General features: G+C 50.0%; 46 protein-coding genes, 1 tRNA gene and 4 pseudogenes. 23 read left to right on the top strand and 28 right to left on the bottom strand.

Annotation, left to right across the window (positions count from 1 at the left end; translation table 11 throughout):
• The first annotated feature begins 286 nt into the window (after window positions 1-286).
• Window positions 287-715 carry a single-stranded DNA-binding protein gene (locus NDI45_RS21425; RefSeq protein WP_348248625.1) on the top strand — a complete coding sequence of 143 codons (429 nt, stop codon included), beginning with the start codon at window positions 287-289 and terminating at the stop codon, window positions 713-715.
• A 178-nt stretch (window positions 716-893) separates the two neighbouring features.
• Here NDI45_RS21425 and NDI45_RS21430 read toward each other — a convergent pair.
• The 3 pseudogenes from NDI45_RS21430 to NDI45_RS21440 form a co-directional block, all read right to left on the bottom strand.
• Window positions 894-2,207: pseudogene (locus tag NDI45_RS21430) on the bottom strand (IS701 family transposase); the annotation flags it as partial.
• A gap of 321 nt (window positions 2,208-2,528) precedes the next feature.
• Window positions 2,529-2,816: pseudogene (locus tag NDI45_RS21435) on the bottom strand (transposase); the annotation flags it as partial.
• Between the two features lie 51 nt (window positions 2,817-2,867).
• A pseudogene (locus tag NDI45_RS21440) lies at window positions 2,868-3,083 on the bottom strand (transposase); the annotation flags it as partial.
• Window positions 3,084-3,812: 729 nt separating this feature from the next.
• On the opposite strand from NDI45_RS21440, the gene NDI45_RS21445 reads away from it, so the two are divergent.
• From NDI45_RS21445 to NDI45_RS21460, 4 genes are all read left to right on the top strand, one after another.
• Window positions 3,813-5,189, top strand: coding sequence for a class I SAM-dependent methyltransferase (locus NDI45_RS21445; RefSeq protein WP_348248626.1), 1,377 nt, complete (start codon window positions 3,813-3,815; stop codon window positions 5,187-5,189).
• Window positions 5,190-5,321: 132 nt separating this feature from the next.
• Window positions 5,322-5,810 (top strand): type IV pilin-like G/H family protein, encoded by a 489-nt coding sequence (locus NDI45_RS21450; protein WP_348248627.1) that lies wholly within the window; start codon window positions 5,322-5,324, stop codon window positions 5,808-5,810.
• A gap of 256 nt (window positions 5,811-6,066) precedes the next feature.
• Window positions 6,067-8,370, top strand: a complete 2,304-nt coding sequence (locus NDI45_RS21455) for an O-linked N-acetylglucosamine transferase, SPINDLY family protein (protein ID WP_348248628.1) — start codon at window positions 6,067-6,069, stop codon at window positions 8,368-8,370.
• A gap of 138 nt (window positions 8,371-8,508) precedes the next feature.
• On the top strand, window positions 8,509-10,089 hold the full coding sequence (locus tag NDI45_RS21460) for an FkbM family methyltransferase (RefSeq protein WP_348248629.1): 1,581 nt from the start codon (window positions 8,509-8,511) through the stop codon (window positions 10,087-10,089).
• Between the two features lie 28 nt (window positions 10,090-10,117).
• On the opposite strand, the gene NDI45_RS21465 is transcribed toward NDI45_RS21460, so the two are convergent.
• Entirely contained in the window at window positions 10,118-11,017 is a 900-nt protein-coding gene (locus NDI45_RS21465; protein WP_348248630.1) for an FkbM family methyltransferase, read from the bottom strand.
• A 450-nt stretch (window positions 11,018-11,467) separates the two neighbouring features.
• Here NDI45_RS21465 and NDI45_RS21470 point away from each other — a divergent pair, with 450 nt between their 5' ends.
• From NDI45_RS21470 to NDI45_RS21485, 4 genes are all read left to right on the top strand, one after another.
• Complete coding sequence (locus NDI45_RS21470; protein WP_348248631.1) at window positions 11,468-11,722, top strand: hypothetical protein; 255 nt, start codon at window positions 11,468-11,470, stop codon at window positions 11,720-11,722.
• 412 nt (window positions 11,723-12,134) lie between these two features.
• Window positions 12,135-13,520 carry an NAD-dependent succinate-semialdehyde dehydrogenase gene (locus tag NDI45_RS21475; protein ID WP_348248632.1) on the top strand — a complete coding sequence of 462 codons (1,386 nt, stop codon included), beginning with the start codon at window positions 12,135-12,137 and terminating at the stop codon, window positions 13,518-13,520.
• 41 nt (window positions 13,521-13,561) lie between these two features.
• On the top strand, window positions 13,562-15,199 hold the full coding sequence (locus NDI45_RS21480; protein WP_348248657.1) for an acetolactate synthase large subunit: 1,638 nt from the start codon (window positions 13,562-13,564) through the stop codon (window positions 15,197-15,199).
• A gap of 201 nt (window positions 15,200-15,400) precedes the next feature.
• Window positions 15,401-17,548 carry a glycosyltransferase 61 family protein gene (locus tag NDI45_RS21485; RefSeq protein WP_348248633.1) on the top strand — a complete coding sequence of 716 codons (2,148 nt, stop codon included), beginning with the start codon at window positions 15,401-15,403 and terminating at the stop codon, window positions 17,546-17,548.
• A 31-nt stretch (window positions 17,549-17,579) separates the two neighbouring features.
• On the opposite strand, the gene ureC is transcribed toward NDI45_RS21485, so the two are convergent.
• Entirely contained in the window at window positions 17,580-19,289 is a 1,710-nt protein-coding gene (ureC, locus tag NDI45_RS21490; RefSeq protein ID WP_348248634.1) for an urease subunit alpha, read from the bottom strand.
• A 379-nt stretch (window positions 19,290-19,668) separates the two neighbouring features.
• Here ureC and NDI45_RS21495 point away from each other — a divergent pair, with 379 nt between their 5' ends.
• Window positions 19,669-20,427 (top strand): glutathione S-transferase family protein, encoded by a 759-nt coding sequence (locus tag NDI45_RS21495; RefSeq protein WP_348248635.1) that lies wholly within the window; start codon window positions 19,669-19,671, stop codon window positions 20,425-20,427.
• A 17-nt stretch (window positions 20,428-20,444) separates the two neighbouring features.
• Here the strand turns inward: NDI45_RS21495 and NDI45_RS21500 are convergent, their stop codons facing one another.
• The 5 genes and pseudogenes from NDI45_RS21500 to sixA form a co-directional block, all read right to left on the bottom strand.
• A complete protein-coding gene (locus tag NDI45_RS21500) occupies window positions 20,445-21,068 on the bottom strand; it encodes a glutathione S-transferase family protein (RefSeq protein WP_190791545.1) in 624 nt (207 codons plus the stop codon).
• 130 nt (window positions 21,069-21,198) lie between these two features.
• On the bottom strand, window positions 21,199-21,873 hold the full coding sequence (locus NDI45_RS21505) for a Coq4 family protein (RefSeq protein ID WP_190791544.1): 675 nt from the start codon (window positions 21,871-21,873) through the stop codon (window positions 21,199-21,201).
• 236 nt (window positions 21,874-22,109) lie between these two features.
• Window positions 22,110-22,412 (bottom strand): annotated as a pseudogene (locus tag NDI45_RS21510) (urease subunit beta); the annotation flags it as partial.
• A gap of 72 nt (window positions 22,413-22,484) precedes the next feature.
• On the bottom strand, window positions 22,485-23,840 hold the full coding sequence (locus NDI45_RS21515; RefSeq protein WP_348248637.1) for a Na+/H+ antiporter NhaC family protein: 1,356 nt from the start codon (window positions 23,838-23,840) through the stop codon (window positions 22,485-22,487).
• Window positions 23,841-23,857: 17 nt separating this feature from the next.
• Window positions 23,858-24,388, bottom strand: a complete 531-nt coding sequence (gene sixA / locus NDI45_RS21520) for a phosphohistidine phosphatase SixA (RefSeq protein WP_348248638.1) — start codon at window positions 24,386-24,388, stop codon at window positions 23,858-23,860.
• 183 nt (window positions 24,389-24,571) lie between these two features.
• Here sixA and NDI45_RS21525 point away from each other — a divergent pair, with 183 nt between their 5' ends.
• Window positions 24,572-25,411, top strand: a complete 840-nt coding sequence (locus NDI45_RS21525; protein WP_190791548.1) for a class I SAM-dependent methyltransferase — start codon at window positions 24,572-24,574, stop codon at window positions 25,409-25,411.
• Here NDI45_RS21525 and NDI45_RS21530 read toward each other — a convergent pair.
• Window positions 25,350-27,098 (bottom strand): NFACT RNA binding domain-containing protein, encoded by a 1,749-nt coding sequence (locus NDI45_RS21530; RefSeq protein WP_348248639.1) that lies wholly within the window; start codon window positions 27,096-27,098, stop codon window positions 25,350-25,352. The two genes, NDI45_RS21525 and NDI45_RS21530, sit on opposite strands and share 62 nt — an antisense overlap.
• A 253-nt stretch (window positions 27,099-27,351) precedes the next feature.
• On the opposite strand from NDI45_RS21530, the gene NDI45_RS21535 reads away from it, so the two are divergent.
• The 4 genes from NDI45_RS21535 (at window position 27,352) to NDI45_RS21550 (ending at window position 30,466) form a co-directional block, all read left to right on the top strand.
• Window positions 27,352-27,615 (top strand): DUF370 domain-containing protein, encoded by a 264-nt coding sequence (locus NDI45_RS21535; RefSeq protein ID WP_190791756.1) that lies wholly within the window; start codon window positions 27,352-27,354, stop codon window positions 27,613-27,615.
• A 93-nt stretch (window positions 27,616-27,708) separates the two neighbouring features.
• Window positions 27,709-28,272, top strand: coding sequence for a guanylate kinase (gmk, locus tag NDI45_RS21540; RefSeq protein ID WP_348248640.1), 564 nt, complete (start codon window positions 27,709-27,711; stop codon window positions 28,270-28,272).
• Between the two features lie 530 nt (window positions 28,273-28,802).
• On the top strand, window positions 28,803-29,453 hold the full coding sequence (locus NDI45_RS21545) for a LuxR C-terminal-related transcriptional regulator (protein ID WP_348248641.1): 651 nt from the start codon (window positions 28,803-28,805) through the stop codon (window positions 29,451-29,453).
• 248 nt (window positions 29,454-29,701) lie between these two features.
• Window positions 29,702-30,466, top strand: a complete 765-nt coding sequence (locus NDI45_RS21550; protein ID WP_348248642.1) for a TIGR04283 family arsenosugar biosynthesis glycosyltransferase — start codon at window positions 29,702-29,704, stop codon at window positions 30,464-30,466.
• Between the two features lie 128 nt (window positions 30,467-30,594).
• On the opposite strand, the gene bioA is transcribed toward NDI45_RS21550, so the two are convergent.
• Genes bioA through bioF form a run of 5 tightly spaced genes read right to left on the bottom strand, consistent with a single transcriptional unit; the run spans window position 30,595 to window position 35,336 of the window.
• Window positions 30,595-31,881 carry an adenosylmethionine--8-amino-7-oxononanoate transaminase gene (bioA, locus tag NDI45_RS21555; RefSeq protein WP_348248643.1) on the bottom strand — a complete coding sequence of 429 codons (1,287 nt, stop codon included), beginning with the start codon at window positions 31,879-31,881 and terminating at the stop codon, window positions 30,595-30,597.
• A gap of 27 nt (window positions 31,882-31,908) precedes the next feature.
• Window positions 31,909-32,544 carry a dethiobiotin synthase gene (gene bioD / locus NDI45_RS21560; RefSeq protein ID WP_348248644.1) on the bottom strand — a complete coding sequence of 212 codons (636 nt, stop codon included), beginning with the start codon at window positions 32,542-32,544 and terminating at the stop codon, window positions 31,909-31,911.
• A 24-nt stretch (window positions 32,545-32,568) separates the two neighbouring features.
• The gene (locus NDI45_RS21565; RefSeq protein ID WP_348248645.1) at window positions 32,569-33,375 is read right to left on the bottom strand and encodes a methyltransferase domain-containing protein; all 807 of its coding nucleotides are present in this window, start codon (window positions 33,373-33,375) and stop codon (window positions 32,569-32,571) included.
• A complete protein-coding gene (locus NDI45_RS21570; RefSeq protein WP_348248646.1) occupies window positions 33,375-34,094 on the bottom strand; it encodes an alpha/beta hydrolase in 720 nt (239 codons plus the stop codon). The genes NDI45_RS21565 and NDI45_RS21570 overlap by 1 nt, the downstream gene beginning before the upstream one ends.
• Before the next feature lie 42 nt (window positions 34,095-34,136).
• Window positions 34,137-35,336 (bottom strand): 8-amino-7-oxononanoate synthase, encoded by a 1,200-nt coding sequence (gene bioF, locus NDI45_RS21575; protein ID WP_348248647.1) that lies wholly within the window; start codon window positions 35,334-35,336, stop codon window positions 34,137-34,139.
• 239 nt (window positions 35,337-35,575) lie between these two features.
• Here bioF and NDI45_RS21580 point away from each other — a divergent pair, with 239 nt between their 5' ends.
• A complete protein-coding gene (locus tag NDI45_RS21580) occupies window positions 35,576-36,940 on the top strand; it encodes an FAD-binding oxidoreductase (RefSeq protein WP_348248648.1) in 1,365 nt (454 codons plus the stop codon).
• Between the two features lie 274 nt (window positions 36,941-37,214).
• Here the strand turns inward: NDI45_RS21580 and NDI45_RS21585 are convergent, their stop codons facing one another.
• The 6 genes from NDI45_RS21585 to NDI45_RS21610 all read right to left on the bottom strand — a co-directional run bounded on the left by NDI45_RS21585 (window position 37,215) and on the right by NDI45_RS21610 (window position 42,252).
• Window positions 37,215-37,586, bottom strand: coding sequence for a hypothetical protein (locus NDI45_RS21585; RefSeq protein WP_199296592.1), 372 nt, complete (start codon window positions 37,584-37,586; stop codon window positions 37,215-37,217).
• 186 nt (window positions 37,587-37,772) lie between these two features.
• Window positions 37,773-38,075, bottom strand: coding sequence for a 30S ribosomal protein S14 (gene rpsN, locus NDI45_RS21590; RefSeq protein WP_190792309.1), 303 nt, complete (start codon window positions 38,073-38,075; stop codon window positions 37,773-37,775).
• A 65-nt stretch (window positions 38,076-38,140) separates the two neighbouring features.
• Entirely contained in the window at window positions 38,141-38,857 is a 717-nt protein-coding gene (gene nth, locus NDI45_RS21595; RefSeq protein ID WP_348248649.1) for an endonuclease III, read from the bottom strand.
• 130 nt (window positions 38,858-38,987) lie between these two features.
• The gene (gene rseP / locus NDI45_RS21600; protein ID WP_348248650.1) at window positions 38,988-40,082 is read right to left on the bottom strand and encodes an RIP metalloprotease RseP; all 1,095 of its coding nucleotides are present in this window, start codon (window positions 40,080-40,082) and stop codon (window positions 38,988-38,990) included.
• A gap of 320 nt (window positions 40,083-40,402) precedes the next feature.
• On the bottom strand, window positions 40,403-41,074 hold the full coding sequence (ntcA, locus tag NDI45_RS21605) for a global nitrogen regulator NtcA (protein ID WP_190792307.1): 672 nt from the start codon (window positions 41,072-41,074) through the stop codon (window positions 40,403-40,405).
• 515 nt (window positions 41,075-41,589) lie between these two features.
• Window positions 41,590-42,252 carry a sugar transferase gene (locus NDI45_RS21610; protein ID WP_348248651.1) on the bottom strand — a complete coding sequence of 221 codons (663 nt, stop codon included), beginning with the start codon at window positions 42,250-42,252 and terminating at the stop codon, window positions 41,590-41,592.
• Window positions 42,253-42,530: 278 nt separating this feature from the next.
• Here NDI45_RS21610 and rsmI point away from each other — a divergent pair, with 278 nt between their 5' ends.
• The 3 genes from rsmI (at window position 42,531) to NDI45_RS21625 (ending at window position 44,519) form a co-directional block, all read left to right on the top strand.
• On the top strand, window positions 42,531-43,418 hold the full coding sequence (gene rsmI, locus NDI45_RS21615; RefSeq protein ID WP_190792305.1) for a 16S rRNA (cytidine(1402)-2'-O)-methyltransferase: 888 nt from the start codon (window positions 42,531-42,533) through the stop codon (window positions 43,416-43,418).
• 144 nt (window positions 43,419-43,562) lie between these two features.
• Window positions 43,563-44,288 carry a hypothetical protein gene (locus NDI45_RS21620; protein WP_348248652.1) on the top strand — a complete coding sequence of 242 codons (726 nt, stop codon included), beginning with the start codon at window positions 43,563-43,565 and terminating at the stop codon, window positions 44,286-44,288.
• Between the two features lie 27 nt (window positions 44,289-44,315).
• Window positions 44,316-44,519, top strand: a complete 204-nt coding sequence (locus tag NDI45_RS21625) for a DUF1049 domain-containing protein (RefSeq protein ID WP_190792303.1) — start codon at window positions 44,316-44,318, stop codon at window positions 44,517-44,519.
• 40 nt (window positions 44,520-44,559) lie between these two features.
• On the opposite strand, the gene NDI45_RS21630 is transcribed toward NDI45_RS21625, so the two are convergent.
• The 3 genes from NDI45_RS21630 to NDI45_RS21640 all read right to left on the bottom strand — a co-directional run bounded on the left by NDI45_RS21630 (window position 44,560) and on the right by NDI45_RS21640 (window position 47,500).
• Complete coding sequence (locus NDI45_RS21630; RefSeq protein WP_348248653.1) at window positions 44,560-45,540, bottom strand: hypothetical protein; 981 nt, start codon at window positions 45,538-45,540, stop codon at window positions 44,560-44,562.
• Window positions 45,541-45,579: 39 nt separating this feature from the next.
• A complete protein-coding gene (locus NDI45_RS21635; RefSeq protein ID WP_348248655.1) occupies window positions 45,580-46,563 on the bottom strand; it encodes a hypothetical protein in 984 nt (327 codons plus the stop codon).
• A gap of 256 nt (window positions 46,564-46,819) precedes the next feature.
• The gene (locus NDI45_RS21640; protein WP_190792300.1) at window positions 46,820-47,500 is read right to left on the bottom strand and encodes an Npun_F0813 family protein; all 681 of its coding nucleotides are present in this window, start codon (window positions 47,498-47,500) and stop codon (window positions 46,820-46,822) included.
• 439 nt (window positions 47,501-47,939) lie between these two features.
• On the opposite strand from NDI45_RS21640, the gene NDI45_RS21645 reads away from it, so the two are divergent.
• The 4 genes from NDI45_RS21645 (at window position 47,940) to NDI45_RS21660 (ending at window position 51,623) form a co-directional block, all read left to right on the top strand.
• A tRNA-Arg gene (locus NDI45_RS21645) sits at window positions 47,940-48,013 on the top strand.
• A gap of 338 nt (window positions 48,014-48,351) precedes the next feature.
• Window positions 48,352-48,792: a pentapeptide repeat-containing protein gene (locus NDI45_RS21650; protein WP_348248656.1), complete on the top strand. Its 441-nt coding sequence runs from the start codon at window positions 48,352-48,354 to the stop codon at window positions 48,790-48,792.
• 335 nt (window positions 48,793-49,127) lie between these two features.
• Window positions 49,128-49,829, top strand: coding sequence for a Crp/Fnr family transcriptional regulator (locus NDI45_RS21655; protein WP_190792298.1), 702 nt, complete (start codon window positions 49,128-49,130; stop codon window positions 49,827-49,829).
• A 159-nt stretch (window positions 49,830-49,988) separates the two neighbouring features.
• Entirely contained in the window at window positions 49,989-51,623 is a 1,635-nt protein-coding gene (locus tag NDI45_RS21660) for a glycosyltransferase family 39 protein (RefSeq protein ID WP_190792297.1), read from the top strand.
• Window positions 51,624-51,630: 7 nt separating this feature from the next.
• On the opposite strand, the gene NDI45_RS21665 is transcribed toward NDI45_RS21660, so the two are convergent.
• Genes NDI45_RS21665 through NDI45_RS21675 form a run of 3 tightly spaced genes read right to left on the bottom strand, consistent with a single transcriptional unit; the run spans window position 51,631 to window position 56,423 of the window.
• Window positions 51,631-52,956, bottom strand: coding sequence for a serine hydrolase (locus tag NDI45_RS21665; protein WP_190792296.1), 1,326 nt, complete (start codon window positions 52,954-52,956; stop codon window positions 51,631-51,633).
• Window positions 52,957-52,994: 38 nt separating this feature from the next.
• Window positions 52,995-53,453, bottom strand: coding sequence for a cyclic nucleotide-binding domain-containing protein (locus NDI45_RS21670; RefSeq protein WP_190792295.1), 459 nt, complete (start codon window positions 53,451-53,453; stop codon window positions 52,995-52,997).
• A gap of 33 nt (window positions 53,454-53,486) precedes the next feature.
• Complete coding sequence (locus NDI45_RS21675; RefSeq protein WP_190792294.1) at window positions 53,487-56,423, bottom strand: MFS transporter; 2,937 nt, start codon at window positions 56,421-56,423, stop codon at window positions 53,487-53,489.
• Window positions 56,424-57,107: the final 684 nt, after the last annotated feature.

Here is a 57,107-nt window from a genome sequence, read left to right on the forward strand (position 1 = left end):
TATGGTACGGTGGACCCACCCTGACCCATCCCGAACTCAGGTGTGAAACGCTGAAACGGCGACGATAGTTGGAGGGTTGCTTCCTGCAACAATAGCTCGATGCCAGGGTAATTTTCTGAAATCTCCCCCTTGTGATTATGCTTGGGGGAGATTTTGTTTCGCTCGATTTGAGGCTTGAAGTTACCGTTAGTTTAATGGCAAAACTGGGAAAGTTATGCTTTAAGGATATTCAAACTTGTGTTGAATATTGTGATAGCGGCGTTTACTTTCAGGCAATACGACGATTATGGCAAGTGTGGGATTAAATAAGTGGATTGTAAGCGGTAATCTGGCAGCTGATGCTCAAATCAAAGCAATCGAATTACGGAATGGAGAACAAGCGACGCTTGCAGAAGCAACTCTGTATGTACGAAGGTTGCGCGGTCGGGATGATGCTTTTACAGTTAAGTTAAGAATTTGGGATAAATCGTTGGCTTGGCGAAAATTGCCCTACTTGAAGAAGGGGTCTTTAATTATTTGTACCGGCAGCCTTGAACCGAATCCTTATATTACAAGCAGTAGCAATTTGCCCAAAGCGGGATTGGAAATGACGGTTCTAGATATTGATCTAGACATTGTGCGGGGATTTGAGGGGGAGTCTGTTAGTGCAGAAGCGGTGTTGCCAGACCAGCATGTTGAGGAGACTGGAGGTTCTGCGGTTGGGGTGCCTGTTTAGCCGGGTGTCAGCTGTAGGGGAGTATGAGCAACCCGCAAGGCTCAAACAAATGTTAGGGGTGGGTTAGTAGCATTGTTAGGGTTAGAGGCTTAGTATCAATCGACTCTAAAGCAAGAACTAATGCTCTTGTGTCACACTGGGCAGAAGAAAAGTGGGAATTTTGGGATAGATCAGGGTGTGGCAGGCTGCTAGAAAACCGATTCATCAGTGCAACCAAAAACTCTAACCCAGCCGCTAAGCGTGGAATTGAAATAGATTCAACCAGGGTTCGGGCAAATTCAAAATTACGCTCGGCTCAATTACCAGACGCAGATTGTGGAGTGTCTGCTTCCACCCGTTTGCCTGCTTCCAGCGTGGATGTTGGGTGAGCTGAAGGGTGATTACTTGCGCTTGAGCATCCTGTTGGATCAAAGGTCGTACTTGTGGTTGCTGTGAGGCGTTAGTATACAGACTCATCAGCAATTACGCACTCATCACCATCTCCCACCAGCACTTAATCTGATTGTAGGGGGTCGGCCAAAAATCTGCCCATCCCAACCGTTCTTACTCTGCTTCAAGTCATACTCAACCTAGTTTCTCAAGCCATACAGGTTACCAACTTGGTCATACTTGAGGTTCTCAATGTGCGTCATCCCATAGTGCGTCATCACATACTAGGTTGCATTCTTGGGTAACGTTTGAGGGTCAGTGGTGAGTTCCCAATATTGTTTGGCACGGCGCTTACCATCGATAATTTCTCGAATGTATCGAGTCTCAGTTTTACCATCACTAAAGACACGCTCAAACTTGCGCCAGCGATTGAGACGAACCGTTTGCTCACGCGGCAACCAGACAGCATAATTAGTGCGAATTGCCGCGACGAACTCCAGCTTCAACTGATACAACACATCGATGAAACCGCAGCCACTTTCGCCATACAAGCTATCAGCTAGCACGAGCCTGAACTGAAAGCCCATACCTCGAAGATCGAGGATCATCTGGGCAACCATCTCCAGCTTACTGCGGTAGACCTCATCGGGCTTGAGGCGTTCTTTCGGTTTATAAACTTGAAACAGCAAGGGCAAGGTGATATTGTCTACCACCCTTAGGCTGCCACAGCCACAATGCCATTCTCAATCTTGCCTAAGTTGCCGACGTATTGGCGTTTAACATAATCAGGATGTTGTCCCTTCTTTCGGTCGCCTGGGTCATCAATGACCAGCACAATTTCACGCTCACCACTGTTTTGGAGGATTAACCGCAAGCACTGTTGACGAAAAGCTGAAGTTTGCCAGGGCGATTCTATTAGAAGATGATGCAATGATTGAGCGTTGTCTAATTCCGCTACCTGGGCTATTGTAGGTAGCGTTTTGCGTTTGGCTTCACTTATGAGTTCCAAATGCAACTGCTTAAATGACTCGAAGTTCCTAACTTCAGGAAACAGCACTTGATACCATTGGCAATATTCGTCAATGAATTGGACGGTCGCTTTAGCAGGTCGCAGTTCAATCATTGGCTGCACCTTGCTTTCAGGGCTTTGCTCCTATTATTACGCATCCAGTCTGATAGAAGAGCGTTATTGCCGCAAGCGTATATTCTCAGATTCAACTTGCGTTAGAACTGATTCATAAAGTAAATTTTAAGCAGCTAATCGCCGCACCATCAGATAAATTAAGGAACCATAAATCATCGCTTCACTCACCTCTGAATACACCTCATAATCCTTGTTTTAGCGACGGAATTGATTGAGCCATCCAAAAGTACGCTCCACAATCCACCACTTCGGAAGTTGCGCGGATGTTGCTGAAGTGTGCTCAATCACCTCTACCCAAACCTATTCTCCACACACTTGCTTGACTGCATGGCCAAACTTCTTGCCTGAATATCCCTGGTCTACCCATACGACCTCTAATCTAGATAACTTCTCCTTTGCCTCGTCTAGAACAACGGTTGCTCCTAACCGCTCTGAAGCATTCGCTTCACTGACGAGGACTCCCATCAACAGCCTTCGCGAATCGACAACGATATGGCGATGTGCGTCCTTTAACCTTTTTGCCACCATCGAAACCGTAGACTGCCCCTTTTTTTCCGTTGTCTTCACGGATTGGGAATCCGCAATCGCAACACTTGATTGTTCATCTTTGCCTCATTGGGTTCAGAGTTTTTCTCGGATCTAGTCGTGCATTGGTTGCCAAATGCCTTTGCGTTGCCATTGCTGAAAGTAGCGATACACCGTGCTGTACGGGGGTAAGTTATGGGGCAGCATTTCCCATTGGCAACCTGTTCGCTGCACATAGAAGATGCCATTGAGAATCTCCCTGAAATCCACTTCCACGGGATGTCCAAATCCTCTAGCTTCAGGCAGTAGGGGTTTGAGAATCTCCCACTTCGCATTGCTTAAGTCATTGGGGTAGGGCTAGCGTGTTGGATGAGCAATTTCAGGCAGACGAGACCTTCGTAAGGCTACCCCTCGGCTTGTCCTGTCTAAAATTTGCTCAGGGCTGAGCCAGAACTACTTCGGTTTTTCTTTATAAATCAGCTCTTATGTGGGTTTTGCTCATAACTTGATTACCCTCTGGAATAAAACCAGGATAAATAGTGCAACCATCCACAATATAGAAGTAGCCCCCTGATAGTTTGACAATCGCTCACAACAAGGCAAACATTTCAGCACTATGGTTGCCTAAAGTTCAATTCAAGATGCCGCATGTGGAGTGGTCTACTGGTGTCCAGAGCTAGATTTTGTTTTTTAGACCCTATAAAGGTTCTTTCATCAAAGAGTGTTTTATTCTTACGGAATCTATGCAAAATCATTCATGTAAAATCTAACTAATTGGCGTTAGTCTGGAAAGAATTAGAAACGCGGCAACGCAGCTAATAGAGGAGTAAAGCATCCTCTATGACCAACCTATTCTGGAATGCCTCGATCGTAAGCTCAAAAAAGAGGTCACCGGGAATACAGGCAGGAGTGTGGGCAACGAAAGCTTCGTGCAGGCAGGAATGAAAGAATTGTAGGGCGGATCGATCGATTTTGGTTTCCGATGGGCACTCTCGATTTAAGCTAGACCGTTTGGCGCGATCGAGGAAACACCGGAGATAGAAGGGAGATTAGACCGTTATGAATACTGAACGAAAGCAGCCGTTAGATCAGGACGCACTAGAGAAAATTCGTCAGCAGTTTGATCATTCTCCCTATCCGCGTATCGCGCTCGAAACGTCTCCTAAAGATGACTATGACACGCTGTATATCCATAGCCTGGTCACGTCCTATTACCTGAAGCATCGGCGTGTTATAGAAACAACTGGCAAGGTCATTTTAGATGCAGGCTGCGGGTCAGGCTACAAATCTCTGATTCTGGCGGAAGCCAATCCGGGCGCGAAGATTGTGGGCATTGACCTGTCTGAAAAATCGGTAGAACTGGCAGAAAAGCGACTGAAGCATCACGGATTTGACAATGCCGTTTTTTATGCGATGTCTATTTACGATCTGCCGCAGCTGAATTTGCAGTTTGACTACATCAACTGTGATGAAGTGCTGTATTTGCTGCCTGACCCATTGGCTGGGCTGCAAGCCATGAAAGCGGTCCTGAAGCCCGAAGGACTGATTCGCACCAATCTGCACAATGCCTATCAGCGCAGTATGTTTTATCGAGCGCAAAACCTGTTCAAGCTGATGGGCTTGATGGACAACATACCGCAGGAAATGGAAGAAGAAGCGGTGTTTGAAACGATGAAATCACTGAAGCCTGGAGTTAAGCTTCGTCAGGAAGCTTGGGGAAGCGAATACAACAGCAGCGAAATGACCGAAGATAGGCGCAAAGAACTTCTTTACTCCAATCATCTGCTAGTTGGCGACAAAGGCTTTACGATTCCCGATATGTTTGCGCTGCTGCATCAGTCTAAGTTGGAACTGGTGAGCATGGTGAACTGGCGACAGTGGGACGTGACGGAACTGTTTCAAAAGCCGGATGATTTGCCTGCACTGTGGGCAATGGGCTTAGAGCGCGCGACGATCGAGGAAAAACTGCGCCTTTATGAACTGCTGAACCCGATGCACCGATTGATGGATTTCTGGTGTGGACATCCGAGTGAGGCTGCCGAAACAATTCCCTCAACAGGGAAACTGCTTCGCATCGAAGACTGGAGCGATACCGACTGGCAAGGGGCGATCGTTCATCTTCATCCTCAGCTCCGGATCGAGGCGGTTAAGGAGAAGCTGCTGGACTGCATTAACCGCATGGCTCCGTTTGAAATTAGCCGCTTTATTCCTCTGCCTGCCCTAAAGCCGATTTATCTCGAGAGTACTTCAGCCGCCTGCCTGCTGCCGCTTTGGGAATCTGCTCAACCCATTCAAGCCCTGGCAGAACGGTTTTTGCAGATGCGCCCTGTTAATCCTGCTACTCTGGAACCGCTCACGATTACGGATGCTTTTGACAGCGTGAAGCAGCTCCTTGATCGGCTGGAGCCGTTCCTGTATGTTCTGCTGGAGTATTAGCACGGAACTTCTAATGTATTAAAAAATACAAGCAAAATTTTTGCTCAAGGTGATATGAAATTCGATCGACGTGGGCAAGTTATAGCCAGGAGTTAGAAATTCGTATCCCGCAACTCTAGGAGTGATAACTCAATGAAAACCGAACTGAAAGCAAAATTCCTGCAACACCTGCTCAACAAGAAAAAGAATGACGAAGGTTTCACCCTGATCGAACTACTAGTGGTGATCATCATCATCGGTATTCTGGCTGCAATCGCTCTGCCCTCGTTCTTGAACCAGGCAAACCGCGCCCGTCAGTCAGAAGCTACCACCTACGTTGGCTCGATGAACCGCGGACAGCAAGCCTACTACCTGCAAAACAGCCAGTTTGCACCAAACCTGACCAGCCTCGAACTGGGAATTCCCGCAGACACCGGTTACTACAACTACACCACAGCGATTGCAGGTGCTGCGACTAGTACAGAGGCTGATGCAGTCTCCAAGGCTACAAAGACAAAGGGTAGTGTGAAGGAATACAGCGGTATTGTCTACTTGGAAGACGTGGCAGGAGAAGGCGTTACCTCGAAGGCACGGGTCTGTAAGGAGCTTCTAACCCCGACAACGGACTGCGCTACGCCTTAATTTGGTTAGCTGAAGCGTGCTGCAACGGTTTCTTAGTGGCAGCCTTCAGTAACTCAGACGATCTCAAAAGCTGGCTTTCCTACTGCAGCTCCGGCAATTTTGCGATTCAGTCAGCTTTTTTGTTCCCACGTTTTGAATTGACAATTGAATTTTGCGATTCTGATGGCTACCTGCTGTATTGCAACGGGTAGCTTTTTACTGTCTGATCGATCGCTCCACAGGGGCACTCTATTCTTAAGATTAGAATGAGCAACTCATGAGCCAACTAACACTTCCCCAAGCCCCAGAAGTCTTGAACTCCGAACTGCACCAATCTGCCCAGAGTGCTTTTAGCGCAGGTAACTATGCCAGCGCAGCTTTACTCTATGAGCAGCTTGCCGAACAAGAACCCGATCGGGTTTGCTATTTCTGGATGCTGGGACTGGCTCATTTGCTATCAGGTGCGGAAGCAGAAGCCCAGCTCACCTGGATGATGCCCCTAGCAGAAGTTGAAGCAGAACAAATTGATCAGCTCACTGCTGACCTAATAGGCATGTTGGAGGCACAGGCAGAGCAGTTTGAAGCCGTAAAATCCTGGCAGCAGTCCTGGCTGATTCGGCAGCATATTCGCGAAATTGCCCCTGAGAACGTACTCAACTTACTCTATCTACTGCGGTTAGGCATTAGTTTGGAACTGCTGAACGATGAATACATCCGCGGTCTCAACATTGTTGCTCTGCTGCGATTGTCTCCTACGCTAGACCTGGATGAAAAACAACTCCTGCAAGCGGTGTGTCAAGTCGTCGATTTTGGCTATCCCGATCAGCAGGCGATCGCCTTTGCCGAAGCTGCCATGCAGCACGTTCAAACGCCAGAAGCTGTATTCGACATTTTGCTAGACCACGCCTATCGTCTGTACCATTACGATACAAAGGGTGCAGTAGAACTAGTGGCTTTCTATGGTGAGCTATGTTTGCCCTATGGCGAATCTCATCCCGACACGCTGCGACTTTTATCAGCAGCTTACAGTCAGCTCAAGAGATTTAGGGAGTCGATCGACTATGCCAGACAATTCCGTGCTGCTGCTGCTGCGCTGGAGGACAAGATTGCCGCAAACGGATTGCTGGGGAGCAGAATGCAGCGTGCCGGGTATTGCTGGGAAGAAACAGCGGCTCTGTTTGAAGAATCAAAGGGCTATCTGAAGCAGCTTTTTGAGCAGCCGCAGGACGATCGAGAATTGCAGCCGTTGGTGATCAGCCAGGGATTTTTCTACGGCTATTTCTTAGAGGATAATCCGGCTGAACTTCGCCCGCTGCAAAATAAGGTGGGTTCCCTGGTGCAAAACAGTTTACGCAATTCTGTTAAAGATCTGCTCGAAGCAGAGCCATACCAGCAGCGATTCTCTGCCCCAGTTATCCAGGCTGCTCGTACCCAGCGCAAGCTAAGGATCGCCTATATCGCTCACTATATGCAGCGGCATCCCGTCGGCTTTCTGGCACGCTGGCTACTGAAATATCACGATCGCGATCGGTATGACATTTATACCTATCACGTTGACTGCAAGCACGTCACCGAGTTTACCAAGCAGTGGTTTGTCAAATCATCTTCTCGGCTTCCCGAACGCAGAAACGGCTATGCCTCAGCCCGGTTCGACGACGGAAACAGCATCGGGATTGCTAAGCATATCTGTGAGCATGACCAGATCGATATCCTGATAGACCTGGACAGTCTCACCTCTAATAACACCTGCGGCGTGATGGCACTCCGACCCGCTCCAATCCAAGTGACTTGGCTAGGACTGGATGCGTCAGGCATTCCGGCGATCGATTACTATCTGGCAGATCCCTATGTGCTGCCCGAATCGGCTCAAGATTACTACAGCGAAAAAATTTGGCGATTGCCCCAGACCTATCTGGCGATCGATGGCTTTGAAGTTGGCGTTCCGACGCTGCGGCGCGATCGGTTGGGCATTCCTCAAGATGCAGTGATTTATCTAACTGCTCAGAACGGACAGAAACGCCACCCTGATACAGTTCGGCTTCAGTTGCGCGTCCTGAAAAATGTGCCCAACAGCTATCTGCTGGTGCGCGGTCTGGCAGACGAGGGAATGTTGCAAAGCCTATTTAACCAGCTTGCAGAAGAAGAAGGAGTTTCGCTCGATCGCCTGCGGTTCCTGCCTCGCGACGCGGATGAAGAAACCCATCGGGCAAATCTGGCGATCGCAGACGTGGTGCTGGATACTTTCCCCTACAACGGCGCAACGACGACGATGGAAACGCTGTGGATGGGTGTGCCGATCGTCACCAAGGTCGGACAGCAGTGGGCAGCCCGCAACAGCTATGCCATGATGACCAATGCAGGGATCAGTGAAGGCATTGCCCAGACCGACGAAGAATACATTGCCTGGGGCATTCGCCTGGGAGAAGATGCCCAACTGCGAGAGCAAATTTCCCTGAAGCTTAAACAGTCTCGCCAGACCTCCCCGCTCTGGGATAGTGAGAAATTCGCCCGCGAAGTCGAACATGCGTATGAGCAAATGTGGGATCTTCACTTGCAGCAGGAACGCTTTGGCTGGACGTGATAATCTGAGCGTTCGATAAGTTGTAGGGTGGGCAGAAGTGGTGTGTAGAAGAGTTAATTAGAAGAGTTAATTAGGGCAGAGTATGAGCGGTTTTGTGGGCATACTGCTAAGGTTCCATACTTTCCACCATTAGCCCCTATGGATGATTCACCCTACATCACAACCTACTGCGACTATCTCCAAAGCTCTGGATTGACAGCAGAGATGAACGCGGGTTCGCAGATTGCCCATATATTGGAACAAACCCAGTGGGATGAGCCTCAAACTTCTCTCGATTGCAATAACTATGCAGTAGTCGCCCTAATTGAAGCTGAGAACAGCGAAGATCCCACGACACGAGAACTATATCTGGATATGGCAATCGCCGCGTTAGAGCAGGGAAACGATCACCCTCTATGCAAAGCTCATTGGATATTGATTAAGAGCTTGTTAGGAGAGCGAGAAGAAGCTTTAAACGCTGGCTTTTCTGCTTTTTTGTCCTTATTGCAACCTGTTTACAGTTCAGCTTTTAATTCACAAGACGCAATGCCTGCTGGGTTGATCTATCTGCCTCAAGTTTGGCAAGGGCAAGGAGAACCTAGCTCTAGTCGGTTAAATGAAATGTTGCACCTGCAGAGCAGCGATCAGCAAGCTTTACTGTTGCTAGGAGAGATTCTAAACCAATCCCAATTAGTGTTTTATAACTCGATCGGACTGCGATTTCTGCATCTAGCAGCAACTTTATTTCCCCAATCTGCCTCGATTATGCACGCCTTAGGCATTTCTAATCTGGTAAACGGACGGTGGGAAGGGCTGCTTTACCTGCAACGAGCCGATCAACAGCAGCCAAATTGCTCGTCGATTTTGCAATCGCTGTATTTGGCATACAAGGATTTGCAGCAGCCGCAGCTATCCCTTTCCTGGCTGAACACTGCTCAAACGGCTGCTGACCAAAACCCGGATTCATCTGCATGGCAGTGGGCGAAGCTGGAGGATGACAGTCCCTTTACTTATGTAACTGTGGAAAAGGATGGGCTGCTGGCGGTTGAACCCAGCTTTAAGAGTATTGTTACCAGTGTTTTGCTTGTTCAGGGGAGATGGTTTGAGCAGGAAATGGAGTTCTGGCGCGATCGAATTCAGCCAGGAATGACGGTGATTGATGTGGGAGCCAATGTGGGCGTTTATACTATCAGTGCAGCGCGACGGGTGGGCGCAACGGGGCGAGTCGTAGCTATTGAACCATTCTCAAACTGTGTGCAGTATTTACAGGAAACGTGCCGGGTGAATGGTCTCGATTGGGTCACGGTCTGTCGGGGTGCAGCCAGCGATCGCGACGGAATGATCCGGTTAGCCCTGCATGGAGCCAGTGAACTCAATGAGGTGATCACAACTGAAGAAGAGTTAGAGCCTGGAACGTATGAGGAAGCTCCCTGCTTTTCCCTGGATACTTTAGTTGAGCAGGAGAATCTACATCGGGTTGATGTCCTCAAGATTGATGCCGAAGGTCACGAGTTGCAGGTGTTGAAGGGCAGCGATCGACTGCTTAAAGAAATGGCCCCAGTGATAATGTACGAGAATGTAGCAGGAAGCCAGGGTAGCAATCTGCCAGTCGCAGAGTATGTGGTCAGCAGAGGCTATCAGCTTTTTCGCTACATGCCTTACCTAAAACAATTAATCCCGGTAGATTCTCACTCTGATCTGAAGAACAGTTTGAATATTATTGCTTTACCTCGATCCTAAAAAGTTTCAGCAGCAAGCAACTGTCGCATTAATCGCTATCTACACCCAAAAACATGGATAAGTAGTCCCTCGACCGCGTAGTGTTATGTCGGCGATCGAGTTCCGCTAAGAACAGATTGGCAAGATCATAGCCCTGATAAAACTCGTGGAGAATAAACGCAGCGCTCTTCAACACTCGCTCGTCTAGGAGGTGGCGAAGCCGAAAGTCTTTGACATAAACAGCGTCTCCCCAAAGAGTTTGGCAGATCGCCTGATTGGGATTACCGTTCATGGCTAAGGGTTTAAGGGGGCGCCCCATCGTATAGGTAAACTTCAGAAAGCAAAACCCTTGCGATCGAAGAAAAGTATCTACATCGGCAAACAGGGGCTGACCTTTATACAGTTCAACAAACTCCACCTCACACTGAATCACGCTCGTGTGCTTCAAGGTTTCAATGGCATTTTCGAGAGCCATTAACTCAGCTCCCTGAATATCCATTTTAATAAAGTCTATGCAACCTAACTCTTTGATATCATCCAGTCTTTTCGTGCTAGTGGCTTCTTCTTTAACCACCTGCATGAGTTCTCCTAATTGCTGGAAGATATCAACAGTTTTAGCAGCAGGTTTGTAGAGGGATGACGTCATCGGAACATTGGTGATGTTAAGGGTATGCTCCTTACCGTCTCCAATTGCATAAGGGAGGTACCTGATTGAACCTGATGACTGGACTGAAGCGTTTAGCCGTTCACATTCTTCGGCAATCGGTTCAAATCCGATCACTTCTGTACAGCCACTCTCTACGAATTCAATCCACAGGTCTTTGTCTCCGCCGATTGAGAGGGCACCTGCATCAATGCACCGGATTGAATTTTCTAGGTCAAGAAAGTCAAAAAGCAGTCTTGCCGCAAACATTTTTTCTTCGGCATCGGTTATCGTGTCTGATTGCATAAAATTACTCTTCTCTTTCCCAAACGAAATAGAGGGGCTTTACCCGTTGGATCAGCGTAAGTGTTCCCTTAATGGACTATAAACAATCTCAAACTCTTATCAATCTCAACCTGTTGATAATTTTCAGCTTGTTATGGATATTCAAATCCGCCACGATCGCCCCAAAATTTAATATTGCTTGCAGAGAAAAACTTTGGTAGTTTTGGGGTGGCTACCTTCATGACAACGGGCTAGTCAGTACGCGCTTAGAGATAGATTGAGGGAGTTTCGGTCAACCCCACAAGGAGATCGATCGCCAACTATGAGTGCGCCAACACCCATAGCCATCTAACTCCCGGACTAAGATAGGCAGTCTGAAAGGCTAAGACGATTATAGGTTCTGGCTTGTCAGTCTTGTTCAACAGTATTCAGCTCTTATCTCTAGGGTTCTTAACCCTCGGAGATTTTAATATGACTTACCCTACCGAACCGGAATCGGCCGTCAGTCAAATTTTGCGTGACAGATTTGAGCGAGAAGCGGTCAGAGTAATGCTGCTTGGCAATCCTTTAGCTGTAGATCAGTGTGTGATTGAGCTGGAGCGCAGGGGTTTTTGCGATAGCGATGCCTGGACGCCGCCTTTGCTGCTGCCTGAGAATACGGCGATCATTCAACCCCAGCCTAGGGAAGTATTGCTGTACAAACGCTGGTATCAGTTTACGGCATAACGAATTTCGCTATTGCATTGGCGATCGTCTGGCAGTTGCTGAGATTCGGGGGGCAAGGCGGGAATTTTACATTCCTGCAACCTCCTCCAGACCGATCGTAATTATTTCTAGATGTTGCTAAATCAGAAGGCCTTACGGATTGAGGATCTAGAATGGGGCAGGGCAGCTATTCAGATTGACTGGGAAGGCTGACGCTACGTAGAGATTGCCGCTTGCGGTGATTAGAGGAATTTGCCTTGTGTGTTCTCGTGAATTGATTGCGAAGCAGTTTCCCCTTTAGGGTGATCGAGAAACACAGCCCAGACCATGAATTTGTGACGCCATGAATTTGTGCAGAATAGCGACCCGGAAGTTGGGCTGAACCCTTCGGGGAATTTGGTGTCGCCCTTCTGACGTTCATTGGAGTAATCAAATGGGTATTGCAAGTATTAATCCGGCAACGGGGGAAACGCTCAAGACCTTTGAGCCGCTATCCGATGCGGCAATTTCTGGCGCGATCGATCGAGCGCAGCAGACTTTTGAACAATATCGCGACACCGAGATGGCTCAGCGATCGCAGTGGCTACACCGTGCTGCCCAAATTTTGACCGACAAACGAGAGCAGTACGGCAAGATGATGACGCTGGAAATGGGGAAGCCCCTTGCGGCCGCGATTGCGGAAGTTGAGAAATGTGCGCTGGTGTGCCGCTACTACGCCGACCATGCGGCTGAATTTTTGAACGATCGAGTCATTCCGACCGATGCAGGCAAAAGCTTTGTGCGCTATCAGCCGTTGGGGATTATTCTGGCGGTGATGCCGTGGAATTTTCCCTTCTGGCAGGTGTTTCGCTTTGCGGCTCCGGCTCTGATGGCGGGAAATGTGGGCATTTTGAAGCACGCCTCGAATGTGCCCCAATCGGCTTTGGCGATCGAAGAGATTTTGCTGGAAGCGGGATTTCCGCAAGGAGTGTTTCAAACGCTGCTGATTAGCGCAGATCAGGTGAGTCAAATTATTGCAGACGATCGGGTGAAAGCTGCCACGCTGACCGGAAGCGAAGGAGCGGGAGCTAGCCTTGCCAGCGGAGCCGGGAAGCAAATCAAAAAAACTGTGCTGGAACTGGGTGGCAGCGATCCCTTTGTCGTAATGGAAAGTGCGGATCTGGAAACGGCGGTTGCTACGGCAGTCACAGCACGGATGATCAACAACGGACAATCCTGCATTGCGGCGAAGCGATTTATCGTGCAGGAGTCGATCGCCGATGTGTTTCTGGAAAAGCTCGTTGCCCGATACGCGGCTCTCAGAGTGGGCGATCCAATGGATGCCAATACTGAGATTGGTCCGCTGGCAACGCCCGGTATTGTGCATGAATTAGCGCATCAGGTGCAAACTGCGATCGATCAAGGGGGAACGCTGCGGTATGGCGGCGAGCCGGATTCGCTGAAATTAAACGAATCCCTCAAGCGAGGCAATTTCTTTCCGCCCACGATTCTGAGCGATTTACCAATCGATGCTTCGATCGTTCAGGAAGAGTTCTTTGGTCCGGTGGCAATGGTGTTTCGGGTTCCTGATCTGGATGCTGCGATTCGTTTTGCCAACCATAGCCCGTTTGGACTGGGAGCAAGTGCCTGGTCGCAAAATCCACAGGAAATCGATCGCCTGATTAACGAGATCGAAGCGGGCTCGGTATTTATCAATAGCATGGTTAAGTCTGATCCTCGTTTGCCGTTTGGGGGAACGAAGCGATCGGGCTATGGGCGAGAGCTGAGCGAAGAAGGCATCCGTGAGTTTGTGAATATCAAAACGGTCTGGGTCAAATAAGGGTGAAGCAAGGGTCACATGAGGAGTAACTTATGACTGAAATGACGACCGCCCAACTGCTGGTTCAATGTCTGGAAAACGAAGGCGTTGAATATGTGTTTGGGCTACCGGGTGAGGAGAATTTGCACGTTTTGCAGGCACTCAAGCAATCTTCGATTCAGTTCATCACGACCCGTCACGAGCAGGGAGCTGCGTTTATGGCGGATGTCTATGGGCGGCTGACCGGAAAAGCGGGGGTATGCCTCTCGACGCTGGGACCGGGTGCGACGAATTTAATGACGGGCGTGGCGGATGCAAACCTCGATCGCGCTCCCCTGGTGGCGATTACCGGGCAGGTGGGAACCGATCGAATGCACATTGAATCTCACCAGTACCTCGATCTGGTGGCGATGTTTAGTCCGGTAACAAAATGGAATACCCAGATTGTACGCCCCAGCATTACGCCGGAAGTGGTGCGTCGCGCCTTTAAGATTGCCCAAACCGAAAAACCGGGAGCAGTTCACATCGATCTGCCGGAAAATATTGCCGCCATGCCCGTAGATGGGAAACCGCTGCGCCCCGATTCGCGGGAAAAGGTCTACGCTTCGTTTAGTAGCATCGAACGGGCAGCCGCCGCGATCGATCAGGCAAAAAATCCGCTGATTCTTGTGGGAAATGGTGCGATTCGTGCCCATGCCAGCGAAGCATTAACTCGATTTGCCTCCGAACTCAATATTCCGGTTGCCAATACCTTTATGGGCAAAGGAGTGATTCCTTATCAACATCCGCTGGCACTCTGGTCAGTCGGACTTCAACAGCGCGATTATATTAATTGCGGCTTCGACTATACCGACCTGGTGATTTGCGTCGGCTACGATTTGGTGGAATATTCGCCCAAACGCTGGAACCCAACAGGTGATACGCTGATCGTCCATATCGACATGAAGCCTGCTGAAGTAGACAGCAGCTATACTCCCCTGGCCGAGGTCGTGGGTGATATTTGCGATTCGCTCAATGAGATTGCGCGTCGGGTCGATCGCTCCCGCAAGCCTGCATCCTATGTAGCGGAACTCAGGGCAGACATCAAAGCGGACTACGAAGAACATGCCAAAGATGATGGATTTCCGATTAAACCGCAAAAGCTGATTTACGATCTGCGGCAGGTGATGGGACCCGAAGACATCGTCATTTCGGATGTGGGCGCCCATAAAATGTGGATGGCGCGACACTATCACTGCGATCGCCCCAATACCTGTATTATTTCCAACGGATTCGCCGCAATGGGCATCGCAATTCCGGGCGCAATTGCTGCTAAGCTCGTCGCACCCCAGCGCAAAATTGTTGCAGTTACCGGAGACGGCGGCTTTATGATGAACTGCCAGGAGCTAGAAACAGCACTGCGGGTTGGTACACCCTTTGTCACTATTATCTTTAATGACGGCGGCTACGGCTTGATTGAGTGGAAGCAGCTTAACCAATTTGGCGAACCAGCTTTTGTTCACTTTGGCAATCCCGATTTTGTAAAGCTCGCCGAAAGCATGGGACTCAAAGGCTACCGCGTCGAGTCGAGCCTTGATTTTGTGCCGATGCTGAAAGATGCCCTCGAACAAAATGTGCCCACCGTGATCGACGTGCCAATCGACTATCGGGAAAATCTGCGGTTCAGCAAGCGATCGGGCGATTTGACCTGCTCGATTTAGCCATCAGGACTGTTTGAGAAACAATCGCTCTGAGCCGAACTGCCCCCTTAGAGGATCTCAGGTCGGCTCTGCTGCGGTTTGAGATTTTGTAGCCCATCCTGGGGAGAACCTCGCTTTAAGGAATTCAAAGTCCCCAACTTTGGGAAATTTAGAGGGCAGTGTAGGCAATTCGCTACTTTTCCAAACATCCTCCTACTGCTGATGGCTGATTTTGAACCACAAACGATCGTTTCCCTTGCCGCAGATGCCCTTGCTGCAGAAGACTATGCAAAGGCGATCGATCTTTGCACTCAGGCAATTGAAATTGATTCCGGTTTGCTGATGGCTTACTGGTATCTGGGTCTGGCGCAACTGCTGCAAGGCCATGAGCTAGAGGCTCAGGCAACGTGGATCTCGGCAATCACTGCGATCGATCTGCAAGAGGCGGATCAGGCAATCAATCAACTGCTTGGCATCCTGTTTGTGGAAGCAGAGCGACAGAGCGGCAAGCCCGATTTACAGGAACGCATTTATACTCAGGCGCTGGAGATTTCGCCTGAACCGAGCGGCATTTATCTGGGTCTGGGCAGAGCGATCGCACTACAGGGCAGGCTCGACGAGGCGATCGAACTCTGGCAGCAGGCAGTCCAAGCGCGACCCGACTGGGCTGATCCCTATCTTGAATTGGCGCAGATCTGGCAGAAGTTGGGGCAGATTCCAGACGCGATCGAGGCATATCGTCATGTCCTGCAACTGCGATCGGAACGCGAAGACCTGTGGGAAATTCATTACAGGCTGGGACTTTGTTTGTCGCAGGCAGGGCAATGGCAGGAGGGGGTTCCTTCCACGTTGCGCTCTGCGCTAATTGAGCAATTTCACCAAACGGTTGAGCTGAATCCTAGATTTGCTCCTGCCTGGGGCGATCTGGGTGGAGCATTGCTGCAAGAGCGACAGTGGCAAGACGCGATCGATTGTTTTTTTGCTGCTGTTTGTCAGCACTCCGGGTTTGCTCAGCAATACTGCGGCTGGGCGGCAACGCTTCCAACAAAACAGCTCCGCTCCCAGCGCAGCGCCCAATTCCTTCACCTGGTAAAAATCCAGGCTCCACAAGCCGAAATTCTCCAGTCTCTTCGATCGCTCCTCCCAGCTCCGCCAGTGCCTGCGTCTTCTGCTGCCTCTGTTCCTCTGGTTTGCTGCCCCACCGGATACTATGAAACGGCTCAGGCTGCAGTCAGAACGGGCGAAGTCTCAGAGTATAGCTCACTCGATCCGGCTGGCTTGCTGCCGCTCACTCTACCTCGATCGCTGGATGGTTCGGTTCACTGGAGCTTTCGCTTTGGCACTGCCGTACCTATGCCTGAAACGTTTGTGGTGCAGATTCCGCAGGGACAATTCTGGTTAAATGCCGATGAAAGCAGCAGTGCGATTTTAACCGCAGACAATAGACTGCTTGGAGATTTATCGCCTGAATTTCCGCTGCTCAGTCCCGGACATCCTGATAAACATCCCAATCGGCATTCTCTTTTGCAGCAGCCTTTGAATCAGCAGCAGCCTTTGAATCAAGATATTTCGCAAACGGTGTGCCATATAGAGGGGACGATCGCAGTCCTGGCAGGACTCACGAATGGAATGTATTTTCACTGGATGTTTGATGTGCTGCCGCGATTGGATTTACTGCGTCGGAGCGGCATTGATTTCAGCGAGATTGATGGATTTGTGGTGAGTCATCACCTGCCTTTTCAGCGAGAAACGCTTCAGCTTTTGGGTGTGCCAGCCGCAAAAATTTTAGACCCTCAGCATTACGCTTATCTTCAAGCCGATCGCCTGATTGTGCCTTCGTTTCCGGCGGTTCCTGCCTGGATGCCGCAATGGGCTTGTGAGTTTTTGCGATCGTTGTTTTTGCCAGCGTTTTTGCGATCGAATGATCAAAAGAATTCTCCTCAGAGTCATCGGCTTTATATTAGTCGCCGTTTAACTGAGAGTCGGAGAGTAATCAACGAAGCAGAAATCATTGAGTTTTTAAGACAGTTCGGCTTTCAAATCGTCACGCTTGAATCTCTCTCGGTTCTGGAGCAAGCAGCTTTATTAGCCAATGCAGAAGTTGTCATCTCTCCGCATGGTGGTGGACTCACCAATCTTGTTTTCTGCCGTCCCGAAACAAAGGTGATCGAATTCTTTTCACCGAAGTATGTCTATCCCTGTTACTGGCTGATCAGCAATGCCGTTAACCTGGAATATTACTATCTGCTGGGTAAAATCTCTGAGGGTGAGTTTTTGCATCAGCTATTTTATCCAAATCCTCGGTTAGAAGATATTGTGGTGGATTTAGATGAGCTAAAACAACTGCTGTGTCAGGCTGAGATTTTTTAATCTACTAATCTATAATTCATTTTGATTGTGCTTAGAACAGAAAATATCGCTGCGCCATTGGTAGCACGGTCGCAGGCTCACAAGTCAGCAGTTCTCCGTCGGCGCGAACTTCGTAGGTTTCAGGATCAACTTCCATTTGGGGCATCGCGTCGTTGAGCTTCATATCGCGTTTAGTAAGCTGCCGAATCTCGGACACTGCCACGACCGGACGCTGAAGCTTGAGCCGATCGCCAATCTCCCGTTTCAGAGCTGCCTGAGACACAAACGTGAGCGAAGTCGCGTGTCTGGCTCCACCGAAGCTGGCGAACATGGGGCGCATGTGGACGGGCTGTGGGGTGGGAATGCTAGCGTTGGCATCGCCCATTTGTGCCCAGGCAATCATGCCGCCTTTCAGCACCAGTTCTGGCTTGACGCCGAAGAGTCCCGGTCGCCAGAGGCAGAGGTCGGCAATTTTGCCCACTTCGATCGAACCGACATAGTTGGCAATGCCGTGAGTGATCGCCGGGTTGATCGTGTACTTTGCCACGTATCGCTTGGCGCGGGTATTGTCGTTGCGATCGCTATCTCCGGTTAAACTGCCGCGCTGGTCTTTCATTTTGTGCGCTGTCTGCCAAGTGCGAATGATCACTTCCCCGATCCGTCCCATCGCCTGCGAGTCGGAAGAGAGCATACTAAACGCGCCCAAATCGTGCAAAATATCCTCGGCGGCGATCGTCTCCCGGCGAATTCGAGATTCGGCAAACGCCACATCTTCGGGAATGCTGCGATCGAGGTGGTGGCAGACCATCAGCATATCCAGGTGTTCTTCGAGCGTGTTGAGCGTGTAGGGACGGGTAGGATTCGTGGAAGAGGGCAACACGTTCGCTTCGCCGCAAACTTTGATGATGTCTGGTGCATGTCCGCCGCCTGCGCCCTCGGTGTGATAGGTGTGAATGCAGCGTCCTTTGAATGCCGCGATCGTATCTTCGACAAATCCGGCTTCATTGAGCGTGTCGGTGTGGATGGCAACCTGCACATCGTAGTCTTCTGCAACCGAGAGACAGGTATCGATCGTGGCGGGAGTTGTGCCCCAGTCTTCGTGCAGCTTTAAGCCGATCGCCCCGGCTTCCACCTGTTCTTCGAGTGCGTCGGGTTGGGAAGCGTTCCCTTTGCCCAGAAACCCCAGATTCATGGGAAACGCATCAGCAGCCTGAAGCATCCGGTAAATATTCCAGGGTCCGGGAGTGCAGGTCGTAGCATTTGTGCCTGCGGCGGGCCCGGTTCCGCCTCCGATCATCGTGGTAATCCCAGATGCAATGGCAACTTCAATCTGCTGCGGACAGATAAAGTGAATGTGCGTATCTATGCCGCCTGCGGTCAGGATCATGCCTTCTCCGGCAATCGCTTCTGTTCCGGGACCAATAATGATATCTACATTGTCCTGAATGTAGGGGTTGCCCGCTTTGCCGATCGCCGCAATTTTGCCGTCTTTGATGCCAATATCCGCTTTGACAATGCCCCACCAGTCGAGAATCAGCGCATTGGTAATCACCGCATCGACCGCCCCATTCTCATTACTGATCGGCGACTGTCCCATGCCATCCCGAATCACTTTGCCGCCGCCAAATTTCACTTCATCGCCATAGGTTGTAAAATCCTGCTCGACTTCAATAATCAGATTCGTATCCGCCAGCCGCACCCGATCGCCCACGGTGGGACCAAAGGTTTCAGCATAGGCACGACGATTCATTCTGTAGCTCATAAGCCTCTCTCGCAGGAATTAGACAAAGAAGTGGTGGTTCAATCGGATTTCCAGAGCCTTTACTTGATTGTGAAGCGTACCACGCTGGTTCGTTGAATGGCAGCGAAGCCGCTAAAAAATTAAGGTTTGAAGCGATCGAATTATAGTTTGTTAGATTCCTGAATAAAACTTAAGAGAAGCTTAATGATATGAGTTTGGCGATCGAAATAATCAGTTTTGCAAAGCTTCATAAGACAGGTTGGCGCAGTCAGTCGGTTAGGACTGTGCGGAGAAGTTGTTTGTTAGACAGAAGTCTGTCAGACACAAAATAGCCACAAAAGCTGAATTAGCTATCATCGTGGTGTAGCGTTATGATGTGATGCAGATTTTCGGGGGATTGATGGAATTTACGTCTCGGTTAATCACATTTCGCATCAGTCATTACTGCGAGAAGGTTCGATGGGCATTGGATCGCATCAGTTTTCCCTACGTCGAAGAGTGCCATTTGCCACTGCTGCATCGGCTGAAAACAACTCCGCTTGGTGGGAGCAGTGTTCCTGTTCTCGTGACGAAAGCTGAGATATTGAAAGATTCAGCAGACATCTTAAAACACCTAGAAACAGTAGCACCCCCTCATCTAAAACTGTATCCAGATTTACCCGTGCTGCGACAGGAAGTTCAAGCGTTAGAAGCGGAATTTAATCTCAAACTGGGTGTTTTAACAAGACAGTGGGGGTACTTCTATGCGCTGCAAAATCAAAGTGTGATGAAAGAACTTTGGTGCGAAGGAGTACCGACCTGGGAGAAATTACTGTTTCCTATCATGTTTCCCTTGACGTGCCGTTTAATTCATTCCAGCTATAACGTTCATCGTGACAGTGCATCTGCTGCCTATCGTCAAATTCAACGGATATTTGAAAGGGTGAGCGATCGTCTTTCAGATGGGCGGAGATATCTAGTGGGAGATTGCTTTTCGGCAGCAGATTTGGCATTTGCTAGTTTATCGGCTCCAAGCGTGGTTCCCCCTCAGTATGGTGGATGCTTTCCTGAACTAAACCAACTTCCCGATGAAATGGTGGAACAAATTCAAATCCTGCGGGAAACAATTGCAGGCAAATATGCTTTGCGCCTTTATGAAGAGGAGCGGTGTCCGGTTTAGGAGAAACTGATTACCCCTTAGGCGGAACTGCTTTGCATTGCCTCATCCGTGATCTCAATATAATTCGGCTGGCTTTTAACCCGATCGATCCACTGCAAAATTCCCGGAAAGCTGCTCAGGTCAAAATTACCTTCGTGAGCAACGTGAGTGTAGGCAAAGAGGGCAATGTCAGCGATCGTATAGCGATCGTTCACCAGAAATGGATGGTCCTTAAGTCGCTGTTCCATGACGCCTAGAGCCGCGTAGCCGGGAGCCTGTTTTTCGGCGAGGGCTTGCTTTTTCGTTTCTGCCATGTCGTGCTGCAGCCAGAAGCGAGACGTAGCGATAAACGGTTCATGGCTATACTGCTCAAAAAAGAGCCACTGCATAACTCTGGCATGTTCGAGGGGGGAAAGCGGCAAGAAATCAGTGCCCTGACTGAGATAAATCAAAATCGCGTTCGACTCCGACAGAAACTCTCCAGGCGTAATTTCTAGCACCGGAATGCGTCCGTTGGGATTTTTTGCCAGAAATTCGGGCGTGCGGGTTTCACTTTTGAGGACATCCAGCAGAATCAGCTCAAACGAAATGCCAAGCTGAGTGAGCAGCAATCGCACTTTGTAGCCGTTGCCAGAAGGTAGAAAATCATAAAGCTTGTACATTCACGTTTTTCCCTGGCGATATTTTGTATCAGCGTTTCAAAGTCCCTCCCGCTGCTTTAGAGCGGTAAGCGACCTATGGGGGATCCAGGGGGCAGTTCAGAGGTCGCAACCCTGGCTTCCCCGACACTCACTAAGGCACATAAACCGCCATCGGCTCCACATTCAATTCCGATCGCCACTGCGCCAACGGCTTTTCCCACTGTTCTTCCCATCTTTGAGCCAGCATTGGCTTTGCTTTTGCGCCCATTCGATAACCGATCGCCATTTGCTCTAAAAACCTGCCCATCTGCTCAGGAGTATTAAAAAGGGTTTGCAGCAGTCCTCCGGCAACAAAAATTGCGGCGATCGGGCGACGGATTTGAGCCAGTTCAAAGGCTTTAAGTGAAAGTTCGCCGATCGGATCAGTTGAAAATCCACCGAGAATGTGCCAGATGTCGTGAGTTTGGCGAACACGCATGAAAAAGTAGTTAATGTCACTATTCACGGTTTCTTTGCGATAAAACTCTGCGTCAAAGCCTGAATCGGTCAGGTATTTGGCGTAAGCGTAGCCCAAGGAATCAGGCGGCAGTTGCAGCAGGGCTTGCAGATCGGGCGAAGGAGCAAGATAACGCTCTGCAAATAACTCCGCGACACCCGGCTGAGACTTGACGAAATCCACGGCAAGCTGAGTCGCTTTGATATTTTTTAAGCCATCCTCAACGTCATAGACCGAATCCGTGTTGCCCGGATCGCGCAGCAAACTGGCTACCCCTTTAAGTGTTGAGAGCCAGTCCACTTGCAGCTTATTCAAGTCCTTCAGCTTCATATCGCCTAATCCTTCTACTTTTTCTTTTTCGGCGTTGCTGAATCGGGATATGAAGGGTGCAAATTCAGCTTCTGTATCGCCCCCTAAATCCCCCAATGCTGAGGGACTTTGAATCCTGGTTCCCCCCAACTTTAGGTGGCTAGGGGGGCGTATCATACTCAAATTCAGCAACGCCTCTTTTTCTTATCTTTTTTATGCTTTGCTTCTTTGTGCTTAGATTCCGGCTTTTCCCCATCTAATGCACCGTTCACTAATCCATTAAACCCATAAACCTGACGACTGCCCACAAACGGAACCAGCGTAACTTCTCGCTCGTCTCCCGGTTCAAACCGCACTGCCGTTCCCGCTGGAATATCGAGCCGCATTCCCTTTGCTTGCTCTCGATCGAAGGATAAAGCCTGATTGACCTCATAAAAATGAAAGTGAGAGCCAACTTGAATCGGCCGATCGCCCGTATTCGCAACCGTGAGCCTAACCGTGGGACGATCGGCATTCAGTTCAATTTCGCCTGCTTCGGTGAGAATTTCGCCGGGAATCATGATAAATCATCTGTAACAATGACTGAATCCTAGCCCAACTCACTCGTGCTGCTGGGTTCCATTTATAGTTTGTTAGGATTTTTTAGGAAATTCAGTCGTCTCGCTGGGTCGATCGCGAAACCGCAGCAGCAGCCAGCAGCAAAGCGGAATTAGATAAAGATAAATCGCAAACGGAATAAAGCCGCTATCGCTCATCAAAACCGTGGCAGGAACCAGTCCGGCGATATTCCAGGGAATCAGGGGCGCAATGACAACCGCTGTATTTTCCAGATCGATCGCCAGCCGATCGGCAGAAATCTGCTTATCTTCATAGTGGGTTTCATACTGCGGCTTGACCAGTTCTGCGGTTAATAAAATCGCGATCGCCTGAGTGCAGCCAAACGCAGAAGCCGCAATGCTAACTAGCGTTGTCCCTGCAAACAAGCCACTTTGTGACCGCAACGATTGCAAAAATCTTTGTACAAGCTGTAATGCGTTTGTTCCAGTCAGCACACCCGCGATCGCCGTCGAAATCACTACGATCGCAGAAACTCGCATCATCGAAACAATGCCACCCCCCGCCAGAATCGAGCGAATAGGACTCTCTTGCTCCAGATAAAACCCGGTAAACGCAAATTGCAAAATTTGTAGAATCGTATCGTGTTGCAACGTAATGGATAAAACAACACCTGCGGCAATACTCCACAACATGGCTTGTTTAACTTCAACCTTCAGCAATGCCAGTACGAGAATGACGATCGCAGGCAAAAGTGTCAGCAGGTTCAGATCAAATAAATTGGCTAATTCGATCGAGAGCGAACTGCTCGTATTTTGAACAGGATAAAAGAACGAAATGACACCATAAATCAAACAGCTTAGCCCCAGCGGCAGCCATGCCGTCGTCAACATATTTCTAATGTTCTGGTACAAATCCGTTTGAGTGACGATCGCAACCAGATTTGCGCTGGAAGACATCGGAGAACATCGATCGCCCCAATATGCCCCGGCAATGATCGCGCCTGCCACCAGATGCGGATCAACGCTGCTCCCTCGCGCCATGATCATCAGGGCTGTGCCGATCGTGCTGGCAGCTCCAAAAGACGTGCCAATTAGAAACGAAACAAAGCTGGTCAGCAAAAAAGCACAGAGCACAAACAGATTGGGATTAATGAGCTGAATGCCGTAATAAACGATCGCTGGAACGGTTCCGGCAGCCATCCAAACGGCAGTGACGGCTCCAATAATCAGCAAAATGCCAATTACAGAAAAAGATTTTTGGCTTCCGGCGATCGACATTTTCATCAGACTGCGAAGCGAAAACCCGCGTCGATGCAGAACGGCGATCAGCAAACCCAGCGTCGCCAGCAGCGGATAGGCAACAAAAACACCGTGCGTCACGCTGATCACCAGCAACGTAAAAGATCCAGCCAGCGCAAGCAAGATATCCATTAAACCAAATCAGGATTTCAATCCGAAATTAAAAATTTGGGCGGGGTCAGCCAGAACAGCTCACTGCGACCGATCGGAGAACCCTCTACAGGCAAATTAATCCCAATTACGCCTGCTTTTTTCAGGACAATTTGCTGCCGTGCCTCACCCCAAATTAGCTGCTGCGCCCACTCGCTCAATCCCGGTTCATGCCCGACGATCGCCAAACATTTTCCCTGCTTTTCTTGCTGCCCCTTTTCCTGCTGCCACTGTTGTAGCCAGTTCACCCACTGCTGAAAATCACCCTGGGGCGCAAGTTCTGTCGATTCTTCGAGCGATTTTCCTAAACCGATCGATTGCAGAATTTCTGCGGTTTGCTTTGCCCGCACCAAAGGACTCGTCAGAATCAAATCAAACTGCAAGCCCAGTTCTTTCAGTCGTTTCGCCACTTTGCGTGTTTTGCGAATCCCTTCTTCGGTTAACGGACGCTCATTGTCGTTGGCATAGCTGCCGTGTTCTCCTGCCAGCCCATGCCGAACGATATAGAGTTCAATTGCCTGCTGAGTCATGGTGCAGACCTACCTGATTTCAAGATGCCATCTGCTCACGGTAACACCATCGGTCGATTGCTGGTTAAAACCATAGACTGAAAGCACAATATTCTAAGAGGATGTTTGAGGAATCACGATGCTACAAAGCATTTGCAACTTCTTCAACAGCCTTTAGAAACAGCAGTTCACGGAATACGATCGATGCGATACCTGCGGCGTGGCGTTGGGCTTCTTCTCGTGAGTTTGGCATTTTGCCTGACTTTTTCTCTATTTTGGGTTTGGGGCGGTGTTCTCCTAGGGATCAATCCAGCCTGGGCGGATAATCCCTTTGAGCAGTCTCCGATCGCTCAGGAAGAAATTTATCAGGAAAAACTGATTCACGACCCAGACGGTATCGGAAAGTTTTACTTCAAGCGGGAAATTGCTCAAGTAATGGGGCATCAGGGAGCTGGATGGTTGGAGCGTCCCGGACGCTTGATCGAAGAACAGCCCAACGCAGTAGTGGCAGCGTTAAACCTGAAACCCGATGATGTGGTGGCAGACGTGGGGGCAGGAACGGGCTATTTTAGCTTTCGCCTGAGTGAAAAAGTACCGCAGGGCAAGGTGTATGCGGTTGATATTCAGCCGGAAATGCTGGACATGCTGGAATTCCTCAGGCAGGAAAACGACGCAGAAAACGTGGAGCCGGTGCTGGGCGAGGAAACTGACCCCCATTTGCCCCCAGAATCGATCGATCTGGCACTGATGGTCGATGCCTATCACGAATTTGCCTACCCCTATGAAATGATGCAGGGCATTGTCCGATCGCTCAAACCCGGGGGACGAGTCGCACTAGTGGAATATCGCGGCGAAAGTCCGTTTATTTCAATCAAGCGACTGCACAAAATGAGTCAGCGACAGGCGCGGAAAGAAATGCAGGCGGTGGGCCTGACCTGGCAGGAAACGCAGGACTTTTTGCCGCAGCAGCACCTGATGATTTTTAAGAAGCCGTCTCCGCCTGCTCTACGATCGATCGCCCCTTCTGCGGCTGACCCCAGATAATTCGCTCCTGTTTATAAATTGCAATTCCCGGCTTTGCTCCTTTGGGTTTGAAGACCTGCCTCGGCTCGGTGTAAACCACGGGAGCCTGATCGCTCTGGCGGGCACGGCTGTAGTAGGCAGCTAAATCGGCGGTAAACTGCAAATCGACTTCATCGGGAACGGCTCCGGGATCAAGGCGCAGCAGCACATGGCTACCAGGAATTTCCTGGGTGTGAAACCAGAGATCGTAGTCGTTAGCAGTGCGGAAAGTGAGCAGGTCGTTCTGACGATTGTTGCGTCCGATCAGCACTTCAAACTGATTCGGGGTGCGGTAGCGCAGAAAGTTGGTGGTTTGAGCCGAGCTGCTGCGATACTTTTGCTCCGGATCTTCCAGATAGCCCTGCTGAATGAGCTCTTCGCGGATTTCCTCCAGCGAGTCAAGGTCATCAGCAGTGCGGTAGGAGTCACTCTGGGCGATCGCCACTTCCACCTGTTCCAGATAGTCGATTTCGGTTTGCACTTCTGCCAGCAAAGGTTCGATCGCATCTCTCGATCGTTTCAGTTTTTGGTGACGTTTATAGAGTGCCTGAGCGTTTTGAACCGCATTCTTTTCGGGGTCGAGGGCGATCGTCACAGGTTTTCCGGTGAGGAAGTCGGCAAGCTGAATTTGCTTCATGCCGGGCTGCCACTCGTGTAGATGCGCCATTAATAAATCGGCTTTTTCCCGATAGTCGTCTGCCTGGTCGGACTGCTGCAATCGATCGCGAAATCCCTGCGCTTTTTGAGACAGTTTCTTGAGCAAATTGCTGATGCGCTGGCTGACCTGATGCCGAAGCTGAACGAACTCCTGCTGGTTAAGCTGATCGGTGTAGTAGCGATCGATCATCTGCTGCATACTTTCGGCAGGACGTACCGCTCCCCATCCCAGCACCGTATAGCCCTGCGTCAACCACCCCGGCTGAAACTGCTCGGTTTGCAATATTTTTAACCATGCCTGCCAGCGATCGAATAGCCGCGCCCACTGCTCGGAACTGAGGGTATCGGTGGTTTGATCCGGCGACAGGTCGGCTGTCTGAAGCATCGATAAAACCAGGGCAGAACTGAGTCCACGATAGGTTTTAATCAATGCACGCCGTAAAGGATCGGGAATCAGGCTGAGCCGTTCCTGCCAGCGATTGAATTCTTCCTCTTGCGTGGGAACTGCTCCGTTGGGTGGTGGCGGTGCTTCGTAGGGCTGTCCCGTTTGAATCGGACGGACGCTGGACTGTTGGGAACTTACCTGATGCGCTGCCGTCACGATTATCTTGTCCTGGTTGGTCAAAATCACATTGCTGTAGTTTCCCTGAATCTCGACGAACAAATGCCACAAAGCAGGCTCCCCCGGACGACGGGCAAACTGCAAATCGGCTACTCGTTCCCACGGGGAAAGCGGCTCGATCGCCACCAGTGCCAGATTGCCCAACTGATGCCGCAACTGCTGGCTAAAGGTAAACGTATCAGGAATGCGGGGCGGCGGTTCACCCATGCCCATTCGGGCTGCCTGAGGATGCCAGGACAGGGTAAGCCAGCCGCGCTGATTCAGGGTTCGCAGGGCAAGGGCAATGGTATGACGATCGCGCTGATAGACCTGCTCCAGTCTCGCCGGAAGCCAGGTTTTGCTCAACTCAGCACAGATCGCCTTAAAGGTGGTGTAGTCAACAGGTTGCACAGCAGTTTAGGATATAAGCTTGGCTAAAGTGGTTAGGTCTTTCATTAAAGTGCAGGTTAACGCTATTATGTTGCGATCGATTCTGAGGTACTTTTTAACTCGAACTGAATCATCTGACTTAAGATAGAAGTACCCTGCGCGAGAGCAAGATTCAAGCAGAAATTTAGTGTTTTTCCCGTAGTAGGTGAATTTTTAGCATCCAGCTCCGTGAATTTGCATCATATTGGTCAAGTTCAAGCTTTCTACTTTCATTATGGATATTCGGCTCATTAATATTGGCTTCGGCAACATTGTCTCTGCAAACCGGGTCATTGCGATCGTCAGTCCTGAATCTGCGCCCATTAAGCGAATCATTGGCGATGCGAAAGACGGTGGCAAACTGGTGGATGCGACCTATGGACGGCGAACTCGCGCTGTGATCATTATGGATGATGGTCATGTCGTGCTTTCGGCAATCCAGCCAGAAACCGTTGCCAATCGATTTGTGATTCATAAAGAGGGAGTCCTCGAAGCGTAAATCAGGCTAAGGTAGGGGCAACCCTCCCTGATGAAACCCTCGCGATTTAGTAAGATAGTTTACTAATCATCATCCTCTAGCTGCGTGAGTGACATGGGAACTGGCAGACTGATTGTACTAACTGGACCAAGCGGTGTCGGCAAAGGGACACTTCTGAGAGCCTTGCTCAAACGGCATTCTGACCTTTATCTGTCTGTTTCTGCTACAACTCGCCAACCTCGCCCTGGCGAAATCGACGGACAACACTATCAGTTCGTCAGCCGCATCGAATTTGAGCGAATGGTGGCTCAGGGTGAACTGCTGGAGTGGGCAGAATTTGCAGGGAACTATTACGGCACGCCTCGCCGCCCCGTTGAAGAAAAAATTCGGCAGGGCAAATGGGTTGTCCTGGAAATTGAGCTAGAGGGCGCACGGCAAATTCGCAAAACCTTTCCCGAAGCCCTGCGAATCTTTATTCTGCCGCCTTCCCTAATTGAGCTGGAGTATCGGCTGCGGCATCGCGCTCAGGATTCTGAAGAGGCGATCGTCCGGCGATTGGACCGGGCACGATCGGAAATCAACGCAGCAGATGAATTTGATATTCAGGTGATTAACGACGACCTGGAAAAAGCCCTGGAACGGATTGAATCAGCTCTCTTTGCTCCGGCAGGCGTTTAATTGATTCAATGCTTGATTTTAGCTCTGAGTTCTAATGCGAGATTCTGATGCGATCGTTTAGATTGGAATGACTAAGTTTTGTCTGATTTGAGAAAGATCCGGATCAAACACTTCATTGGGCGAAGAGATAATTACGGAAGATAATGATGGAAAAGCGCAGCAGTTGCAGTCTCACCTGTTCAGCCCCCCAATCCTAATCGCTCGCCTGATGAGAATCATTCACAAAAATTAAGCTGTATTTGCAGGAAGCGGATTTCTCCAGAAATTGCCCGTCTAAATACTTGTTTAGATTCGACCAGTTTATCAATTGGTCGCTTTTTTATGCTTGACGATGGACGACCGGCTTAGCATGGCTGGCCGAAATGGGGGTCGCAGTTGTTGTAGTGGCATACCATAGCTTATGAATTGAGAAGCAGACGTTTTTGATTAAATCAAGCCTCAATCAGTTGGATTCATAAAAACTTACTCAAAAACGAATCTTCATTCGAGGCTTATGTTGTTCATTCATAGCCCCCAAAATGAACCCCAATATGCATACTAAAAGTCGTCACTCGTTTGGATTGTTTCTCAGCTCATCAGAAAACCCAGTAAATCACGTTGATACTTTGCCCCAGACGGCTAAACCGCTATCGCTTTTGCAGAGCATCTTAGAGTGTTTAGGAGATGGCATTCTCATTGCGACTGACCAGGGTGAAGTCCTTCACGCGAATCGATATGCTCAGCAGCTTTGCTGCCAAATCGGTTCCTATGTTGGATCAACGCCCACTTTACATCCCGCGATATGGCGCATTTGCCAAGCACTTATCAAAGAACGAAACTTTATTTCCGATTGCTCTGAAGAAGAAACTGCTTCGCAGCGTACTGTAATTCTAGACGAAGAACTGCATGTGAATGAATCGCTTATTCGTGTGCGAGTTCGCTGGCTGGATTTACAAGAAGTGACTCGCCCCTGTTTACTGATTACGCTGGAGGATCAGTATGAGTCGGCACGCTATCGGGCGATCGCAGAAGCATTAAAATACGGACTCACAAACCGCGAAACGGAAGTCTGGCTGCTAAAGCGAATTGGCTGCACTTATAAGCAAATTGCTGCCCAACTGCACATTGCAGAAGACACAGTGAAGAAACATATCAAAAACATTTATGCTCGACGGGAAGCGATCGAGTGTCTGAGTAGCTAAAAGAATGATTGCAACAATTCATCTTTAGCTTTCTAATTCATTACTAACCGACCTGAAATAAAAACCAGCCTCGCATAATTACATGCGCAGTTAGAGACACAATCACGGGCACAAGTTAGACGCACAGTTACGCGCACAGTTACACATACAAAGTTACACGCACAATTACAGCATTCCACTCCTGGGAGGTTTTTCCTCCCTTTTTTGCGGGCGACAGGAAGCAGTAGAGAACTTTTGTCGCAAAGCCTATGATAAAAGCCGAACCGATCGATTTTGCCTTGCCCATGCGTGTTTCGGTAATTATTCCAACCCTGAATGAGTCTGCCTGTCTAGAACAAACGCTGCGCCACCTTGAGTTACTTGATCCGCCTGCCTGGGAAATTTTTGTCGTTGATGGTGGCAGCCAGGATGGAACGATTGCCATTGCAGAAGCGGCTGGGATTGCAGTCATTCGATGCCTAACTTCGGGGCGATCGATCCAGATGAATCACGGGGCAGAGGCAGCGACCGGAGACGCGCTTTGTTTTGTTCATGCTGATACGCTGGTTCCTGCTGATTTGGTCACGCTGATCGACGAGACATTTGCTCAACCAGAAATCGTGGGCGGCGGATTTGTTTCGCTGATGACAGGCAAAACCCAAACGCGCTGGCTCACTTCGCTGCACAACTATCTGAAAACCTACTACGCCCCGCTCTTGTTTCGTCCCCATTTATTTTTCAAAGGACTGCGGTTGCTGTTTGGGGATCAGGCGATGTTTTGCAGGCGATCGGTTTTTGAACGCTGCGGTGGATTTGATACTGCGCTGCCCATTATGGAAGAAGCTGATTTATGTTTGAAACTGGTGCGCTACGGGCAAATTTGTTTAGTCGATCGAGTTGTGTTTTCCTCCGATCGACGGGTGGCAAAATGGGGTTTTTTGAAAGCGAACTGGGTTTATTTCTACATCGGTTTTCTCTGGGGCATTGGCGTTTCTGCGGATTACTTGAAGCAGTTTTATGAGGATGTGCGATAAAAAATAACCGCCTTTCTAGATGCCAAATTTGTGAAAACCTGGTTTTTTCTCCAGGCTTCAAAGTTCCCCGCTTTAAAGTTCCCCGGTGTTGGAGGATTTAAGGGACAATGCAGGATCTTGGCCACTTTTCAAATTCCCTGAAGCTCAGCTAAAATTGCTGTCAGATTTTGATAAACCCACTCCAGTTCTGCCTCGGTAATACAATAGGGCGGCATCAGGTATAAAACGTTCCCCAAAGGACGCAGCAGCAATCCTCGATCGATCGCCTGAGTGCGAATTTTACCCGCAATTTGATTTAAGTATCCAGGCTGATCGTTTGTCTTGATGTCAAAGGCAGCGATCGTGCCTGTAACCCGTAGCTTTTCCACGTTCGGCAATGCTTTCAACGATTCCAGGTTCTGCCAGTGCAAGGCTTCCATCCCGCGAAACTTTGACTCATTTTCCTGCATCAACTCCAGCGAAGCCAAAGCAGCTGCACAGCCTAAAGGATTCGCAGTATAGCTATGACCGTGGAAGAAGGTTTTTGTCAGATCATCACTATAAAATGCCTGATAAATTGCTTCTGAACTCACCGTCACCGAGAGCGGCAAAAAACCGCCGGTAATGCCTTTTGAAAGACAAAGAATATCCGGTTCCACTCCTGCTTTAACGCAGCTAAACCATTCGCCCGTGCGCCCAAAACCAGTCATAATCTCATCAAAAATGAGCAAGGTTTCGGCATCTTTTGCCAGTTGAGCTAGTTTTTGTAGAAAGACCGATCGACACATCCGCATTCCGCCCGCGCCTTGAATCAGCGGTTCGATTAAAATTCCGGCATATTGATCGGACTGCTGAAGTTTTTGCTGAATTGAAAACAGAATCTCATCTTCTTTTTCCTCGATTGAATTGTCTCCCCAATAAGTTTCAGGATAGGAAACAAACTCCACTCGAAACAGCAAATCATCAAACGGCTGTGTAAAAATCGATCGCGTCCCGACTGCCATTGCCCCAAAAGTATCGCCATGATAGGCTCCCTCAAAGGCAATAAATGTCGATCGCTTTTGCTGTTGGTTTGTCCAGTATTGATACGCCATTTTCAGCGCAACTTCAATCGCCGTTGAGCCATTATCTGAAAAGAAGATGCGATTCGATTTCGCAGGCAGTTTTTTAATCAATTTCGTCGCAATCTGCTCTGCCGGATCATGGGTGAATCCTGCGAAAATCACCTGCTCTAATTGCTGTGCCTGCTGATAGATAGCTTCAGCAATTTTGGGATGAGCATGACCGTGTAAATTTACCCACCAGCTTGAGATGCAGTCGAGCAATCGCTGACCGTTTTCTAGCTCTAACCAGACCCCCTGGGCAGATTTTACCTTCAGCGGTTCGGGTGCGGTTTTTGCCTGCGTGAAAGGATACCAGAGATGAGGATGCGCCATTGATAAAACTGTTAAGCGTTGAGCAATTTAATCATGAATTTCAAGCTGATTGTATGCAGTTTTGAGCATCGCTGGATCGATCGCCTCCAGAAAATCAACTTCACCCAAAATCGGAACCTGGCCATAATGCTCGATTGCCGCCCGATTACCAGGATTCTTTTTACCGTTAATAATTACCCCCAGAATTGGAATATTCTCCCGCTTAAGTTGTGCCAGCGATAGCAGCGTATGGTTAATCGTTCCCAATGTGCTTCTCGACACTAAACAAACAGGCAATTCTAAATATTTAATCAGGTCAATTATGTAGTGGCGATCGTTAATCGGAACCATTAATCCGCCTGCTCCTTCAATAATCAAATGAGACTGCTCGATTGTTTTAGGCAATTCAAAATCATGAAGGTGAATTTCAAGGCCGTCGATCGCAGCAGAAGCATGGGGCGAAAGTGGCTCTGTTAATCGAAACCGTTCTGGCAGAAAATGAGCATCGTTCAATCCAGTCACTTGTTTAACATAATCTGTGTCTGTGATAGTGTCTAAACCAGACTGAATCGGCTTCCAGTAAGCGGCATTCAAGCCAAGCGTGAGCATTGCAGAAGTAACAGTTTTACCAACATTGGTGTCGGTTCCGGTCACAAAAAAATGTTCTGGAAATTGAAATGGCATTTGCTTGATTGACTGCAATAATAATTAATTAATTCGCTGAATCGCCCAATAAGCGATCGAATGACTGGCAATTATTTTGTCACAATTCTGCAACTTCCAGGCGGCTGATAGCCGTTTTAATTGTTGGATCGAAAGCTGCTTTCGGGTTAAACTCAAACCCGCTCCGATTGCCTTCAAACTTCTGAGAAAATCGATCGCATCAAAATGAATTGTCTGGCTCACCACCTCATGGGTAAAACAGCAAACAGGAAGCGTTTGAACCTTTTCAAGTAAAGCATCAGTATTGGGTAATGGATTCAGCGTCAAAGGAAGATTAAACTGCTGACAGATTTGCCGCCATTCAGGAAAGCTGCGATCGGTGGGAAAGGAAATTAAGAGCCAGCCACCGGGTTTGACTGCTTTGAGCCAGCGAGCGAGTGCCTGCATTGGACAATCGAACCACTGCAACGCAAATCCGCTGGCGATCATGGCGTATGGTTCTTCTGGAATCGGCAACCGTTCGCCGTCAAGCTGCTGAAATAATACTCGATTTTGTTCTGAAGGAAGGCACAAATGAGACTGACAAAACGCTAGCACTTCCAACGATAAATCTGTGGCTAGAATCGATCGCTCTCCCAACTGATTCACCAATTCTTGAGTCAAGAATCCCGTCCCGCAACCAATTTCTAAAACATCACCTTCAGGAAGCTGAAACCAATCTGCGTCTGTTAGGCCAATAAGATGTCTTGCGCCTGCCTTCTGTACCGTTGCAAACTGATGATAAGTCGCAGCGGCTCGACCAAATCGATCGGCAATTTGAGATTTATCAAAGGAGCTAGGAGGTGACAACATTAGAAATTTATAGAAAAGCAAAGAACAGACTGCAGTATCGACCAGCACTCAGCAAAGTGAGTAAAAGGAAGGGCGTGTCCGGCGCGCAGAATACGAATCAACTCACAGGAATGGGGCAGGGCGATCAAAAATTCTTGTGTTTGGGAGGCAGCAACGATGCGATCGTCTGAGCTACTGAAGACAAGGAGTTTAGCGATCGACTGCATACAAGATGCGTCAAGCTTTGAATCATTTAACTGATGTAGATCTTGCAGCAGAAGCGAGTGATTGAGGTGGTCAAAATCATGCTGAATCTGGGAATATCCAGAGTGATGATAAAAGTTTTGCAGTACAATTTCTGGCATTGTCTGAAATTGGCGAATCATTTCACCCAATACAAGCTGCGATCGTCTTTTCTCCGCTCTCGCTTCGGGATGAAACGTGAGGAAACTATTAAACACAATTAAAAGATCAGCTTGCTGAAGTAACTCGATCGGGCAAAGATGCAGCCCGTAGGAATGGACGAGGATAATTTTTTTTGAATCAAAATTGGTAAAACTTGGCTGAAGCGAATTACCAAAATAGCCGCGATCGAATGCCTGAAACTTGCAGCCTAACTGGGTGAATTGTTCCTGCCAAAACTTCCAGCATTGGCGATCGAATCCCCACCCGTGAAAGGCAATTACTTCAGTCTTAAAGTTCCCCAGGATTAGGGGATTTGGGGGGCTGAGGTAGGACATATCTCACGACTTGATTATTATAAACATTTCTTTTCTTCAAATTCACGCTGGTATCGCTGATAAAGCTTGAATGAGCATTTCTAGATGCTCCGGCTGATGCTGACTCGAAAGAGCGATCCGAATCCGTGCAGACCCTTCTGGAACCGTTGGTGGACGAATCGCAACGGCTAAAATTCCTTCTGTTTCTAAAGCCCGTGAAAGCTCTAATGTTTTTTCAGACTCTCCCACCATCATCGGAACAATCTGAGAGTCAGAATTGAGTGTGCTATAGCCTATTTTGTGCAGCCGATCGCGTAATTCCTTCGACTGATTGATTAAATGCTGTCGCTCATCATCAAGATCAGGAATTAATGTCAGAGCAGCATCAATCGCCCCAATTATACCGGGCGGCAGAGCCGTCGTATAAATAAATCCAGGGCAGTAATTAATTAAATAGTCGCGCAGTTTTTGTGAGCAGGCAACGAATGCCCCGAACGCCCCGAAGGCTTTACCCAATGTCCCTACGACCAGATCAATTTCTGGCTGGAATGCAGCTAATCCCATTCCCTGTTCTCCCAGTACACCAAGCGCATGAGCATCATCTAGATATAAAATCGCATTGTACTGATCTGCAAGCTGAATTAAGGCAGACACATCGCTTCGATCGCCATCCATGCTAAAAACAGTTTCAGTTACAATCATGAGCCGATCGTAGGACTGTGAACTGACTTTTTTGCACAGCGTTTCAAGCTGATTCAAATCATTATGAGCATAGCGATAAAACCTCGCCCCGCTTGCCAAAATGCCCTGAATCAAACTGCTGTGAATGAGCCGATCGCACAGTACACAAGATTGAGCAGTCAGCAGTGTCCCTAGCAGAGTCATATTTGCTTGAAAGCCTGAGTTAAACAGCAAAGCAGCTTCTCGTCCACAGGCAGCTGCCAGTTTTTCCTCAAGCTGATGATGAATGTCGTAGTTGCCCGCCACAAGCCGCGATGCCGTTGCGCCTGTCCCGTATCGTCCTGTATAGTCTTGCGCTGCCTGGATCAGTGCCGGATGCTTTGACAGCCCCAGATAATCGTTTGCGCTGAAGTTGAGCAGTGGCCGTCCCTGCTTCCAGACCCATACGCTATTCATCCCCCCCTCGCCACAGGGCGAAGCAGCCGGAACAAGCGGCTGAAGCGATCGCAACCGCTGCTGCTCAACCCGTTCTGCCAGGGCGCGGTCGATAAAATCAAATTTGTTGGCTTTGTTGACTGTCATAGCGTTTTCCATCATACGAGCCAGGGGGGACAGCGTTAAACAAGATAGGTCATCCCCAAGGGCAGGCAAGAGAACTATTACCCATGACTGCTGCCTTATAACTAACGACCAAGCTATCCAACACCCTTTGCGGCAGATAATTTAGCCTGGACTGCATCCAGATTGACGGATTATTGAAAATTCGGTTTTTAATATGGGAAAGGCAGTTACACTTTTCGTTACTCCCGGAGAATCCCAGCATGACGGTTGCGGAAGCACGTTCGATCGATTGGAATGCGATCGTAGCTGAATTAGAGGGCATTGAGGTCATTCGCGACGCGGTGCAGGTTGCCAAGCTTTCCAAGGACTATTACACCTACAGTCCCCTGCTCCAGGCGCAGCTTAACAATAAGGTTGGAGAAATTGTAGTTCGTCCAGCAAATGAAGCAGAAGTCATGCGGGTGGCTGCCCTGTGTGTCAAGCATCAGATTCCGCTCACGGTGCGGGGCGCAGGCACGGGGAACTATGGTCAGTGCGTGCCGATGCGGGGGGGGGTGATTCTCGACATGACCAAAATGCAGGCGGTGAAATGGGTCAAACCGGGAATCGCCTGCGTTGAAGCGGGGGCAAAACTGGCGGCGATTGACAAACAAACCCGCGAAACAGGCTGGGAAATTCGCATGGCTCCGTCTACTTATCGAACAGCTTCGATCGGCGGATTCATTGGTGGCGGCAGTGGCGGCATTGGCTCGATTACCTACGGGCTGATTGCCGATCGCGGGAACCTGCTGGCTCTGCGGGTGGTAACAATGGAAGAAAATCCGCGTGTGATCGAGCTACGGGGCGACGATGTGTACAAGGTGGCACATGCCTGGGGCACAAACGGCATTATCACAGAGCTGGAGATTCCCCTGACGGCAGCTTATCCCTGGTCAGAGCTGATTGTCACCTTCCCCGACTTCATGACGGCAGCCCGGTTCGGTCAGACCTTGGGCGACTCCGACGGCATGATTAAAAAGCTAATCACCATCTTCGCGGCTCCAATTCCTCAGTATTTTGCCGCCCTGCGAAACGTCCTCACGCCAGAACAGCACTCTGCGTTTGTGATGATTGCGGAACCCTGTCTCGAATCCTTTGGTGAACTGGTGAAAGAGTTTGGCGGAACGATCGTCTATCAAAAATCCGCGCAGGAAGCCACTAAAGGCGTTGTTCTAGGAGAATTCACGTGGAACCACACCACGCTACACGCCCGCAGCATCGATCCGTCGATTACCTATCTGCAAACCATCTTCCCCGCGGACAAAGATCTGAAGCTGGTGGAGCACATGTATCACCACTTCGGCGATGAGGTGATGATGCACTTAGAATTTATTCGCGCCAAAGGCACGGTTGTTCCGGCAGCTCTACAGCTTGTGCGCTACACTACACCCGATCGCCTCAACGAAATCATGCGCTACCACGAGGAGCACGGCGCATTTATTGCCAATCCCCATACCTTCATCATCGAAGACGGTGGCAGAAAAACGATCGACCCCATGCAGCTTCAGTTCAAAGAGCAGGTTGATCCCGCCGGACTATTAAATCCCGGCAAAATGCGAACCTGGGATGAACGGATAGAGGGCTAAACGTAATTTTTCTGTTTTGAAGAATGAAGTTGGGTGACAAAGCGGGATTCAATTTTTTTTAATAGGAGCAACCTGATTCATGCCAACGATCGTCCTGCACGGCGATCGTTTTTTGTTGCCTGTTCGGACGGATATGGTTGTCCTATCGGGTATGGCTGTCCTAATTGAGCAAACTGTAGGATGACTTGGCGCAGTGGGATGCCAGACCCAGAGCTTTAAGAATTAATACTTTGCCTCACTGATCCTGCAGTTCTCCTATGGTTCTGCAGTTCTCCTATGGTTCTACAGTCAGCACTTTCGGGCTATCGATGGGGGTATTTTCTTCTTGAATTCGTTTGGAGTACCACCATTCCTTTAGTTCAGGAGACAGCTTTACTGGATAGAGCGTGATGATCGATCGCCCCGAATACTCCTGCCCCAGCACCTCAACCGAGTAGGATGGACTACTTTTTGTTGCCAGATCAGGAACAAACCGTTTGCCAATTCGCCGCCAGCTCGGTTCCTTGCTGCGCCACTGAAGCCGACAGCAGGGCCAGGGTAACTCTTCACGATCGAACAGGCGACAGCAGGGACCAATCACTCGGTAGGTGAAATGTCCACCGGAGCTGTAAAAAATTTGTCCATGTTCAAACGGATGCTGCATCATTTTACAGGCTAAGGCTTCTGGCTTGTAATCTACACTGCGCTGGCATTTTCTGGATTAATAGCGTAGCAAACGATCGGGAAAATTGCGAAATTTGAGAAATGGCAAAAGAGCGATCGGTGTTTCACGATCGCCCTTCTCTCAAAATAAAATCGGTTAAATTGGGCTGGCTGAACACTCCAGGAGTGATTACCAGCTTGACTTGACCACACCCGGCAGCAAGCCCTGATGCGCCATTTCCCGAAAAACGTGGCGAGACAAACCAAAATCTCGATAGTAGCCTCTCGGACGACCTGTGAGCCAGCAGCGATTGTGGAGGCGCACAGGCGCACTGTTGCGGGGAAGCTGTTGAATCTGACGATGGATTTCCAGCTTTTCCTGCTGAGAGGTTGTGTTTGAAAATTGTTCGAGCAGTTCTTCGCGCTTTTGAGCGTATTTCGCCACGAGCTTTTGGCGTTTTTTCTCACGCTCGATCATGCCTTTCTTAGCCATGAAAGAATTACGTTGTTCCTATTTAGACAGCATTTACTATACTACCGCAGGTTGTAAGAGCTTGACTACCTCATCTCAATCCGTCCTTCTGGTACAAACCCCACAACAGGTAAAGGAGGCGGCGTGATTTTGGAGCGATCGGCTGAGGGACACAAATCGGCTAACGCACAAACATCACAGGCAGGATTACGGGCATTGCAAACTGCACGACCGTGATAAATCAGCCGAATCGACCAGTTTTCCCAGTCGGGCTGGGGCAACAGCTTCATCAAATCCCGCTCGATCTTGAGGGGGTCTGTTTCTTTGGTGAGCCCCAGTCGTCCGCTCAGGCGTTTAACGTGGGTATCGACCGTGACTCCTGCATGGATGTCAAAGGCATGAGCTAAAACTACATTCGCCGTTTTACGGGCAACGCCGGGCAGGGTCAGCAGGTCTTCCATCCGTTGCGGAACCTCACCCCCAAACTGGGTCATGATCAGGCGGCAGGCAGCTTGGATATTTTTGGCTTTGTTTCGATAAAAACCAGTCGATCGCACCAAAGATTCAATTTCAGCGACATCCGCATTGGCAAACGCCTCAGCATCAGGAAAGCGGCGAAACAGGGCAGGCGTCACCTGATTCACCCGCTCATCGGTACATTGGGCAGACAGAATCGTAGCAACCATAAGCTGCACCGGAGTTTCATAGTCCAGCGTGCAGGGAGCTTCTGGGTAAAGCCGCTTCAGACGTACCAGAATTTCTAACGCCTGCTGTTTTCGGGCAGAAAGGCTGCGAAGTCTCACGATACAAAGGAAGTAGAGAAAAGGAAACGAGGTGATGGCTACACCGTCATACCAAAAGTGATGGCAGTTCGCGTAGCCCTTGGACAAGCTTGTACGCCCAACTCATCCTAACGTTCATGCTGCCCTGCGACTACTGGAAGAGTCTCTGGAAAATCGCAAGCTGAGTAGTATCGCGAACGATCAGGAAGATTCCTAATCCGAGCAGCAGTACCAGCCCGGTTTGCATCACGTTCTCTTGAATCCGATTGGGCAAAGGCTTACCGCGCAGTCCTTCCAGCAACAGAAACACAAGCTGGCCGCCATCCAGAGCCGGAAGCGGCAGAATGTTGATAATCGCTAGGTTAATGCTGATGATTGCCGTGAAGGGAAACAGGCTTCCCGCGTTCGCTGCAACCAAGCCCGCGCCCTGCTCCACAATTTTGACGGGGCCGGCGACCTGCCCTGCCATCGAGGAGAAGTTGGTGATTAGACCAATAAATCCATTCACCGTGGCAAGAAACATTCCCTGAAACTGCTTTGCTGCCAGTCCCAGCACCTCAAAAACGCCATTGGGGCGGCGATACTGAGTTGCATTGATATTGGGGGCAAGCTGTACGCCGATTTTTGCGACGCCATCTTCTCCCGCTTTAGGGGTAACGCTGAGATCAAGCTGTTGATTGCCTCGCTGCACGGTAAATTCAACAGGCTGATCCGGACTGGTGCGAATCGTTTCCATTAGCGATTTAACGGCGTCCTGAGAGGCTCCCAGCGGCTGATCGTTAACTTCTAGGATAATGTCTCCTGCCTGAAGCCCTGCCCGTGCTGCCGGAGATTGTTGAGAAATGATTTCTGGAATTACGACGCCCGGCTGATAATCAAACTGTTCAGGAATGCCGATCGTCGTGAACTGCGCCACAAACACCAGATAGGCAAAAATCAGATTGGCAATCACGCCTGCACTAATTACAATGGCGCGATCAAGCACCGGACGGTTTTTCAGCAGATTTGGATCGTTGGGCGGAATTGTACTATCTGGGTCATCGTCGGGAAAGCCAACAAAGCCACCCAGCGGAATCGCTCGCAGCGCGTATTCGGTGCGCTCACCCTGGTACTTCAGCAAAATCGGACCAAAGCCGATCGAAAATCGATTGACGTGAATTCCTTGCAGACGAGCTGCCAAAAAGTGCCCCAGCTCGTGAACCACAATTAACAGGGCGAGAACTGAGATTGTCGCTAATACTGACATAGACCCAGATTAATAAATAGAACCATCTGTAGTCCATTCTAAAGGGCGGTGAGGATTACTACTTCTACCCTGAGGGTTGGGTGGGGGAGGGGGAGATGAGGGGTGAATGGTTATCAGTGTAATTGTCTAACTCAGGTTCTGTTGGAATCGCAAGCTTTCTCCGTTCGGCAACGTCTGTTTGCGTCCGATCGCAAGCCTCCTGTTCCTTTTCTCCAGAAGCATTCGCTTAGGATGAGGTTACTTGGGAAATGAAAGTTCTATCCCTTGTCCTTCCTGTCCTTCTGGGGGCATGGGTGTTTTGAACAGCGACACAGCCAACTTTAAGTGAACTGCTGGCTGAGCGTGACTGGATTGTGAACGGTAATTCTTTTCTTGTGGATCGAAATCATTTGATCCTGACGCAGATCGCCGAGCAGCCGAGTCACAGTGACCCGCGTTGAGCCGATCGCTTCCGCAATTGCCTGATGAGATAGTTTGAGGTCGATCGTAATGCCCTCGGTGGTGGGCATGCCGAAGTCGCGGCAAAGAATCAGCAGGAAGCTGACCAGACGTGATCCCATGTCGCGATGCGCCAGCGTTTCGATCATCATCTCGGTTTGCAGAATTCGGGAGGATAACCCTTGCAGCATCAGCATACAGAGATCGGGGTTTTCCTTCAGGGCTTTCTCGACTTGCTCGATCGGCACAGACAGCAGCTCAACGGGCGTAAAGGCAACGGCATGATAGAAGCGATCAGCACGTTGCCCGGTGATGAGCGACAGAACGCCAAACACGCTGTTTTCACGGAGAAGCGCGACCGTAATTTCCTCACCTGCTTCATACACGCGAGATAGTTTGACTGCCCCTTTTTGCAGGAAGTAAACTCGCTCGGCAGGGTCGCCGGGAAAGAAGATTGTTTTGCCACGATCGTAGGCTTCAACAACAGGTGGAAAAGCACTCCCGCTTAATTGACGAAAGACGTTTGCCAATGGCTTATTTGGTGCAGCTACCATATCCCTTCCCCCAGCCCGCCTTTGAAGATTTCATCTTACCGCCACCTGCTACCAATAAGATCATTCGTTCTAGCCCAATTGGTTCTAAGCGATTTTTACCCCCTGTCCTTCACTCTGGTGTGGAGCAAGTAGGGTTAAGCCAAATGGGATATTGGAACTTCTGTGATAGCTTTCTGACTTTAAATTACTAAACTTAACTCTGAGCGGATTTTTTGTATTAAGTAATACATATCTAGCCCAATCTTGGTCTGAGTGCTGAAAAAGTCAGATTTTAAGGCGAAATAGGGGCAAAAAGTTCCTGTTAAAACCGACTGACTGAGACTGATCGATTGAGACTGATATTGCTCCAGCAGCTCAAGACAATGCTTCCAAAATTGGATTTGCGAGGGTCAGCAGTGCCAGTTTTGTGAAGGATGTTTTCTAATGCTCTATTTCCCAATTAAATATCACCATTGATTCTGCTGAAGGGGAAACGGCTTCGCATTGTTGTTTGGCGAAACGTTGTCTTCTCCTGGCTAACAGGCTCCCCGACGATTAAGCACAACCTGGATAGTTTTGAAAATCAGCCCTAAATCATAAGCGATCGACCAGCGTTCCTGATAGCGCAAATCTAATTTCACGATTTCCTCAAAATCGGTTACGGTTGATCGACCATTTGCCTGCCATTCTCCCGTGATGCCTGGCTTTACCTCTAGCCGCTGCCAGTGATGAGCTTTGTAGCGGCTCACTTCATTTAGCGTAGGCGGGCGGGTTCCAACCAGGCTCATCTCGCCGCGTAGCACGTTCCAGAATTGTGGCAGCTCGTCTAGACTAGTACGCCGCAGAAACCGTCCTACTCGCGTAATACGAGGATCGCAATTGTTCTTAAAGATGTAGCCTTGCGCCTGATTTTGAACCTGATGCTGAAGTTTCTCGGCATTCACCACCATCGAGCGAAACTTCCAGATGCGGAACGTTTGTCCGCGAAACCCGCATCGCTCCTGGCTGTAAAAAATGGGGCCGGGATCGCTGATATAGATTGCTACTGCGATCGGGATCAAAACCAGAGCGGTCAGCGTTAAGCCAACCCCTGCGCCCAGAATATCGATCGATCGCTTAGTTCTGCTCTGAACCGAAGGATGAATCTCAGATGCAAATGACGGCAGTAGGGTAACAAATTCAGAATGTGTGAATGACATAGCGCAGCAGCCTCTAGACAACGCCCCAAAAGAGGCAAACCAAAGAACAATTGATTGAACCAGAGCAGTGAGCGCGCCCTTAAACCGCAATTTCGGCAGCTTTGCGCTCTGATAAAAGCAACTGATGAAACCAGAATGCGCTTTGATTCAGGGGCAAGCAACAGCGAAGGTTTCGCTTTATCAACACTTCAAGGACAGCTTTAGAAATAGGGAGCTTCTCCGGGAAAATTACCAGGCAATTTCCACAAGGTTTTGCCTTCCGTGGTTAAGATCCTGGTATGGAGATTCAGTCTGCAACGTTATACATCGTAGGAACCCCGATCGGCAATCTGGAAGACATGACCTTCCGGGCGATCGAAGTTTTACGTCAGGTTGATTTTATTGCGGCAGAAGACACTCGTCACACTGGAAAGCTGCTTCAGCACTTCCAGATCAAAACGCCGCAGATTAGCTATCACGACCACAATCGCCGTAGCCGCCAGGATGAGCTACTGCGTCGCCTTCAACAGGGCAATTCGATCGCGCTTGTGACCGATGCCGGAATGCCAGGCATTTCCGATCCCGGCTATGAGCTGGTAAAAGCCTGTATCGAGCAAGGAATCCCTGCCGTACCGATTCCGGGAGCTTCTGCTGTGGTCACTGCCCTGAGCGCAGCTGGGCTTCCCACCGATCGCTTTGTCTTCGAAGGATTTTTGCCCACAAAAGGCACAGAGCGTCAAGCGCGGCTCATCGCATTGCAGAGCGAAACTCGCACGATCGTGTGCTACGAGGCTCCTCACCGACTGCGGCAGACTTTGAAAGATTTGCGGGAAGAGTTTGGAGGCGATCGGCAAATTGTGCTGGCAAGAGAACTTACCAAACTGCATGAGCAATTCTGGCGGGGAACCCTGGCAGAGGCAGAGCAGCACTACCAGACTCAGGAAGCCTACGGTGAATTTACGCTGGTGATTGCCGGAGGCCAGCCCGCCACAAGGGTTTTATCTGAAAGTGCCCTTAAAACTGAATTGCAAGAGCTGCTGCGGCAGGGAATGTCTCGCTCTCAAGCGAGCCGTCAGCTTGCCAGTCAAACCCATTTGCCTCGCCGTGATCTCTATCAGCTTGCTCTGTCGCTGGAAGACGTGTCGCTGGAAGATATGTCGCTAAAAGATTTGAAGAAGACACGATAATGGAAAGCAGCTCTTTTCGGGAGGTCGCCGATCGGGAAGGGGATGAAGACGATCGTAACTCTGTCTCAGCAAACCGCTTCCCCCAAATGCCTCGTTCCTGATGCTATTCCGTCGTTTCACCCAGTGATAATGTCTCGAATTCCTATGCCTTTCCGCTCTGCTCCGCTCAACTTTGGCTTTGTGCTGCTGAGCACCGTTCTGCTCGTGTCAAGCTGTAATGGCTCTGGCAATCAATCGATTACTGCCTCTCCCGATTCCAGTCCTTCGATCGCTGCTTCTCCCCAAACTGAAACTCCTTCAGCCAGTGCCAGCCCGGATGTAGCTCCTACCGGAGAGGTTCAAAATACAACGATTTCTGACAAAGGGGTTGGGGCAGCTCAATTAGGAATCAGGCTGGGCGAACTGAAGCAAACCTTGGGAGCAACCGCAACGTTTACAGAAAAGTCGCCGTTTATGGTGGATTTTGATGCGATCGAGGTGAGCCAGGGCGGCGAGGTGCAGTTCTACCTGCTGCATCTGGCAAAGCAACCGTTAAAGGACAGCGATTTGATTCAGGGCATTCTCACCCGCAATCCCAAATACCGCACCGCAGAAGGGGTAGGAGCCGGAACGTCGATTGCCCAGGCAGAGCAGGCATATGGGAAAGTAACTCTGTCTTACAATACGCAGAATGAAGCAAGAGAGTATGCCCGCTTTGAGCGACAGCCTGTCCCCAACATTTCCTTCGCGACCGGGAACGGCAACCAGCAGACTGCGGGAGTTTATCCTGCTGCAAGCAGCGAATACAATGAAACCGGAAATTTTCGCCCGGATGCGAAGATTCAGTCTGTTCTGGTGGTCTGTCTAACCGATGTCTGCTCTGCGCCCTGACCCCCTTGATAACTCTCTGGAGCCCCGATGGCAAAAGTTCTGATTCCCCTGCTGACCGCCGTTTGGATTGGCGTGATCGCGATTGTTGCAATTCAAAACGCAGCCCCGATCGCCTTTCAGTTTTTGGGCTTTCAGTCGATCCAAATTCCGATCGGACTAGTGCTGGCGTTTAGCGTTGTTCTGGGCATGGCAGGGACCGCCCTCTTTCTACCGTTGGGAGGCAGGGATTAGAGAAGCGGTAGGTGGGTGAGTAGTGAGCGGGTAGGACAGACTAGATTGAGTAAATTTGCCCGTCGATGAGCAGGCGCGTAATGCCTTTTGCCTGAAGGTAGGGGGTCACTTTTTGAAACATTCGACCGTCTGGAACTTTGACAATACGCTGCATTCGACGGAGAAACCGCTTCGCCACGCGATGATTATCGAAAATAGGTAGAGTTTTCTCCTGAACTTCTCCGGGTGGAATTTGTCCCAGCTCAGCAAAGTCTTTGAGCGGACGAGTAATCAGCTCTGCGGAGCGATCGACCACTACATAGCAAGTGCGGGGAATCTGGGCCTCGGAGAGCGGCAACACATTTACCATGCCCTTGCCCTGGACGTGAACCATCTCGATCGGCACATCACCGCTCAGATCATCGTCTTCATCGTCGTCTTCGTCATCAAGGTCATCATCGAGATCGTCGAGGTCATCGTCCTCATCATCGAGGTCGTCTTCTAGCTCTTCGTCGAGCGTATCAGGACTGAGCGGTCGGCTCGTCAGGCTACCGTCAGACGGGATAACTGCCGCTTCTTCAGCTTCGTCGTCGAACTCTGGTTCCTGCTGAATTGTGAGCGGAACCTCGAGCTGGGCTTCGACAATTGGCATAGACACCGAAGCGGACTCTGTCAGAGTCGATTGCGATCGCTTGCGCTGGCGAGGCATTTCAATCGCGGGTTTTGGGGTTTCTGCTGCGTCTGCGGAATCTTCTGCAGGTTTGTCTTGTGCAGCACGATCGGCTTTCAGCACAACGGCTAATGCGGCACTGATTGCCTCCAGGTCTGGCAAATCATTAGTGTCCACTGTTCTGGCTCCCGATCGCTTTTGCTGCACCAGAACTTCATATTCCTGTTCTGGAATGCTTTGCTTGAGCAGACGGCTCACCGTACTGGTACTCACCCCATACTGAGTTGCCAAACTCGCAGCCGTCTCCTCGGATTGACGATAGCGATTTAGAATATCCTGCTTGTCAGATTCAGACAGTTTCTTCGGAGCCATGCCAGGTTTTCTCACCCAAAATGAGATGCGTCTTTCATTTTAGCTGCGTCGTCGTCGGGTTTGTCGTCGAGTCGATAGGTCATATTCTAAAGCAGCCCCGATCGCAAACAAGCAGCCGCTAAAAACCCAGAACACTTCGGGTAATGCCCCTGTTTCATACCCAGGAATATAGGTCACCGCATAGTTAAACCAGATGTCTGCAATATAGAAACAGAGAGCCGCCGCCGCAATACACCGCCAGGATAACGAGAACCGCCCACCCCAGAAAGCAAGCAACAGCATTGTTGCCATCACCACCAAAATCACATCGCCGATAATGTAGAGCCAGCTAATGATTCCAGCAAGAGGTTCAAGCTGCGACTCCATTGCGATTGCCCAGGCTGGGACATCTGCAACTTCTGGAGAAGCCGGATTCGGTATAGCAGGAAACGTATCAACGGCAGGTGTAGGGCTGGCATTGGTTGGGCTGGGTGCAGCCGCAACGAGCTGTTCAGCAGAGCTAGGCGCAGACCATTCAGCAGCAGTGGTGCTGGAAGGAGCAAAGGAAGCCGCGATCGTAATTCCCACGATCGTAATTGCTGCCAGGATGCCCCACTGAATGGGAGTGAGATTGAGGCGGCGAGTGAGCACTGCCCGCAGCATTCCCCAGCCCAGGAAGAGGTAGGTCAGAATATAAAACAAATCTCCAGGAGACACTTCAGGCGATTTGCCCAAGCCGATTTCCCAGTAGCCCAGAATCAAATTGCCGATGAAGTAAGTGAGCATGCCCAGCCCAATCGCCAGCCAGACGGTTCGACCACTCACAATTTGAGGGCTGCGCCAGTTGCGAAAGCAAAATAAGCCCGCTGCGAGAAAAGCAAGCGATTCAAAAACATAGGTGATCACGCCGTACCATTCGGGGCGTCCCTCTCCTGAGGGCGAAACGCTAAACAGCAGAAAGAAAAGAAGTGCCAGGACTGCCCAGGCGATCGCCGCGAGAACGATAGTTTGCGCCGAGAGCGCAAGTTTAGTTTTGGTATTCAAGGAAGGAACGGCTCCTCAATAGCGAACGGCAATTGAAGGCAGAAAGTGAAAGAGGACTTGATCATACTAAGCTTCTGGCATGAAGATGCAGATGAATTACAGATCGATATCAGCGTAGTTATCATGAACCGAGGGCAGCAATATAAGGGAAGAAGGTCAAAGGTCATTGGTTATTAAGTCACTGGTAGGCAGGCAATGGTCTCAGTTCAACTCCGCGGCGTGTAGACCGTAGACTTGAGGGGATATCTGAGATGGCTTACTGCCACAGCCTGCCGCCCGGCGATCGTTTTAGCCAGTTGAAAACTTGACTGCGCTCCTTGTCGGGGATGTCTTGCAGAGCATCCAGAACGCGATCGGTAAAGCTGGTATTGCCAAAATACTGCATTCCCAAGCGATAAAGTTCCCGCAGTAGCAAATTGAGATGATTTTCCTGCCAGGGAGGAAGGGCTAACCGTAGCGGATCAACGGTGAGCAACTGCTGAACTTCTGAGGGGGAACCCGTTTTGGGAAACTTGCCTCGCTGAAAAACGGCAGCAATCTCCTTTTGAAAATTGTTGACCTGACGTGCTCCCAGCAAATCCTCAATATCAATATAGAGAGCTTGCAGCAGCAGCAAGCTGGCTTGCACTAAGGCTGGCGCTGTTTCTGATCCTGCCCCGTCTGCCCCGTCTGCCCCGTCTGCTCCGTCTGAAAGTTGTTCGAGCCGCACTTTTCCCCAAACGCTGTATCGCTCTGGCTCTTCTAGCAACACACAGGCTTTGCCCCGGTTATCAGTCAAATCGCGCCAAAAGGCTTTTGCGTCCTCTTCCTGAGCCGCATTAAAGACACTGATTAAGCGAAACGTTTGTCCTTGATAGTGAAGAATCGGGATCTGCTGATCTTTCTTGGGGTGCTGAATATTAGAAATTTCAACATCCTGCCGCTTAAGGATAAACATGACGCAGTTCGAGCACTCCTACAGGTCGGGGTCAGAAATCCAGGTAATGAACCTGCGGCAGGCGGCACGATTACCTTATTAAGGAAACTGCTCCGCATTGCAATCGAAAGCGAACTGGAGTTCGTCGAATGCCGCCGTGGATTATGCGAAAGGGCTGATTCGTGAAAAGATTGGTCTAAGTGTACCTCTGGATAGTGACGTTCAGAAATGCTAGCAAGCGTTTAGAAATCTTAGAAAAGAAAAATGCAGGTCGATTAAACTGCTGAATTCACCAGCCGGCTGATCTCTGCATCGATCGCTTCCTGCATTGAATGTTATATTGATGCTCAACACACATGAAGCAAGCCCATGAAGCAAGCTGTTTTTAGTTTGCCCAGGCTTGACGAATTACGTAACTTCTTAGGAAGATTTAGAAAAGAAGCTTTCCGCTTCTCAGTAGGCTCCAGTAGCTCAGCTGGATAGAGCAATTGCCTTCTAAGCAATCGGTCGCAGGTTCGAGTCCTGCCTGGGGCGTTTAATGAATGAAGTTAGATGAAAGAACTGAATCACCTCTTGGGCTGGCAATGAGCTGATCCAAAAGGGTGAGGTCAAGCCTGCTCGTGTGACTTATCGTGTAATTAACTTTGTGGAGAGCTTCACCGCTAGATGCGGCTTTAACTCAGCAGCAGGACTGCTGAAGAAAGATTCAAAAATAATTGCCGCTCTTTCCGAAATCGCAAGAACCGCGAATGTAGTGATTAGCAACTGGCGATGTGAAGCGGTTCTCCCCTTAGGAGAATCGGCGGAAGCAAATCGTTGATTTCTGACTTCGATTCGCTGTAATGATACTAGCCTTAAACCGGGAGGAAGATATGCAAACCCGATATTTTGTGGTCGCTGCAATCTTGACCGCACTACCTGTTCTAGGAGGAGGTCTATCTGCTCAGGCAGCAGATCCGGCACAGGTCAGGCAGCTTTTAGAAACAGGGGCGTGTCAGGGCTGTGATTTGTCTGGGGCAGATCTGAGACAGGCGCATTTGATTGGTGCAGATCTCCGGGATGCTAATTTACGGGGAGCAGATTTGACCGAGGCAAATTTGGAAGGGGCTGACCTGACCAGCGCAAACATGAAAGACGCAGACCTGACCGAGGCGTATCTCACAAATGCCAGCCTCAACGACACCAACCTTACCAATGTCAATTTAACCCGTGCAACAGTGTTCTACGCTGATGTATCAGGCGCACTAATGCAAGATATTAATCTTACAGATGCTGCAATATTGGGAACCGGGCTCAGTATTGGTGGAGAATGAGTCTGTGGAGGCCTGCTGAGCGTTTTGTATAAAATACAGAAGCTGCGCTCTTAGGTCGGTAGATTTGCTGAAACCGAAATTCTGACAGAACGTGCCCGTGCTAGGATTTTTCTAGTTTCCGCAGATTGTCCGAGTTGGATGGAATCAGGGATGCTTTCGAGGCTAATTTAGATAACTTTGACGAATCGATATTGGCAAAAGCCAGAATTGGCAAAAGTCAAAGAGTTTGTTGTGTGTGTTACCTGATAAATAATCGGCTTTTCGGCTACGATCGAGTCCTCTGATACCTTTCCTTTCCTCGACCTCTAACAGACTGGTTAGAGTAGTGTAGCTCCATGCACGATCGGTTTTCTCCACGCGACTCCCGCGAAGCGTTACTTATTCGCTCTACCCCCTTTTTTGAAGGACTCCCCGAAGACATCGTTGAAAAGGCCGTTGCCCATGTGGTGGTTCGTAGTCATCCTGCAAATCAAGTAATTTTGTTGGAAAACGACTGGGGCACCTCGGTTTATTTCATCCTGGAAGGCTGGGTAAAAATTCGCACTTATAACCTTGACGGCAAAGAGGTGACGTTAAACGTTCTGGGCAAAGGAGAACTGTTTGGCGAAATGGCTCCGCTCGATGAAGTGCCGCGATCGACTGACGTGATTACCCTGGTTCCCACGCTGATCGGTAATATGCCTTCTCAAGATTTTGTGGATTTGATTCGCAGTGAGCCTGCTTCTGGAATGCGATTGGCTCAGCTCATGGCACGACGGCTGCGACAGGTCAACCGACGGCTGCGGTTGCGAGAGTCAGACAGCGTATCTCGTGTTGCGGATATTTTGCTGTTTTTGGCAGATGGGCAAGGCAAGCAGGGCGATCAAGGGATCGAGATTCCCAATTTGCCTCATCGTGAACTGAGCAGCCTCAGTGGATTGGCACGAGAAACGGTGACTCGCGTTCTTAGCAAGCTGGAGAAGAAGGGATTAATTTATCGCGATCGCGATACGCTGTCGATCCCTGATATCACTGCCCTGGAGCGAATCTTGATCTAGACATCACTGCCTGGGGCACATCCTGCTCTGAGCGAATGTTTGGAGAAGCAGTGGACTCAGCAACGCTGCACCCAACGCGAAACATCTGCTTTTGGCGTAAAGTCATAAGGGAACGATTACCCCTTTGGGGAACAGTGAAGCGATCGCCTCTGCGACAGCATGACCCGCAAACTCGACGACTTTATCTTCTGGCTTCAGCGCGATAAACGCCCGATCGACCGTTTTTGGACTATCGGATTTTTGATTGCTGCCCTGCTTTTATTTACCTGGGATTTGGGCGGATTGCCGCTGCGGGACTGGGACGAAGGGCTAGTCGCTCAGGTAGCAAGAGAAATTGCACAGGCTCCTTCTAGTGACCTGACCTGGCTGCATCCAACGATGTGGGGCGAACCCTATCTCAATAAACCGCCCCTGGTTCACTGGCTGATTGCCCTTAGCTATTCGCTCGCCGGGGTGAATGAGTGGACAGCTCGGCTACCAGGCGCACTCCTAACTGCAATGTCGGTGCCGCTGTTTTACAGGCTGTGCCGTGAAGTGTTTCACCGCCGATCGCCTGCGGTATGCGCCACGCTGGTTTACCTGACTTCCCTCCCGGTCGTGCGGCTAGGTCGCTTAGCGATGCTGGACGGTGCAATTCTCTGCTTCCTGATCGTGATGATGCTCTGTCTGCTGCGATCGCGACGTAACTACAGCTATACGCTGGGCGTAGGGATTGGGCTGGGACTAATTTGCCTCACTAAAGGCATTATGATCGGGTTGCTGCTGGGGGCGATCGGTGTGGGATTTTTGGCTTGGGATACCCCACGGCTGCTGCGATCGGGCTATTTGTGGTATGGCGTTTTGCTGGGAATGATTCCCGCCTTGCTGTGGTATGGGCTGCAATGGGTGCATTACGGGCAGTTGTTTCTCAGCAATAATCTGGGCGATCAGTCGCTTCAGCGCATCTGGACAGACGTAGAGCAAAATCGCGGTGCGCCCTGGTATTACCTACTGGAAATGCTCAAATACGGCGTTCCCTGGATTCTATTTCTGCCGCTGGGCTATCGAACTGCCTGGGATCAGCGAAATCTGGGTTGGGCAAAGCTGGCGATCGTTTGGGGCGGGGTTTACTTTGCAGCGATTTCCCTGATGGTGACCAAGCTACCCTGGTACATTTTGCCGCTTTATCCGGCGTTAGCTCTGGCGATCGGCGCAACTCTCTCAGAACGGTGGGAACAGGGCAGACATCCGGGCGTGTTGCAGTCCGAGCCGATTGCCTATTCGCGTCAATGGATGATTCTATTTGTTTTGCTGGGGTTGGTTGCTGGGGCAGGTGCGGTTTGGTTTGGGATGCTGCAATCTCCCTCAGACCTGGATTTGCTGCTGGTGTTTGCGGCAGTCGGGATGACGATGCTGTCGGTGGCGGTGCTAATGGCACGGGGAGAGGCACAATTTTTAGCTGTTTTAGGCTGGGGAACCTACGTTGCGCTGCTGCTGTTTATGGGTTCCCATCACTGGAACTGGGAGCTGGCAAATTCCTTTCCGGTGAAGCCCGTTGCCGCCATGATTCAGCAGTTTACCCCCGCGAACCAAAAACTCTATACGTCCTACGATTACAATCGACCCTCGCTCAATTTCTATAGCGATCGACAAATCATCCCAGTAGACACTCCCCGACTGAAGCGCATCTGGCGCAGAGAAAGGCAGCCCTATTTATTGTTAGATGAAGCGACCCGACAGGAATTGAAACTGCGATCGGAAAAAGTGCTGGGCACTGCGGAAGGCTGGCAGCTTGTGACGAAATCTGCTTCTTAGCAGTTTGTCAGTCCAATTTTTGGGCTGCTATTTCCTGCCCCCCCTGGTGCAGAACGAGGTGTGTCACCCTTCCCTGCTCATCTCGAACAAACGTAATGAGAGCATCGAATTCTCTTGGGAAAAACTGAATTTCTGTTTCCGCAAATAGCTCGAACTTTTGCTGTCCCGTTGCCTGAGCATAAAACTGATCCTGCTCGTTCGTGATGGTCAGAAGAAAGCCCGGCTCGATCTGATATTGCCCGACGTAAGCATTGAATAATGCAGGATCAAGCGAGATTGCCTGACGCTGCTGGGGTGGGCTAGATTTCGTCAGGGGAATTCTCTGATTCAGCAAATGCAGTCCAATGTCGTTCACATCATTCTCTGAATTAGAGAGCACCACAACGCCCAGACCTTTCGGCTTCACAAAACCAAGAAAGCTGCGAAATCCGCCTGTTCCGCCGTCATGAAAGATAATTTCAGTGCCGTTGTCATTCAGGACGTGCCAGCCGATCGCGATTGCGATTCCTGAAATACCAGTTTGCGCTTGCACCTCGTGGGTTTTTTGTAGGATTGGGGTGAGCGGGGATGGCGTAATTTGCAGGTTGACTGCCAGAAACTTGAGGAGATCGTTAGCGGTTGATCGTAGTGCCCCTGCGCCTGCCAGGGTTGGCATGTTCCAGTAGGAAACGGGTTCACCCAAGGCATTATGTCCGGTTGTAAAGCGTGTCTGCTGCTCTGGGGAGATGTGAATACAGGTATCGTTCATCTGCAAAGGCTGGGCAATCTGGGTTTTGACCAGGGTTTCGTAATCCATTCCTGCTTCAAGGCTGAGGATGTGTCCCAGTAAGCCTGTGCCGAGATTCGAGTATTCGTATTGGCTACCAATGTCTTGTGGTAGGTCATAGCTGGATAGGAAGGAATAGAGATTTTCGACAGTGTAATCTGCATAGGGATCACGGTTATCCTGTGGAGCAAGGTTATCGGGTAATCTCGGTAGCCCAGACGTATGCGTTGCCAGATTGAGCAGGGAAATCTCCCGACCGTTTCGCGTGGGTGTTTTCACCGACTTTGGTAAAAAAACGGAAATGGGATCGTCCAGTTTTAGATCCCCCCGCTCTGCCATGTTCATTAGTACCAGAGCCGTAAATGCTTTGCTAATCGAACCAATTTCAAACAGAGTATTTTCATCAACCGGACAAGATTGGGTTTGATCCAGGCTGCCCCATGAAATAATCCGCTTTCCGTTTTGGTCAATGACTCCGACGACAATACCAACCCCTCGTTTTTCCTGTTCGATTCGCTGCTGCAAAATAGCCGTGATCTCGGCATTAGATAGGACAGGTTGAGTCATGATTTCGGCTCCATCAGTAGGAGGAATCGATCGCACTTCTACCGCTTTGCAGCACTTATGTTTCGTTGGCTCAACAAATTGATCTTTTGGTTCAATTCGCGAGTGCGGCGCGACAACAAACGAATAATATTAATCGCGATATCGGGCGTTTCCTCGATCGCATCATAAAGCTGCTGCTGATTCAGCATGAGGCAGTCGCAGGGTTCCAGCGTGGTAACCGAAGCCGATCGGGGTTCTGCGTCGAACACTGACATTTCCCCAAAACAGGTTCCCTGCTCCAGTCGCGCCAGTTCGCGATCGCCGATATGCACCCGCACCCGACCCGACACCAGCACATAAAGCGATCGCCCTTCTTCGCCCTGCCGGAAGATAGACTGCTTTGCCGGAAAAGAAAGCTCCTCCATTGAAGCCGCCAGCCGCATCAGGAAGTCATCGCGCAACTCCTGGAAGATAGGGACTTTTCGAACAAACAGTAGGCGATCGACGCTTGTGAGCATAGGTTCAGCACCAAAAATACGGGCGGCAAACAGCTAGTTTTCGGGGGTGAGTCCACGGGTGAGGATGTCTTGAATTTGGGATCTGACCAGGCGATCGGGGTCGTCTTTAAGATGAGGCAGCAGGTTGTGCAGCGTTTTGGGCGAAACGGTTTGCAGGTATGCTAGCACTGCTTCACGCACATAGCCGGTAGGGTCTCGCAAGCAAGAGAGGGTTTGCTCGGCGGTGAGGCTCCATCGCTGCTGACGCGCGAGATGGAAACAGCAGGCAAGCGTCCAGTCCGACAAGAAATGGCGCAGTTCGACCAGATGGCGCAATCGTTGACTGGGAGACATCGGCTGATGGGGCAGAAACTCGCTAAGGGATTTGAGCTTTTCCGGGTCGGACTGGCGATCGAGCACCTGAAGCAGGGCGCGTTTGCTGGGCAAGTCCAGCGTATTATCGAGAATTTCTAGCCCTCTAGCAACGCTGTCTCGCGTATCAAAGTCAATGCTGGAAGCGGCTGCCTGGATCGTGCTGCCATCGTAGAGAAACCGCATCAGCAGAAATAGGCGATCGAAGGTGTCTTGCTCAGCATCGCGCAACGATCGGCGCAGCAGAGTCGCAGCTTCTCCCGAAACTCGATCGGCGTTGAGATCAAGCAGGCTGGCATAAAGATGGGCTAAAAACAGGAGTTCCTGATCGATAAAAGTCCCAATGCCGCTGCGTCCCAGTCGATCGGCGACTGCTTCGATACCCCTTTCCTGCGGCAGTTTCAGCAAAATTTTGAGAATCGTTTGCCGCGTTGCCCCCCATGCAGTCATGAGTCGCGATACGAGAATATCCAGTGCTTCAGATGTGCCGATTTGACCGATCGCGTTCCAGGCATGGCTTCGCACAATCTCGGGCTTATAGCTGTTTTCAGCGACGTTAATGAGCAGCGGCAGTGCCTCACCTTCCAAGCGCACCAGTGCCCGCATCGATGCCTCGCGGGTGGATTTGTAGTGCAGTCCGCGCAGCAGAACGGGATAGTATTCCTCTAAATGGGTAGCGGCGATCGCCTCGATCATGGCACACCGCACCCGCAGCGATCGATCTTGCAGCAGTGAGCGAATATGGAGCCGCAGCGATTGCAGATAAACTGCATCTCCCAACGCCCAACAGCCCATCACCCGTTCTCGTTCTTTTGAGTGAGTCAGCATTTTTCGCAGCACATCGGTGGCTTCTGCTTTCTGACGGGGATTGCCGCGCCGCAGCATGAGAGCCGCCGCCGTACCTCGCACTTCAGGATCGATCGAGGGTTTGAAATAATCGCGGAGCTGATTCAGGTCCGGATCGGGTTCCGTTAGCCAGAGATAGCGCAGGGCAACCGCCAGCACATCCGGCGGCAAAGGAGAACTGGTTAGTTTGCGAACGGCTTTCAGGCTGGCAGGATTGGGAGCTTTAAGCATTGCTTCCAGACTTTCTCGCTGAAGCGCGGGCGAAAACTGGGGCAACAGCGGCGTCAGGACTTCACTGACATTTTTCGGATCAATCTGGGTGAGAAACTGAATGCACGATCGCCTCTCTGCATCTGAGCTAGGACGGTTTAAAGCCTCCACAATGCTGCGCTTAAACGCTTGAAGATCGAGTTCTGAAAGGCTGATCTGTCGCCGCTCGGTACTTAGTACCAGCACATCCACATACTTCGATCGCAGCAGCACCACCACAACTAGCCAGCAGAGCGCGAACGCTGCTGTATAAAACAGGAACACTTGCCCCTGAACTGCTTCTACCGCTGTCCCGTTGCCAATGCGCTCCAGCAGCCAGACATTCAGCAGTAGCCCTGCTCCGGTGAGCCCGATCGCCACAGGTTCGGCAATGCCCCGCACAAACGACTGCGTCCGATTGCGGATTGATTCAGGAAGCGGCTGAAACAGCACCGGACTGACGCTTGCCACCAGCGTGTAGCGCAGCAGCTCATCCACAAACTTGAGCATCACGATTCCTACAAACAGCGAAAACCCACCTACAAATGTGATGGAACTGAGCAGGACGATTGCCAGCGGCGGCAAAATCGAAACCACAAAAACACCCATCCGCTCGACCACCCGACCCGACACAAACCACTGCGTCACCAGCTCAAAAATGCCGAGGATCGCGCTAAACAGGGCAAGAAAGTCGGCAATCTCCTCTACCTGAACCGACAAACTTTGCTCAATTTGCCGCAAATACTGAAAATCGAGCAGCACAAATAGCACTTGAATCAGCGCAAAAACCCCAATCACTAACCAGACATACTGCTGCACTGAACCGCGGGCGCGACGGGCAGGGTCATTGGACAGTCTTTCCTGCGATCGTCTCCGGGGCGAATCGGGAAAAAACTGGGCATAAGCCTGCGTCAGATAAAATAAAATGCCCGAACTCACCAGCAGCAACAGACAAGCCAGCAAAATCACGTTTTCCAAACCCACCCAGCCGCGCAAAATCGGCAGCGACAGACCGCTAATTACATCGGCGACTAAAATTCCGCTGCTAATTAAGGGATAGGTGCGTTTGATTTCCCGAATCGTGAAAAGCTGATTTGCCGTGATCGAAGTAATCAGCTCGCTAATCACATAGATTGCTTCCAGCCATAGCCGCATTAAAAAAACTGTGTACGCGCCCAGCCAAGCCGGATTGAGTTCGAGCTGAAACAGCAAAAACGGCAAGCCCATCAGTAGCGAAGTCAGAACGATCGCCTGTCGCAGCGGCAGCACTTTTTGCAGCCAATCATAAAAGAAGCCAAACAGCGTCCCGATTCCCGCACTGGCAATGTAAATCCAGGGCAGCGAATCCGCGCCATACTCGCCCAAAAACAGAGCCGCAACGCTGACCTCTAGCCACAGAATCCCCACCGAGGACAGGGTATAAAAGGCAAACATCAGGAACGTTCGACCGCTTTCCTCAGGACGTAAATTGAGCAGATTCAGCCATCTTCCCCTGCTTCCTTCAGAGGTAGAACTGTTACCCATTACCGCAACCAGCCTTTCACCGATTGATTTTGTGGCGAATTTTTGGGCATTGCTCAGTTTCCCGCTTTGAGATACACCCTGGTTTCGCTGAGTTTTTTTTGAGGCGTTGCCATCCTGTCTCATGCAGTGGGATCAGCCTTATTGCTGGTACTCTGCCTAATCTAAACACGCTTTTGTATCATTCGCGCATCCTGCCCCACTTCCCTCAGGAGAACTGCTTGCTTTCCCTACTGGGGCAGCACTTCGACAGGATAATGCTTCTAAGCATTCCCTCTAGAATGCCCTACTTCTCAACCCAGCGGTCAGCATTTGCCAATCCCACTTTTTCAGAGAATCGTATAAGCACGAGTTCTCTACCGCCTTCGGTTTATCTTGTAGCATATCCAGAAGAATCAGGAATTGCTGTGCAGAATTGCTTTGAATATGGATGTCTTTTCCGCAGACGGAAATGGGGTTGAAGTGGTCATGGGTCAGCAACTCGGCTAGCTTCCGAGCGGCAGGACATTGGCGCTCGAACCCGATGGCTCCGTCTAAGTTTTCTAATATTTCCTTGCTCATCCTCTAGACCTTGCTTAGAGGATGTTTAGGAAGTAGCAGCGAATAGCAGTATTAAGAAAGCTTCCTGAAGTTTAGGCTGGAGCATATCGACATCTCAACAGCCCTCTGGGAAGCAATGACTCTAGC

The organism is Leptolyngbya sp. GB1-A1, from assembly GCF_039962475.1.
GTDB lineage: Bacteria > Cyanobacteriota > Cyanobacteriia > Elainellales > Elainellaceae > Leptolyngbya_A.

What these genes read in the sequence shown, in the direction of transcription:
- NDI45_RS21505 (WP_190791544.1), bottom strand. Translation starts at nt 21,873, where the DNA reads ATGAAGCTGAAGGACTTGAATAAGCTGCAAGTGGACTGGCTCTCAACA.
- NDI45_RS21450 (WP_348248627.1), top strand. Translation starts at nt 5,322, where the DNA reads ATGAAAACCGAACTGAAAGCAAAATTCCTGCAACACCTGCTCAACAAG.
- ntcA (WP_190792307.1), bottom strand. Translation starts at nt 41,074, where the DNA reads ATGGTAGCTGCACCAAATAAGCCATTGGCAAACGTCTTTCGTCAATTA.
- NDI45_RS21445 (WP_348248626.1), top strand. Translation starts at nt 3,813, where the DNA reads ATGAATACTGAACGAAAGCAGCCGTTAGATCAGGACGCACTAGAGAAA.
- rsmI (WP_190792305.1), top strand. Translation starts at nt 42,531, where the DNA reads ATGGAGATTCAGTCTGCAACGTTATACATCGTAGGAACCCCGATCGGC.
- NDI45_RS21515 (WP_348248637.1), bottom strand. Translation starts at nt 23,840, where the DNA reads ATGGATATCTTGCTTGCGCTGGCTGGATCTTTTACGTTGCTGGTGATC.
- NDI45_RS21465 (WP_348248630.1), bottom strand. Translation starts at nt 11,017, where the DNA reads ATGCAATCAGACACGATAACCGATGCCGAAGAAAAAATGTTTGCGGCA.
- NDI45_RS21525 (WP_190791548.1), top strand. Translation starts at nt 24,572, where the DNA reads ATGCGATACCTGCGGCGTGGCGTTGGGCTTCTTCTCGTGAGTTTGGCA.
- bioD (WP_348248644.1), bottom strand. Translation starts at nt 32,544, where the DNA reads ATGCCATTTCAATTTCCAGAACATTTTTTTGTGACCGGAACCGACACC.
- NDI45_RS21585 (WP_199296592.1), bottom strand. Translation starts at nt 37,586, where the DNA reads ATGATGCAGCATCCGTTTGAACATGGACAAATTTTTTACAGCTCCGGT.
- NDI45_RS21660 (WP_190792297.1), top strand. Translation starts at nt 49,989, where the DNA reads ATGACCCGCAAACTCGACGACTTTATCTTCTGGCTTCAGCGCGATAAA.
- NDI45_RS21485 (WP_348248633.1), top strand. Translation starts at nt 15,401, where the DNA reads ATGGCTGATTTTGAACCACAAACGATCGTTTCCCTTGCCGCAGATGCC.
- NDI45_RS21650 (WP_348248656.1), top strand. Translation starts at nt 48,352, where the DNA reads ATGCAAACCCGATATTTTGTGGTCGCTGCAATCTTGACCGCACTACCT.
- NDI45_RS21425 (WP_348248625.1), top strand. Translation starts at nt 287, where the DNA reads ATGGCAAGTGTGGGATTAAATAAGTGGATTGTAAGCGGTAATCTGGCA.
- rpsN (WP_190792309.1), bottom strand. Translation starts at nt 38,075, where the DNA reads ATGGCTAAGAAAGGCATGATCGAGCGTGAGAAAAAACGCCAAAAGCTC.
- rseP (WP_348248650.1), bottom strand. Translation starts at nt 40,082, where the DNA reads ATGTCAGTATTAGCGACAATCTCAGTTCTCGCCCTGTTAATTGTGGTT.
- NDI45_RS21630 (WP_348248653.1), bottom strand. Translation starts at nt 45,540, where the DNA reads ATGGCTCCGAAGAAACTGTCTGAATCTGACAAGCAGGATATTCTAAAT.
- ureC (WP_348248634.1), bottom strand. Translation starts at nt 19,289, where the DNA reads ATGAGCTACAGAATGAATCGTCGTGCCTATGCTGAAACCTTTGGTCCC.
- bioF (WP_348248647.1), bottom strand. Translation starts at nt 35,336, where the DNA reads ATGACAGTCAACAAAGCCAACAAATTTGATTTTATCGACCGCGCCCTG.
- NDI45_RS21460 (WP_348248629.1), top strand. Translation starts at nt 8,509, where the DNA reads ATGGATGATTCACCCTACATCACAACCTACTGCGACTATCTCCAAAGC.
- NDI45_RS21565 (WP_348248645.1), bottom strand. Translation starts at nt 33,375, where the DNA reads ATGTTGTCACCTCCTAGCTCCTTTGATAAATCTCAAATTGCCGATCGA.
- NDI45_RS21470 (WP_348248631.1), top strand. Translation starts at nt 11,468, where the DNA reads ATGACTTACCCTACCGAACCGGAATCGGCCGTCAGTCAAATTTTGCGT.
- NDI45_RS21480 (WP_348248657.1), top strand. Translation starts at nt 13,562, where the DNA reads ATGACGACCGCCCAACTGCTGGTTCAATGTCTGGAAAACGAAGGCGTT.
- NDI45_RS21580 (WP_348248648.1), top strand. Translation starts at nt 35,576, where the DNA reads ATGACGGTTGCGGAAGCACGTTCGATCGATTGGAATGCGATCGTAGCT.
- NDI45_RS21500 (WP_190791545.1), bottom strand. Translation starts at nt 21,068, where the DNA reads ATGTACAAGCTTTATGATTTTCTACCTTCTGGCAACGGCTACAAAGTG.
- gmk (WP_348248640.1), top strand. Translation starts at nt 27,709, where the DNA reads ATGGGAACTGGCAGACTGATTGTACTAACTGGACCAAGCGGTGTCGGC.
- NDI45_RS21475 (WP_348248632.1), top strand. Translation starts at nt 12,135, where the DNA reads ATGGGTATTGCAAGTATTAATCCGGCAACGGGGGAAACGCTCAAGACC.
- NDI45_RS21625 (WP_190792303.1), top strand. Translation starts at nt 44,316, where the DNA reads ATGGCAAAAGTTCTGATTCCCCTGCTGACCGCCGTTTGGATTGGCGTG.
- NDI45_RS21495 (WP_348248635.1), top strand. Translation starts at nt 19,669, where the DNA reads ATGGAATTTACGTCTCGGTTAATCACATTTCGCATCAGTCATTACTGC.
- NDI45_RS21455 (WP_348248628.1), top strand. Translation starts at nt 6,067, where the DNA reads ATGAGCCAACTAACACTTCCCCAAGCCCCAGAAGTCTTGAACTCCGAA.
- NDI45_RS21545 (WP_348248641.1), top strand. Translation starts at nt 28,803, where the DNA reads ATGCATACTAAAAGTCGTCACTCGTTTGGATTGTTTCTCAGCTCATCA.
- NDI45_RS21610 (WP_348248651.1), bottom strand. Translation starts at nt 42,252, where the DNA reads ATGTCATTCACACATTCTGAATTTGTTACCCTACTGCCGTCATTTGCA.
- sixA (WP_348248638.1), bottom strand. Translation starts at nt 24,388, where the DNA reads ATGACTCAGCAGGCAATTGAACTCTATATCGTTCGGCATGGGCTGGCA.
- NDI45_RS21570 (WP_348248646.1), bottom strand. Translation starts at nt 34,094, where the DNA reads ATGTCCTACCTCAGCCCCCCAAATCCCCTAATCCTGGGGAACTTTAAG.
- NDI45_RS21640 (WP_190792300.1), bottom strand. Translation starts at nt 47,500, where the DNA reads ATGTTTATCCTTAAGCGGCAGGATGTTGAAATTTCTAATATTCAGCAC.
- NDI45_RS21670 (WP_190792295.1), bottom strand. Translation starts at nt 53,453, where the DNA reads ATGCTCACAAGCGTCGATCGCCTACTGTTTGTTCGAAAAGTCCCTATC.
- NDI45_RS21655 (WP_190792298.1), top strand. Translation starts at nt 49,128, where the DNA reads ATGCACGATCGGTTTTCTCCACGCGACTCCCGCGAAGCGTTACTTATT.
- NDI45_RS21675 (WP_190792294.1), bottom strand. Translation starts at nt 56,423, where the DNA reads ATGGGTAACAGTTCTACCTCTGAAGGAAGCAGGGGAAGATGGCTGAAT.
- NDI45_RS21620 (WP_348248652.1), top strand. Translation starts at nt 43,563, where the DNA reads ATGCCTTTCCGCTCTGCTCCGCTCAACTTTGGCTTTGTGCTGCTGAGC.
- bioA (WP_348248643.1), bottom strand. Translation starts at nt 31,881, where the DNA reads ATGGCGCATCCTCATCTCTGGTATCCTTTCACGCAGGCAAAAACCGCA.
- NDI45_RS21665 (WP_190792296.1), bottom strand. Translation starts at nt 52,956, where the DNA reads ATGACTCAACCTGTCCTATCTAATGCCGAGATCACGGCTATTTTGCAG.
- NDI45_RS21535 (WP_190791756.1), top strand. Translation starts at nt 27,352, where the DNA reads ATGGATATTCGGCTCATTAATATTGGCTTCGGCAACATTGTCTCTGCA.
- NDI45_RS21550 (WP_348248642.1), top strand. Translation starts at nt 29,702, where the DNA reads ATGATAAAAGCCGAACCGATCGATTTTGCCTTGCCCATGCGTGTTTCG.